The sequence below is a fragment of the Kitasatospora sp. NPDC004614 genome, assembly GCF_042873675.1.
Taxonomy (GTDB): domain Bacteria; phylum Actinomycetota; class Actinomycetes; order Streptomycetales; family Streptomycetaceae; genus Kitasatospora.
The window spans coordinates 302,875-353,058 of record NZ_JBIALR010000004.1 but is presented as its reverse complement, the minus strand read 5'-3'; the positions used below and the strand labels follow the sequence as shown (position 1 = coordinate 353,058).

Genomic DNA, 50,184 nt, shown 5'->3' with positions numbered 1-50,184 from the left:
CGGCGGACCTCCCGGCTGATCGTGGAGGGGCTGCGGCCCAGCTCCGCGGCGATCGCCCGGATCGTGGCCTTCTCCCGCAGCCGGTCGGCGATGTGGAGGCGCTCGTCCTCGGTCAGGTACCTGGACGGACCGGAAGGCGGCACCACCGCGTTGATCGGTGGCGCCGCCTTCTGTCGACGGTCCGCACTGCGGCCGTTGCGCCACTTGCGGCCGGTCCTGCTGTCGATGCCGACGACCCGACACGCCTGCGCATTGGTGTAGCCCTGCTGCATGAGCCGGGAGTATGCCTCCCGCTCCCGACTCAGCTTCACACGCCCCTGAGCCGTCCGGTCCTCACGGATCTCGAAGTCCAATACATCCCCTGAACTGGGGTGTTGCAACGACTCCTAGAACCTGCGCCGCGGGCCGGCCCTTTCGGCTTCTCACGGCACCCTTGGCGGGGAGGCCAGCGCGGCCGACACCAGGGCCTGGACGCCCTGCTCGTCGAGGTCGCCGTCGAGGACGATGCCGCGGAAGAGCATCAGGCCGGCCCACATGTCGAGCAGGGTGAGGACGTCGGTGTCGGCAGGGAGGACGCCCCGGGTGACGGCGCGGCGCAGGACGGTGGCGGAGCGGTCGCGGCGGGGCTCGATGAGCTCGGTGCGCAGGCGGTGGGCGAGTTCGGGGTCGGTGGCGGCGTCCGAGATCAGCGCAGGCAGAATGGCCCGGACCTGTGGGGCGCCGTAGAGGCCGGCCAGCGCCTGGGCCACGGCGAGGATTTCGCGCGGGCTGTCGCCGAGGTCGTCCACCGGGATGTCCGGCAGCCGGGTGCGTACGGCGTCCAGGGTGAGTGCGGCCTTGTGCGGCCAGGACCGGTAGACGGTGGCCTTGCCGACGCCGGCCTCCTGCGCGATGCCGCCGACCGTCGCCCTCGCGTAGCCGACCCGGGACAGCACCCGCAGCGTGGTCTCCAGGATCCGTTCCCGGGCCGCCAAGTCCCTTACGGGCGCGCCCTGTTCCTCGGACAGCGGGAGCAGATTCCGCTTCTCCCCCATGGGTGTCCTTGCCTCCGTCTGTTCTCGTCAGCGCCCGGCCAGCCAGCCGGTGATCAGTTCGGCGATCCCGCCGCCGGAGCGGGCCCAACGGACGTGGTCGGCGGATTCGCCGTTCGCGGGCGTGTGGTGGCGGCGCTCCACCTGGGCGGCGGGGAGCTTGGCGACCAGGCGGTCGACCGCGCTCGCGGGGGCGAGGTGGTCGCCCGGGAGCGAGACGGCGAGGACGGGCAGGGAGAGCGCCGCCAGGGCCTGTTCGTAGTCGAGGTCGGCGCCGGCGGGCGCGAAGCGGCCGGTGCGGCCGAGGCGGGCCCAGTCGCGCATCAGCCGGGCGGGCTGGCGGCCGCCGAAGCCGAGCCGGTGGCCGGGCCAGTAGCCCCACAACGTGGCGATCAGCGCGAGGAGTTGGGTGCTGGCCAGTACCCGCAGGCGGGCGATGCCGGTGAAGCCCCGGAAGTCCACGGTGCCGGAGGCGACGAGCACCAGGCCGTCCACCGCCTTGGGTTCGCGCGCGGCGGCCAGCACGGCGGCCTGCCCGCCGATGCTGTGGCCGAGCAGGAACAGCGGCACGTCCGGCCCGAACCTGGCCCGGGCCGCCGCCGTCACCGCCGGGAAGTCCCGGGCGGCCAGCGCGTGGTAGCCGTGCGTCGTGCGACGGTCGGCGGGCGGCCCGCTCTCGCCCTGCCCGCGCAGGTCCACCGCCACCGTGGCGACGCCGCGCGCGGCCAACTCGGCGCAGAACGGCGCGTAGTAGCCGGCCGGCACCCCGAGCGCGGGCCACAGCATCAGCACCGCCGTGGGTACACCGTCCGGCACCGTCACCGTCGCGGCCAGCGCCTCGGCGCCCGGCACCGGTATCCGCACGATCCACCCTCCCGTCTCCACTCGCCCCACAGCTCGGAACGAGTCGTCTCGTTCCAAGCTAGCGAGCACTCTCCCGAACCGTCAAGTACCGTCCCCACCAGCACTTTTGGCGACACCCGCCGCTCTTGCGCCGCTCTCCGCGCACCGATTACAGTCCGGACCCCCACCCCATCGGAGGTACGCATGACCCGCCAATGGACCCTTCGGGAGAGCGTGACGGTGCACGCCTCCGCCGAGTCGGTGTACGCCGCGCTCCGCGACATCCGGAACCTGGCCCGCTGGAGCCCGGAGTGCTTCGCGATCCGGACACTGGGCCGCGGACCGGTCACCGAAGGCACCCGTTTCCTGGGCTTCAACCGCAAGGGCCCGTTCGTGTGGTTCACCGACTGCCGGGTCAGCACCGCCAGGGCGCCGCAGGAGTTCGCCTTCCGGGTGGCCGTCTTCGGCCTCCCGGTGGCCAGTTGGGGCTACCTGATCAAGCCGGACGGGCCGGACGCCGTCCGCGTCACCGAATACTGGGAGGACCTGCGCACCGGCCGGGGCTCCCGCCTGACCGAGTTCCTCGGCCGCGCCTTCACCGGCACCCGACCCACCGACCGCGCGGAGATCAACCGCACCGGCATGCGCGCCACCCTCGAACGCCTGCGCGCCGCCGTCGAGTCGACGCACCCCGCCCACCCGTGACCAGCCCGATCGTGCTGGTCCACGGCATCCGCCTGTCCGCCACCGTGCGGCGCCCGCACGTCCGCCGCCTCACCCCCGACTTCCGCGTCAGCGCCGCGGACCTCCCCGGCCACGGCACCCTCGCCACCTGCCCGTTCACCCTCGACGCCGCGGGCGCCGCCGCGCACGACGCCGTCCTCGAGACCCGCGAGGCGACCGGCCGCCGCCCACCGCTGCTCGATATGTCCACGCCGCCACCCGCCACTCCCGCCTGTTCCGCACCCCCGGCGGCCACCTGCTCTCCCTCCAACACCCGGACCGCTTCGCCACCTTGATCCGCCGCGCCCGCCGCACCTTCCACCCGGCCGACAGTTGGCGCGTCACGAGATCCTCAGTGCGCAAACTCTTGACCGCCCGCCGAATGGCCGGTTAGCTGACGGCCGCCGCACTGCCCATACGTGACGGTGCGTCAAATCAACGACACGGGGGTCAAGTTGATCATCTCTCGCCTGCCCGCGCTGCGCACGGCCGCCATCGCCGCTGCCGCGCTGACCATCAGCTGCACGCTCACTGCCGCCGCCCCGGCGTCGGACACCTCCTCGACGGCCCGCCTCACGCCGTTCACCCTCACCAGCCCGGACTTCCGCGACGGCGGCAAGCTCCCGGCGTGGACGGAATTCGGCTGGCCGGGCATCGAGGACTCGCCCTGCCGCGGCAAGAACCTCGCGCCCCAGCTGAACTGGCGCAACTCCCCTGCCGGCACACAGGGCTACGCGCTGCTGGTGAACGACCCGGACGCGCCGCGGGCCGGCGGCTGGCACCACTGGGTGCTCTACGACATCCCCGGCTCCGCCCGCCGCATCGACGGCCACGGCACTGCCCAGTTCACCCCGGGCGCCAACAGCTTCGGCGACCCGATAGTCGGTTGGGGCGGCCCCTGCCCGCCCGCCACGGGCCAGCCCCACCACTACGTCTTCACGCTCTACGCGCTCTCCACCCCGACCCTCCCGACCGCGGGGCTGACGTACGAGGAGGTCACCGCCGCGATCCAGCCGTACGTCCTCGGGGCCACCACCATCGTCGGCACCTTCACCCGGACCCCCTGACGCCCGCACAACACCGTTGAGCGCGAACGCCGTTCCCCGGTGTGGCGCTCCGGCGGCCGCGGACACCGCCCCTACCATGGGCGGTGTCCGCACCAGTCCCGCCGCCGGAGGTGCCCCATGACCAACGCACGGGAACTGTACGAGCGCACCGTCGCCGAACTCGCCCCGGCCGCCGCCCACAACCGCCTCGTCGAACTGGCGGAGGCCGGCACCGCACCGGTCGAGGCACTGCGCCGGATCGCCGGCGAGGAGTACCGGATCATCCACAGCGACCGCCGCTCCTTCGCCCTGATCGCCGCCCGCCACGCCGACAGCTCCCCCACCTCCGCCGCGTTCTTCCTCGGGCTCGCGGAGGGCGAAGGCCAGGCACTCGACCTGCTCACCCCCTTCGCCACCGCCGTCGGCCTCCCGCCCGCCGACCTGGCCGCCTACCGCCCCCGCCCGGCCGCGCAGACCTACCCGCACTACCTCGCCTGGCTCTCCCAGAACGGCCGCCTCGGCGAGACCGTCCTCGCCCTCCTCGCCAACTTCGGCTTCTGGGGCGGCTACTGCGCCCGCCTCGCCAAGGCCCTCCCCGTCCACTACGGACTCTCCGCCGAAGCCACCGCCTTCTTCCGCTACTTCGCCACCCTCCCCCCGGACTTCGAACCCACCGCCCTCGGCCTCCTCCAACTCGCCCTCGACGAAGGCGAATCCGCCGAGGACGCCCGGCACGCCGCCGTCATGATGCAGGCGTACGAGGCGTCCTTCTGGGCAGCGGTCCTCTAGCGCTTCAGCCGGTACACCACCGTCCGCCGGTGCTCCCCCGGCGGCAGCGTCACATCCTCGAAGTCCGCCGCCGGGTCGTACGTCATGCCCAGGCGTTCCGCCACCGCCCGCGACGGAGCGTTCCCGGCCGCGATCAGCGCCAGGATCTCCGGCAGCGCCAACTCCTCGAATCCGTACCGGAGTACAGCCCGCGCCGCCTCCGTCGCGTAACCGTGGCCCCACACGTCCCGGTGCAGCCGCCAGCCCGCCTCGACGCCCTCGACCGGCGCCTCCTCGTCCACCGGATCGAGCCCGGCGAACCCCAGGAACCGCCCCCCGTCCCGGAGTTCGACGGCCCACCAGCCCCAGCCACGTTCGGCGAGCTCCGCCCGAAACGCCTCCAGCGCCCCCGCAGACTGCTCCCGGGTCATCACCGCACCGAAATACCGTCGCACCTCGGGGTCGGCGTTCAACTCCGCCCACCGGTCCAGGTCGCTGTCCTGCCACTGGCGCAACAGCAGCCGGGGCGTGGTCAGTTCGACGAATGCCGCCATCTCAGACCCCCGCCCCGGCCAGAACCTCGCCCGCCAGCTTCTCCGCCGCGTCCAGCACCGCACCGAGCGCCGCCGGGTCGGCCCCGCCAGGGGCGAACAACGCCTGTGCCCGCCGCTCGAAGTCCGGTGGCGCGGAAGGGAGTTGCCCGGCCGAGGCGATCGCCCCCTTCTCGTTCACCAGCCACCGCCCGTCCCGCGCGTGCAGCGCGTGCACCAGCAGACCGACCGCCCGGAACAGGCAGCCCTGCACATAACCGGCATCGCCGCGCCGCGCCCCCTTGCGCGCATTGGCGAGCGCGAACGGCACCTCCCACCCGGCGTCCGCCTCCAACCGCCGCGCCAACTCGGCCGGGAATTCCCGCACTTCGCCCTGAAGCGCGGCCAACGACCCGGCCCGGTCCGCCAGCACCCGTCCCATCGCCAACTCGCCGACGTACGCGTACGACGGCACCCCGTACGGATGCCCGGCCTGCTGGCCCTGAACGTAACGCCCGCCCCGCACCTCGGCGGCGTACTCGCGGACCCGGGCAACGTCCCGGTAGATCCAGTCGACCCGCACCGGACCCAGATCCAGCCACGCCCCGCCGTCCACCCAGGGACCCCAGCCGCCGGGCTCGGTCACCTCGACGGGCCCGCCGCAGAGTTCGGCCGCCAGCCGGCGCAGCGCATCGGTGTCCAACTCACCGGGCCGGTAGTACAACCCCAAGTCGTAGTCGGAACCCGCAACATGCGCCCCCCGCGCCCGGCTACCGCCCAGGCAGACGCCGACGATTCCCTCGACCGCCACCAGCCGCGAGGCGATCCGCCCGAGCTCGGCCTCGCTCAACTCGCCATGCCCACTGTTCTCGTTCATCGCCCGCCACGATGCCGCACCGCCCCCTCCCCCGCCAGACGTTTTCGCCCGAACGGCCGCCCGGAAGGCGCGGTGCGGCACGAGCCGAACTCAACCGGCCGTGAGAACCCGAAAGTTACCGTGCGCCGGCGCTCAAGTCGGCCTCCGCGCCGACGAGTTCCTTGCCCATGCAGATGCTGAGCTCGTGGTCCTTGTAGTAGCCGAACTTGCGGATCTCGACGTACCCCTCGGAGCTGTACAGCCCGACCGCCTCGGGCTGCAGGGTGCCGGTCTCCAGCACCAGCCGTGTCCGCCCCGCGGCGATCGCGGCCTGTTCGAGGTGGCGCAGCAGGGTACGGGAGTAGCCCTTGCCGCGGGCGGCGGGGACGACGTACATCCGCTTGAGTTCGGCGTCGCCGTCGCGCAGGCCGTCCGCGTCGCGCTCCTTGACCCGCCATCCGCCGCAGGCCACCGGCTCGCCGTCCACGTAGCCGATCACGAACAGCCCGGCGGGCGGGTCGAAGTGGTCGGTGTGCATGGCGGTCTGGTCGCCGTCGCCGTAGCGCAGGACGTACTCCTGCTGGACGTCGGCGGCGAGCTTCTGGGCGTCGGGGTGTCCGAAGCCGGTGGTGCGGATCTCCATGTCGGTCAAGGGTACGGGCCGCTTCCTGGCGGCCTTTCGGCGGGCGGCCGGCCCCGCGCATCCGGACGGCCGTTCGGGGTGCGCCCCGAAACCGCCGTTCAAGCGATTTCCGGCCGGGCGCCTCGGGGTCAACCCGTTTGCCGCACACCATCATCTATTACTTTTTGTCACCATTAAGGCACTTTCTGTCAACTTGTCCCCGCCCCCGTGAGGAGCATCCCGTGATTCTCTCCATCTCAGGCATCGTGCTGTTCGGCGTCATCGCCTTCCTGTTCTTCCGCCGGGACGGGCTGAAGATCTCGCACGCCCTGGTGTGCGCACTGTTCGGTTTCTACGTCGCGGGTTCCTCGATCGCCCCGAGCATTCAGGCGGGCGGCGCGAGCCTGGCCAGCCTGATCGGCGGCCTGAAGTTCTGACCGGCCCCACCTCCTTGCGGCCCGGGCGCGGAGGTCCCACCGCCCCGGGCCTTTCGCCGACCCGGGGCATCCCCGCCGGCGACCGACCGACCGTCGAAACACCACCCGCCTCGGGAGCCAGCATGTCCCTCATCCGCCACTTCCACCGGGGCCGCGACCTCGCCCGCACGGCCGGCGACCACGCCGCCGACGTGTTCACGCCGCTGACGCTGATCGGCCGCGGCCTGCTCCGCCACGCCGACTGGGCCAAGACCCGCTGGGCGGCCACCCCGAAGGAGCGCCGCGGCCCGACGCTGCTGGTCGGCGCGGCCGTCACGCTCGGCGTCTTCCTGCTGCCGCACGGCCCGCTGATCGCACTGATCGCCCTGGTCGCCTCGGCCGCCTGGGTCGGCCGCAGCCCCAAGTCCGCCGCCGAGCCGCAGCCGGACCACGCCGACGTCAAGCTGACCGCGCTGTACGCGGCGCTCACCCCGTACCTCGGCGGGTTCGACGAGCCGTTCGCGCTGTACCGGCTGGACGGCGAGTGGCGGGCCGCGTTCTCCGGCTGGGAGTTCGACCCGGACGGGCGGCTCACCGCACTGGAGATCTCCTACCCGGCGTACTTCACCGACACCGAGCCCGCCGCCCGGGCCCGGATCGAGCAGGTGGTGCAGGGCAAGGCGGGCCGTTCCAGGGAGTACCGCTTCGACTGGGACGAGGAGATCAACCGGCTGCGGGTGACCTCGCTGGCGCCGCTGCCGGCCGACATCGTGGCGCAGCGTTTCGTCACCGCGCCGGGCGAGATCGTGCTCGGCTTCACCGACGGCGCGGGCAGCCACCACCGCACCATCCCGGTCGAGCAGGGCGGGGTGACCGAGCAGCAGCCGCCGGTGGTGTGGCGGGTCGGCCCGCGCTCGGCCGAGCCGCACCTGCTGGCGCTGGGCGCCGCCGGTTACGGCACCTCGACGCTGCTGCGTTCGATCGCGCTGCAGGCGCTGCCGTACGGCGACCTGGTGGTGGTGGACGGCGCGAGCACCGGCGAGCACGCCTGCCTGGTGAACCGTCCGGGCGTGTACACCGTGGAGACCAGCCTGCACGGGGCGCTGGCCGCGCTGGAGTGGGTGGCGAAGGAGACCGAGCGCCGGCTGATCGCGCTGAACGCGGCCCGCCACCACGGGGTGCCGGCGCCGGCGGACGTCACCCGGCCGCTGTGGATCCTGCTGGACCACCTCACCGAGCTGTCCGAACTCGCCCACGCCGAGGGCCGCACCGACCCGCAGGAGCTGCTGGAGGTGCCGCTGCGGCACGGCCGGGCGGCGCGCGTCACGGTGGTGTTCGTGGACGACCTGGACGCCCGGCACCGGATCGCCGCCACGGTGCACACCTGCACCCGGGCCCGGATGGTGCTCGGCCCGGTCACCTCCGAGTCCGGCTCGGCCGGGCTCGGCGTCCCACTGGACATCGCGCCCGCCGCGCACACCCCGCCCGGCCGCGGCTACGCCCGGCTCGGCACCGCCTCCCCGGTCCGGGTCCAGGTCCCGGTCACGGTGGACCCGCTGGACGACGAGGCCCCGCCGGCCCTGCGCGAGGCGGTGATCGCGCTGCTGCCGCACCGCGACAGCCCGATCGAGGCGCCCGCCCCGACCGCGGCCGAGCCCGCCGAGTCCGACCCGTTGGTCGCCGTTGAGGTGGCCGCGGAGGTTGCCGCGGTGCAGCTGACCAAGGACGCCGCCCCGACACAGTCGCGTCCGGCCTGACGGACCCGCGCGGTTGCCCCCGATTCACGCCGACCAGAAGTGCACAAAATGTGACACGCCGGGTGATATCACCGCGCAGATGTGACAAATCGGGCGACCATGGGTACAAACAGGGGCGGCACGACAGGCGACGTATGTCCCGGACGGGAATCTTCGTCGGAGGTCGAGCGTTGGACCCATCGACGAAGACAGCGACCACTAGTCCTGTGGGCAAGAAGCCCGGGAGGCACGATTCATGAGCGAGCGAGCTCTCCGCGGCACGCGACTCGGGGCGACCAGCTACGAGACCGACCGCGGTATTGATCTGGCACCGCGCCAGACCGTTGAGTACGCATGTCAGAACGGACACCGATTCGAGGTGCCGTTCTCGGTCGAGGCGGAGATCCCCGTGGTGTGGGAATGCCGCTTCTGTGGCCAGGAGGCCGCACTCCTCGACGGTGAGGAGCCCGAGGAGAAGAAGACCAAGCCCACGCGCACCCACTGGGACATGCTGATGGAGCGCCGGACCCGCGAGGAGCTGGAGGAGGTTCTGGCCGAGCGCCTGGCCGTACTCCGTTCCGGTGGGATGAACCTGGCGGTCCACCCGCGGGATTCCCGCAAGTCCGCCTGACGGACGCGACACCGCACCACTGCCGAAGGGCCCCGGAAGTTCCGGGGCCCTTCGGCGTTCCCGGCTCCGGCGCGAGCGTTCCCGGCTCCGGAGCGAGGAACAAAAAACTCCCCGCTCCGGAGCGATCCGAAGCGGGGAGAGTGAGAAGCGGGGAGAGTGACCGGGGTCAGGGGGCGATCGGCGGCCGGTACTCGGTGTCCGGGCCCTTCGGGCCGGCCGGCGGGTCGACGACCTCGCCCTGGACGACCTTGCCGTCGGGGCGGTGGATGCGCAGCTGCTCCTGCAGGCGCATCGCGTCGGCGAACCGGTCCGCGCCGACCGGGGCGGTGGAGCGCAGCACCGTGCCGGTGAGCCGGCGGGCGGCGGCGCGCCACACGGCGCGGGTGGGCGGGAGCAGCAGGGTGGCGGCCAGCAGGTCGGACAGGAAGCCCGGCAGGATCAGCAGGACGCCGGCCAGCACCGTCATCGAGGTGCCGGTCTGCGGCTGCGCGGACTGCGGGTCCTTTGACAGTTCGACCGCGGCGCGGAACGCCCGTACCCCGGCGCGCTTGATCACCGTGCCGCCGAGGAACACTCCGGCGAGCAGCAGCACCAGCGTCAGGAACCAGCCCACCCAGCCGGCCACCACGGTGACCAGCCAGATCTCCAGCACCAGCCAGGCGGCGATCATCAGCGGCACGAATCGGGCGATGCGCCCGCGCCGGGTCGGACGGGCCGAGGTTGCTTGCTGGGACACGGTACGGATCCACTCCATCGCGGTGCTCTCAGCGGCGGCCGGCGACTCCGGCCGCGTTCACGGCACCACCCTGGACAACGGCCCGGCACCGCCGGGTGTTCCGCCGCCCCGGCCCTGACCTGGGCGGCGCCGGGTGTTCCGCCGCCCCGGCCCTGACCTGCCGCTGACCGGTTCCACGGAGGCCCAAAGCGGCCGGGCGCGGCCCAGCACGCGCCAGGACCGCCCCGAGCCGCCGAACGCCCGCTCAGGCCCGCTTGGCCGCCCGGCGCCGCTGCCACCCGGCCGCGGCGGCGAAGCCGCAGGCCAGCAGGCCGCCGAGGGCGAGCACCCACTCCGGCCCGGCGCCGACCTTGTCGGCGACCGTCTGGCCGTCGCGCAGCGGCACCACGGCGCTCAGCACTTCCTGGTCGAGCTCCTTGGTGCGCTGCTCGACCACGCCGTCCGGGGTGATCACCGCGCTGACGCCGCTGGTGGCCGCGATCAGCACCGCCCGGCCGTGCTCGACCGCCCGCAGCCGGGACATCGCCAGCTGCTGCTCGGTCTGCCCGGTGTTGTTGTAGGTGGCGTTGTTGGTCTGCACCACCAGCACCCGGCCGCCCTGGTTGACGGTGTCGCGGACGATCTCGTCGTACGCCACCTCGAAGCAGATCACGTCGCCGATCCGGGCCGGGCCCAGGTGCATGACGCCGCTGCCGGTGCCGGGGTAGAAGTCGCGGGCGACCCGCTGCAGGCGGGTGATCACCTTGGAGAGTTCGGCGCGGAACGGTACGTACTCGCCGAACGGCACCGGGTGCTGCTTGGTGTAGGACTCCCCCGGGCCGGAGTTCGGGTCCCACACGATGCCCTCGTTGCGCACGTGCTGCTGGTCCGGGCCGTCGACCAGGGCGCCGACCAGGGTGGGGACGCCGATGGTCTTCACGGCCTGGTCGATCCGGGCGTAGGCCGCCGGGTCGGTGAACGGGTCGAGGTCGGAGGCGTTCTCCGGCCAGATCACCACGTCGGGCTTGGGCACCCGGCCGGCCGCGACGTCCTCGGCGAGCTGCTCGGTGGTCTTGGCGTGGTTGTTCAGGACGAGCATCGGCCGGCCGAGGAAGTCCATGCCGGGGCGGTCCACGTTGCCCTGGACGATCGCGACCTTCACGGTGTCGGCGGCCGTGGTCGGCACGGGCACCGCGTAGCCGACCAGCACCAGTCCGACGGCCGCCAGGCTGCCCACGGCGGTGCGCCACGGCAGTACGGCGGTTCCGGCCCGGCGGGCCCGCAGCACGCACAGCGCCGCCCAGGCCAGCAGCGCGCCGCAGGAGGCGACCGCGAAGGTCACCAGCGGGGCGCCGCCGAGCGCGGCGAGCGGCGTGAACGGGCTGGCGGTGTTGGCGAACGCCAGCCGGCCCCACGGGAAGCCGCCGAACGGCAGCCGGTCGCGCGCCCACTCCTGGGTCACCCAGAGCATCGCGCCCCACAGCGGCCAGCCGCGCAGCTTCGAGGTCAGCGCCAGGCCCGCGCCCATCAGCGCGAAGAACACCGACTCGATCGCCGACAGGCCGACCACGCCGTCCCAGCCCACCACCCGCAGCCAGGACAGCAGCACCACGAAGAACGGCAGCCCGAACACGTAGCCCAGCCAGGCGCCGTGCCGGGCCCGCCGGCCCCGGGTCAGCAGCGTCAGCGCCGCCACCCCGAGGATCGACAGCGGCCACACGTCGTACGGCGGGAACGCGAACGCCATCGCCGTCCCGCACACCGCGGCCAGGCCGGTCCGGGCCCACCATCCCCCGCGGCCGCGGCGCGCCGGCGCCCCGTCCTCCGGCTGCTGCCCGGTCACGGGGCGCTCCTGCGAAACGGGCAGTGCCACCTGCGCACCATCTCTCTACTCCGTACGACGTCCCCCGAAAGGTACATCACGCGTGGAGAGGGCCTGCTAGGCCTGGTGGGTGTGCACCGTCCGCCCGCAGACGACGGTGCGCAGGCAGGTGGGGAGGGGCTCGCCGGGGGTGAGGTCGGGGAGGCCGGGGGTGCCGGAGCGCGGGTCGGTGGACCAGCCGGCGATGCGGTTGTCGGGGGCCTGGACGACCAGGTCGGTGGTGGCCCAGACCGCGTAGGAGGCGACCGCGCCGGGGACGAGCACGCCGTCGGTGTCGTGGCCGAGGGCGCGGTGGCCGCCGCGGGTGTGGGCGGTGAACGCGGCGCGCACCGAGATCTGGTGCTCGGGGGTGCGGTGGAACGCGGCGGCCCGGACGGTGCCCCACGGGTCCAGGGGGGTGACGGGCGCGTCGGAGCCGAAGGCCAGCGGAATGCCGGCCCGCAGCATCGCCGCGAACGGGTTGAGCTGCGCGGCGCGTTCGGCGCCGAGGCGCTCGACGTACATGCCGTCGGGGCCGCCCCAGGTGGCGTCGAAGGCGGGCTGGACGGAGGCGGTCAGGCCGAGTTCGGCGAACGCGGCGAGGGTCTCCGGGGTGAGCGCCTCGGCATGCTCGACGCGGTGCCGCATCGCCTTGACGCGTTCGGCGCCGAGCTTCTCCCCGGCGGCGCGCACGCCCTCGACGACGGCGGTGATCGCGGCGTCGCCGATGGCGTGAAACCCGGCCTGCAGGCCGGCCTCGGTGCAGGCGGCGACGTGCTCGGCGATCTGCTCGGCCGTCAGGTAGGCGACGCCGGTGTGATCGGTGTCGGCGTAGCTGTCGTGCAGGCAGGCGGTGTGCGAGCCGAGCGCGCCGTCGACGAACAGGTCGCCGCCGGCGCCGACCGCGCCGAGCCGCTTGGCGGTCTCGACACCCGCGGCGCCGAGCTCGCCCCAGTAGCCGAAGACCTCGGGGCCGTCGGTCTCGGCGGCCAGCGCGAGCAGCGCGGCGAGGTCCTCGACGGAGGAGATGTCGGGGCCGGCGCACTCGTGCAGCGCGCCGATGCCGAGTTCGGCGGCGCGGCGCAGCGTGGCGAGCTGGGCGTCGCGGCGCTGGGCGGCGGTGAGGTGGGCGAGGGCGGCGCGGCGGACGGCGTGGTGGGCGTCCTGGGTGAGCGGGCCGTCGGCGGAGTACCCGGCGCAGTCGGCCAGCGTCGGGACGAGGGCGCGCAGGGCGCTGGTGGCGAGGCCGGAGTGGACGTCGGTGCGGGACAGGTAGAGCGCGGCTCCGCCGGCGGCGGCGTCGAGTTCGGCGAGCGACGGGGCGCGGTGCTCGGGCCAGCGGGTCTCGTCCCAGCCGTGGCCGAGCAGGATGCCGTCGCCGAAACCGTCGGTGAAGGAGGCGATCGCGGTGAGCGCGTCGGCGAGCGAGGCGCAGGCGGTCAGGTCGAGGCCGGTGAGGGCGAGGCCGGTGGAGGTGGCGTGCACGTGGGCGTCGACGAACGCGGGGGTGACCAGGGCGCCGGCGAGGTCGACGATCTCGTCGGCGACGTCGGCGTACGCCTCGGCGGCTCCGTCGCTGCCGACCCAGGCGATGTGTTCGCCCTCGACCAGCATGGCGGTGGCGAAGGGGTCGGCGGGGCTGTAGACGTTGCCGCCGCGCAGCAGGACGGTCCGGTCGGTGCGTTCGGTCATGGCGACCAGTCTCGCACCACGGACGGTCAGAGCTTCGGGGGGCGGGCCTCGTACGGGGTGGAGAGGACGACGGTGGTGCGGGTGGAGACGCCGGCGGCGGAGCGGATCCGGGCGAGCAGGTCCTCCAGGTCGCCGGGGCCGGGGACGCGGACCTTGAGGATGTAGTTCTCGTCGCCGGCGACGCTGTGGCAGGCCTCGATCTCGGGGAGGCCGACCAGCCGGTCGGGGGTGTCGTCGGGCGCGCTCGGGTCGAAGGGCTTGACCGAGATGAACGCGGTGAGCGCCAGATCGACGGCCTCCGGGTCGACGATGGCGGTGTAGCCGCGGATGACGCCGCGCTGCTCGAGGCGGCGCACCCGCTGGTGCACGGCCGAGGTGGACAGGCCGGTGGCCTTGCCCAGGTCGGTGTAGCTCATCCGTCCGTCCTGCAGCAGCAGCCGGACGATGCGCTGGTCGAGTTCCTCCACAAGGCGTCAACCTACTCGATCCTTACCGGGCTGTGCAGCGAGCTCGCTGGGGGCGCATTCGGGGGGCACATGCCAACGGAATGTGGCGAGGAACACATGTGGTGCATCACCGTGCGCCGGAGCGCAGGGTTATGACACGCCGTCAGCGGGAAGTGCTGCTGGTGGCCCGGACAACGAGTGACTCCGGCCCGATCCGAGGGGGATCAGATGCCTTCCACCGACCAGCGTTCCGACGTCGAGGACGAACCCGGCGCGCCCGAGCTGTCCCTGGGGACGGACGCGGGTGCGGCCGACAACTGGGAGATCGTCCGGGTGCACTGCCCGGCCTGCGACCGTCCGATCGCCCTGATCGGGGACGAGGAGCGGCTGCCGCAGCACGCGGTGCTGCCCTCCGCGTGGAACCCCTTCCAGTCGGCGATCTGCCGGGGCACCGGCACGCCGACGGCCGACCTGCCGGAGTCCGAGGAGCAGCCCGAGCAGGCCGGCCCGGAGAACCTGGTGACGCTGCCGACGGCGCTGGACTGGCGCACCCAGCCGTTCTCGCACGCGGGTGCCCACCGCGCGGTGCGGGCGCTGGTGCCCGCGCAGCGCGACCGCCGGGCGGCCTGAGCCGCCGGATCCCGTCGAGGGTGCCGCGGGGCCGGCGCCCTCCGGGAGAGCCCTTCCCGGCCACGTAGGCTGGCCGGATGAGCGATGCCTTCCCCGACCTGTCCGCGCTGGCCGCGGGCCTGCTCGCGCTGCCGCCGTCGCTGGGCCCGGTGCGGCTGGTCGCGGTGGACGGGCACGCCGGTTCCGGCAAGACCACCTTCGCGGGGCGGCTCGCGGCGGCGCTCGGCGGTGCGCCGGTGGTGCACCTGGACGATCTGGCGACCCACCGGGAGCCGTTCGGCTGGGTGGGCCGCCTGCGGGCCCAGGTGCTGGATCCGCTGGGGCGGGGCGAGGCGGCCCGGCACGGCGTGTACGACTGGACGGCGCGGGAGTTCGGCCCGGTGCGCGAGGTGCCGCCGGCCCCGGTGGTGCTGCTGGAGGGGGTGGGCGCGGGCCGGCGGGCGGTGCGTCCGGCGCTGGCGGCGCTGCTGTGGATGGAGCTGGACGCGGCGGCGGCGCGGGCGCGCGGGGAGCTGCGCGACGGTCCGGAACTGGCCGAGTTCTGGGCGGGTTGGGCGCTGGCGGAGCGGGCGCATTTCGCCGCCGATCCGAGCCGCCCGTTCGCTTCGCTGCGGGTCGACGGGATCACCGGGCGGATCGTCGGGGACACCCTGAGTGAACCGGTTGAACCACTCTTGACCTGCGGCGTCGTCAGGATCTAAGTTCTGCTTGTCGCGGAAATCAGTTGAATCCGCAACCATAGACCGGCGTCTCCGACTTGTTCCCCCGTGAGTCGGAGACGCCGTTTTCCTTCGCGCCGGGCGGCGCCCCACGCCCCAACACCCGATCGTCTCGCGCCATTTGACACGCGCGGCACCCTTACGGATCAGCTCCGCGCCGGTACCATGCCCACGCAGGCCCGTTTGTAAGCGGCCCGAGGTCTGGCGGGGGGCGTCAGTGACGGTGGAGAGTTCCGGCGGCAAGGGGCCCGCCGCGGCGGGGCCGGATCCGGAGGCCGACCGCTCCTGGTCGCGTGCCATGGACGCCTACACGGCCGGCTCGTACGCCCGCGCCGAGGAGGAGTTCCGGGCGGCGGTGCGGATCGATCCCGGCATGGCGGACGCCTGGTTGGGCCTGCACGCGCTGCGCAGCGACACCGCGGGCGCGCTGCTGGCGATGCACCGGCACCGGGAGCGGTTCGGCGAGCAGCGCGAGCGGCACCGCCGTCCGCTCAGTTCCTGGTACTGGCTGGGCTGGTGGGTGCAGCCGGTGCTGGAGAGCGCGCAGGATCTCGCGCTGGCGTACGCCTCGCACTGGCTGGACGGGCGTCATCTCACCGAGCTGGACCAGGCGTTGACGGAATGTCCGACGCCGGAGCAGGAGCCGGCGGTGCGTTTCCTGCACGCCTGCCGCTGCTACCTGTTGAAGGACTGGGAGCAGCTGATCCGGGACACCGACCGGTTGTTGGACGATCCGGTGCTGGGCATCGAGGCCGGCCTGTTCGCGGGGATGGCCCGGGTCCGGCTCGACATGTGCGCGCAGGCGCAGCGCCCGCTGGCGGCCTCGCTGGCCCGCTGCCGCTCCGAGCAGCCGCAGCGCAAGGAGTTGCGCTACTGGCTGGGCCGGGCGTACGAGGGCGCGGGGCGCACCGCGGCGGCGCTGCCGCTGTACCGGGCGGTGCACCGGACCGATCCGGCGTTCATGGACACCGAGCAGCGGCTGGCGGCGATTTCCGCCGAGGACGGGCTGCTGGACGGCGCGGCGTACGGCGAGTCGTACGGCGAGTACCGGGGCGCCGCGGTGGAGGCCGCCGTCGAGTTGGCGGATGCCGCGTTCGATCCGGCGGAGGACGGCGGGCCGGAGCGGGCCCAGCCGCCGGCCGGGGAGCCGCGCGGCGGGCAGCTGGCCGAACGGGCGTCCGGCCCTTCGCCGTTACCCCTGCGGCTGGGCAACTGGCCCGCGGCGGCGGCGATTCCGCCCACCGGGCCGAATCCGGGGCCGGCCGCCCGGCTGGAGCTGGACCAGGCGCTGGCGGAGCTGGAGGCGATGGTCGGCCTGGACCCGGTGAAGCGTCAGGTCCGGGCGCTGTCGGCGCAGTTGCGGATGGCGCGGCTGCGCGCGGACCGGGGGCTGCCGGTGCAGCCGCCGAAACGGCACTTCGTGTTCTCCGGGCCGTCGGGCACCGGCAAGACCACGGTGGCGCGGATCCTCGGCCGGGTCTTCCACGCGCTCGGGCTGCTCTCCGGGGATCATCTGGTGGAGGCCCAACGAGCCGACCTGGTGGGCGAGTTCCTCGGGCAGACGGCGGTGAAGGCGAACGAGCTGATCGACTCGGCGCTGGACGGCGTGCTGTTCATCGACGAGGCGTACTCGCTGGCCAACTCCGGCTACAGCAAGGGCGACGCGTTCGGCGACGAGGCGCTGCAGGTGCTGCTGAAGCGGGCCGAGGACAACCGGGACCGGCTGGTGGTGATCCTGGCCGGTTACCCCGAGGGCATGAACCGGCTGCTGGCGACCAACCCGGGCCTGAACTCGCGGTTCACCACCCGGGTCGACTTCCCGTCCTACCGCCCGGCCGAACTCGCGGAGATCGGCGCCCAGTTGGCGCGGACGGACGGCGACGAGTGGGACGTGGACGCGGCCGAGGAGCTGACCTCGATCTGCGGCCACGTGGTCACCGAGGGCTGGATCGACCAGCTCGGCAACGGCCGGTTCATCCGCACCCTGTACGAAAAGTCCTGCGCCTACCGGGACTTGCGGCTCTCCGGCCAGCGCGGCGTCCCCTCCCGGGAGGATCTGGCGACGCTGCGGCTGCCGGATCTCCTCCAGGCGTACGGCGAGCTGATCGACGGGCGGCAGTGACGCCACCCGGCCACGCGCCAGGCCTGAGCCGTCAGTTCTCCTCGGCGAGACCGCCGGCGGCCCCGGGCCGGACGTCTGCGGCCTCGGGCTGGACGTCTGCGGCCCCGGGCTGGGCGTCAGTGGCGAGACCGTCAGTGGCCTCCGGCTGGAAGTCGGCGACGAGACCGGAGGTGGCCTCGCGCTGGAGGCCGGCGGCGCGGCGCAGGAAGTCGAGGATCGTGGCGAGTTCCGCGTCCGGGTACTGGTGGTGGAGTTCGGCGACACCGGCGGCGAAGGGCGCGAAGAGCGGGGCGAACACGACTTCGAGGCCGGGGACGGTCTCCAGGAGCACCCGGCGCCGGTCCTTGGCGTCCCGGGTCCGCTGAATGAAGCCCTTGCGTTCGAGCCGCTCGACCAGCCCGGTGACGGTGGCGGGGGCGAGTCCGGTGCGCGCGGCCAGATCGCCGGCGGTCAGTGGGGCGTCGCGCCGGACGAGGTCGAGCGTCTTCTCCTCGGCCGTGCTCAGGCCCAGCAGTTCACTGACGGCCGCGTGGTGCATCACCGCGGCATTGCTGAACTCCCGTCCCGCGTCGGCGAGTTCCGAGAGGAGCTGATCCCTTGACGGCTGCACGCGCCCTCCATGCCTTCAGTTCGGCCGAACGAAATGCTACTGGAGGGGCCGCGGCGCACCGTCTCACGCCGCAGGGGCGTCCGGCGCCGTGCCGGTGAGGTAGGCGGCGAGGATGCGGCGCAGCCGGGGTTCGACCTCGACGATCGCGTGGCCGAGCCGGGGGTCGCCCGCGTAGAGGGCCTGGAGTCGCGGGCCGGGGGTGGCCATCTGCCACAGGGCGCCGGCCATGCCGGTGGCGGTGGCGGCCAGGTCGAGCACCTGCTGCTCCGTCAGGCCGAGCAGGCGGTTCAACTCGGCGCCGATCAGGGCGACTTCGTCCAGCGTGACGAGCTTGAAGGCGCGCACCGCCTCCAGCGAGACGTTGCGCTCCAGGTTGAGCGGGGCCTGCGCGAGCAGGTCGCAGAACATCGGGCGGGCCGACAGCGTGGCGGCGAGCAGCTCGGCGATCTCGGCGGGCGTGGCCCGCTCCCGGGCCGCGAGGCCGGCGCGCAGCGCGCCGGACCACTCCCGCCAGCCCTGGGCGGTGAGTTCGAGGAAGATCTGCTCCCTGGTCTCGAAGTACCGCAGCAGCGCCGACTTGTGCATGCCCACCTCGGCGGCGATGTCGGTGAGCGTGACGTCGCGGATGCCGCGCCCCTCGCCGAGCGCCCGGGCCGCGTCCAGGATCGCTCCTTCGCGCGCCTGCTTGGCCTCGGCACTGCGGGCACGTTGGAAGGCTGGCTGAGTCATGGGGCCATTCTAGGAGCCGCTAACGCAACGGCGTTGCGATAATAAGAGAACAGTGTTGTACTAAACCCATGAGCGAAGAAGCGCGCACCACCCACCAGCAGGTCTGGTTCATCACCGGTTCGTCCCGCGGCTTCGGCCGCGCCCTGGTCACCGCCGTCCTCGACGCGGGCGACCTGGTCGTCGCCACCGCCCGCCGCCCCGAGCCGCTCGCCGCGGAACTGGCCGAGTACGGCGACCGCGTCCTCACCGTCCCGCTGGACGTCACCGACCCCACCGCGGCGCAGGCTGCGATCGACGCCGCGCTCGCCCGCTTCGGCCGCATCGACGTGCTGGTGAACAACGCCGGCTACGCGAACGTCTCACCGGTGGAGACCTCGGACGACGCCGACTTCCGCGCCCAGTTCGAGACCAACTTCTGGGGCGTCTACCACGTGACGAAGGCCGCCCTGCCCGCCCTGCGCCGCCAGGGGTCGGGCACCGTCGTGCAGTTCTCCTCGGTCGGCGGGCGGGTCGGCGGCTCCCCCGGCATCGCCTCCTACCAGGCCGCCAAGTTCGCGGTGGACGGCTTCACCCGCACCCTGGCCACCGAGACCGCGCCGTTCGGCATCCGGTACCTGGTGGTCGAACCGAGCGGTTTCGCCACCGACTGGGCCGGCGCCTCGATGACCGCGCACCCCGTCCCCGAGGCCTACGACCAGACGGTCGGCGCGATGAACCGGCTGATGCGCCAGGGCGAGGCCGGGGCCGCCGGCGACCCGGAGCGCGCCGCCGAGATCATCGTCCGCACGGTCCGCGGCGGCGAGCTCCCCAGCCACCTGCTGCTCGGCGTGAACGCGGTGACCATGGCCCTCGAGTACTCCCGCCGCCAGCTCGCCGAGGCCACCGCCTGGGAGCAGGTCAGCCGCTCCGCCGACTTCGCCGAGCCGTACCCGGTGGAGCTGCCGGCGGCGCGGTGAGCCCGTTCAGCAGTGGCAGTTGACGGCCAGTACCACGGCGTCCGGGTCGATGGCGTCCAGGTAGGCGTCGACGTACTGCTGGTAGCCCTCGCGATTGTCGCGGGGCCAGTCGGTGTAGTCGGTCCAGGTGCCGTCCAGCCGCAGCAGTGCGAAACCGGCGACGGCGGAGGCGCGGGCCTCGGCGACGGTCTCGGCCCGGCCTCCGGCGAATCGAACCGGCCACTTCATCGGATCGTCACCGCGGCCGGGCAGCCACGCGTCGTAGTCCTCCCCGGCGCGCCGGCCGAGGGCGTCGCGCAGCGCGTCAAAGTCCAGCAGGCCGCGCGGGCCGCCGTCGCAGCGCCAGGGCAGCCCGCGCAGCGGGTCCCGGTCGGTGTCCCGCTCCGGGCAGCCGACGCTCCACAGCCGCGGGTCGCCGGCCGCCTCCGGCCGGTGCAGGAAGTACCGGCCTTCGATCCGGCACCCGAGCATGCGGTCCCACTGGCCGTTCGGGTTCCACTCCCGCTGCCAGAACCCCCGGCCGTTCCCGTCCAGGTACAGCGCCTTGTGGTGCGGCAGTTCGTATCCGTGGGCCGCGTTGTACGCGTCGGCGACCTGCGCCCAGGTCAGTTCGACGTCCTGCGGCAGCGCCCCGCCCGCCCGCAACTCCTCCACCCAGGGGACGCCGTTGGGGTCCTCCTCGTCGTACGTGCCGTCCTGGGCGTTGTACGGCTCCATCACCTCGGCCAGCGCGGCCTCGTACTGCTCGGGCGGCATCGGCGGCAGGACGACGAGCACGTCGAAGCTGGACATCGGGGTTCCTCCGGTGGCGGACCGGCCGGTCCGTGGGCAATCGGCCGACGCAGTATGTCAGCGGCCTTTCGGGCCCCGCACCCGGTTTAGGAGACGCCTCGGCCCCGCCGCAGCTGACTGCGACGGGGCCGGGGCGGGTGGTCAGCGCTGGGTGGCCGACGGGGGGCGGTGGTCGGGGTCGTGGACCTCGCCCACCAGTTCCTCCAGGACGTCCTCCAGGGCGACCAGGCCGAGCTGGTTGCCCTCCGCGTCGACCACGGCGGCCAGGTGGGCGGCGGCGCGGCGCATCGCGGCGAGCGCGTCGTCCAGCGGCAGGCCGGGGCGCAGCACGGTGATCGGCCGCCACAGCCGGTCGGGGACGGGCGCGGTCAGGTCGTCGACCTCCAGCGAGTCCTTGACGTGCAGGTAGCCGAGCACGGCGCCCTGTTCGTCGGTGACCGGGAAGCGCGAGAAGCCGGTGCGGACGGCCAGTTCCTGGATCTGCTCGGCGGTGACGTCCCGGCCGACGGTGACCAGCTGGTCGGCGGGCAGCAGCACCTCGGTGACGGGGCGGCTGCCCATCTCCAGGGCGTCCTCCAGGCGTTCGCGGCGGGTGTCGTCCAGCAGGCCGGCCTCGCCGGAGTCGGCCAGCAGGTGCAGCAGCTGTTCGCTGGTGAACACCGAGTTGACCTCGTCCTTGGGCTCGACCCGGAACAGCCGCAGCACGCCGTTGGCGAAGGCGTTCAGGAAGCTGATCGCCGGGGCCAGCCAGCGGGCGAGGCGGTCCAGCGGCGGGCCGAGCCACAGCACGGCCTTCTCCGGTCCGGCCAGCGCCAGGTTCTTCGGCACCATCTCGCCGATCACCATGTGCAGGAACACCACCAGGCTGAGCGCGATGGCGTAGCTGAGCAGGTGGATCGCCGAGTCGGGCACGCCGGCCGCGTGGAAGGCGGGCTCCAGCAGGTGCGCGATGGTCGGCTCGGCGAGCGCGCCGAGCAGCAGCGAGCAGACGGTGATGCCGAGCTGGGCGGCGGCCAGCATCGCGGAGACGTTGGACAGCGCGTGCAGCACGGTGCGGGCGCGCTTGTCGCCGGCCTCGGCGAGCGGTTCGATCTGGCTGCGGCGCACCGAGATGACGGCGAACTCGGCGCCGACGAAGAACGCGTTGCCGAGCAGCAGGAACAGCGAGAAGGCGAGTTGCAGGGCGCTCATCGGTGACCGTCCTGGTCGTCGTTCTCGTTCTCGGAGTGGATGCGGCGCACCTCGACCCGGCTGGTGCGGTGCCGGTCGACGGCGGTCACGGTCAGCTTCCAGTCCGGCAGTTCGGCGCTCTCGCCGACGGCGGGGAGCTTGCCGAGCAGGTCGGAGAGCAGTCCGCCGAGGGTCTCGTACGGTCCGTCGGGGGCGTGCAGGCCGATCTTGGCGAGCTGATCGAGCCGGGCCCGGCCGTCGGCGTCCCAGACCGGCAGTCCGTCCTGCGGCTCGAGCGGGCGCAGGTCGGGCGTGTCCTCGGGGTCGTGCTCGTCCTGGACCTCGCCGACCACCTCTTCGACAATGTCCTCGATGGTGGCGACGCCGGCGGTGCCGCCGTACTCGTCGACCACCACGGCCATCGGTTCGCGGCCGCGCAGCAGGTCGAGCAGCCGCTCGACGGGCAGCGTCTCGGGGACCAGCAGCGGCGGAGAGGCCAGGTGCCGGACCTTGGTGTGGTCGCGGCGCGCGGCGGGGACGGCGAGGGCGTCCTTGAGCGTGACGGTGCCGGTGACGTTGTCCAGGCTGTCGCTGTACACCGGGAAGCGGCTCAGCCCGGTGGCCCGGGTGAGGTTGAGCACGTCGCCGGCGGTGGCGTCCTCCTGGAGCGCGGAGACGTCGATCCGCGGGGTCATCACGGATTCGGCGGTCAGCTCGCGCAGGCCGAGGGTGCGCACGAACAGGACGGTCGACTCCTCGTCCATCGCGCCGGCCTGGTAGGAGTGCCGGGCGAGCGCGACGAGTTCGTCGGCGGTGCGGGCGTGACCGAGTTCCTCCTGCGGTTCGACGCCGAAGGCCCGGACGATCCGGTCGGCGGAGCCGTTCAGGAACGCGATCAGCGGGCGGCAGGCGGCGGAGAACACGCGCTGCGGTCCGACCACGGCGTAGGCGACCTGCATCGGGTGGGAGATCGCCCAGTTCTTCGGGACGAGTTCGCCGATCACCATCTGCAGCACGGTGGCGAGCACCAGGCCGACGATCAGCGCGGTGCCGCGGGCCGCCGCGTCGGGCAGGCCGACGGCGGTGAACACCGGCGAGAGCAGGGTGGACAGCGCCGGCTCGGCGAGCATGCCGACCACCAGTGAGGTGATGGTGATGCCGAGCTGGGCGCCGGAGAGCTGGAAGGACAGCTGGTGCAGGGCCTTGGAGAGGCTCTTCGCCCGGCTGTCACCGGTGGCCGCGGCGCGTTCCACGGTGCCGCGGTCAGCGGTCACGAACGCGAACTCGGCGGCCACGAACAGGCCGTTGGCGAGGATGAGCAGGGATGCCGCGAGCAGCAGGAGCCAGGCGGTGGTCATCGGGCCGCCCGCCTTTTCTGGCTCGGAATGTGCGTGGCGGCGCGGGTACTACCGGACGGATCGTCCATCGAGGGGAGGTGTCACTCCTCAGGTCGCGGGTGGGCGCGGAAAGCTGGACACATGGGGGCTTTGCCGCGGTTTTACCAGCGTAGACGATACCGGAACGGTTCTCGGGGCCTGCTCGGCGGACGGCCGGGGCCCGCGTCAGGCCCGCTCGACCGCCTGCCGGGGGGCTCGTCAGGCCTGCTTCGCGCCGTGTTCCTCGACCAGGTCGCGCAGCGTGCGGGCGGCCGTGACGGCCTGGTCGCGGCCGCCGGCGGGCTGGATGCCGACGGCGGCCAGCGCGGTGCCGTCGGCGAGGTCGAGCATCACCCACGGGTCGCCGTGCTTGAGGTTGACCCGGACGATCTCGGCCCAGGACAGGCGGCGGCTGCGGACGAAGTTGACCACGGTCAGCCCGTCGGCGTCGGCGACCACCTTGGGCCGGGCCAGCATCAGTCCGACCCCGGCGAACAGCAGTCCGCTGATCACCATCATCGCCCGGTCCCTGAACAGCCAGTTCTCCGGCAGCGCGACGGCGAGCACGGTGAACAGCACCACCATCACGGCGCACAGCGTGAGCAGCACGGCGCGGTTGCGGCGGGGGGCCCAGGTCACGGGCAGGACGGCGGAGGCGGGGGTGGACACAGACACGGGTGGCTCCCGGAAAAGGGCGGGGCCACCGGAGAGGTGGACCCGCCCGAGGTCGGATCAGATGCGGCAGGCGTGGATGTTGGTGACCAGGATGGCGCGGGCGCCGATCGCCCACAGGTCGTCCATGATCCGCTGGGCCTCCTTGCGGAGCACCATGGAGCGGACCGCGACCCAGCCCGCGGTGTGCAGCGGCGAGACGGTCGGCGACTCCAGGCCGGGGGTGAGCGCGACGGCCGCGCCGACGTTCTCGGCCTTGATGTCGTAGTCCATCAGCACGTAGCGGCGGGCCACCAGCACGCCCTGCAGGCGGCGCAGGAACTGCTCGACGGCGGGGTCCTCGCCGGCGCCCTTGGGCCGGATCACCACGGCGTCGGAGACCAGGATCGGGTCGCCGAACACCTCGAGGCCGGCGTTGCGCAGGCTGGTGCCGGTCTCCACCACGTCGGCGATCACCTCGGCGACGCCCAGGTGCACGGCGGTCTCCACGGCGCCGTCCAGCTTGGTGACGGTGGCCTTCACGCCGTGCTCGGCGAGGTGCTGCTCGACCAGGCCGGTGTAGGAGGTGGCGATCCGCAGGCCGTCCAGGTCCTGGACGGTGGAGATCTCGGCGCCGACCGGCCTGGCGAACCGGAAGGTCGAGGCGGCGAAGCCGAGCGCGAGCACCTCCTCGGCGACCGAGGCGGAGTCCAGCAGCAGGTCGCGGCCGGTGATGCCGACGTCGAGCCGGCCGGAGCCGACGTAGACGGCGATGTCGCGCGGGCGCAGGAAGAAGAACTCGACCTGGTTGTCCGGGTCGACCAGGACGAGTTCCTTGGCGTCCTTGCGCTGCCGGTATCCGGCCTCATGGAGCATCTCCGCCGCGGGACCCGAGAGCGAACCCTTGTTGGGGACGGCGATGCGGAGCATGAGAGGCGAACCCTTCGTCGACTGCGTGCGGTGGTGGGGATTTACAGGTACTTGTAGACGTCTTCGAGCGTCAGCCCGCGGGCGATCATCATCACCTGGGCGTGGTAGAGGAGCTGGGAGATCTCCTCCGCCGCTTCTTCGGGCGACTGGTATTCCGCGGCCATCCAGACCTCGGCGGCCTCCTCGACGACCTTCTTGCCGATGGCATGAACGCCCTGCTGCACGAGCTGGGCGGTGCGGGAGGTCTCGGGGTCGCCGGTGGCGGCCTTCTGCTGGAGCTCGGTGAAGAGCGCCTCGAATGTCTTGGAAGCCATGATGACCTCACCTTACGGGGTGCGGGCTGACGGGCGGTAAACGGTTCCGCACCGTGGACAGTCCGTTGGACATCGGAACGGACCGTCCACGGTGCGATGACCATTTCAACGCCAGGGCTCGACCACCTCGCGCAGCGCCGCGGCGGTGGCGACGGCGGCGGTGGCCGCCTCGTGTCCCTTGTCCTCGACGGAGTCGGGCAGCCCGGCGCGGTCCAGCGCCTGCTCCTCGGTGTCGCAGGTCAGCACGCCGAAGCCGATCGGGACGCCGGTGTCCACCGCGACCTGGGTCAGGCCGAGCGTCGCGCCCTGGCAGACGTAGTCGAAGTGCGCGGTGCCGCCGCGCAGCACCACGCCCAGCGCCACGATCGCGTCGTACCCGCGGCCGGCCAACTGCTTGGCGGCGACCGGAAGTTCGAAGGTGCCGGGGACCTGCACCACGGTCGGCGCCTCGATCCCGACCTCCTTCAGCGCGCGGTGCGCGCCGTCCAGCAGTCCGTTCATCACCTGCTCGTGCCACTGCGCGGCGATGATCGCGACCCGCAGGTCGGCGCAGTTCTTCAGGGACAGGTTGGGTGCTCCGTGGCCGGCCATGTCACGATCCTCTTTCGACGGTGCGTCAGGACTCTTGTTACTACGGTTACTTGCTGTCGTCCTCGAGCCACGGCAGGTCGTGACCCATCCGGTCGCGCTTGGTACGCAGGTAGCGCAGGTTGTGCGCTCCGGTGGCGGTGGGCAGCGGGCGGCGCGCGGCGACCTTCAGGCCGTGCTCGGTGAGCGCGGTCTGCTTGGCCGGGTTGTTGGAGAGCAGGGTGAGCGAGCGCACGCCGAGGTCGGCGAGCATCTGCGCGGCGATCGAGTAGTCGCGGGCGTCGACGGGCAGCCCCTGGTCGAGGTTGGCGTCGACGGTGTCGCGGCCCTGCTCCTGGAGCTCGTAGGCGCGCAGCTTGTGGGCCAGGCCGATGCCGCGGCCCTCGTGGCCGCGCAGGTAGAGCACCACGCCGCGGCCGGCGTCGGCGACGGCGCGCAGCGAGGCGTGCAGCTGCGGGCCGCAGTCGCAGCGCAGCGAGCTGAACACGTCGCCGGTCAGGCACTCGGAGTGCACCCGCACCAGGACATCCTCGCCCTCGGGGATCTTCCCGTCGGCGTCCAGGCCGCCGGCCACCAGGGCCAGGTGCTCGGCGCCGTCGAGGGTGCCGCGGTAGCCGACGGCGGTGAACTCGCCGTGGTCGGTGGGCAGTGCGGTGACGGCGGCGCGGTCGACGTGCAGTTCGGTGCGGCGCCGGTAGGCGATCAGGTCCGCGATGGAGATGATCGCCAGGCCGTGCTCGCGGGCGAAGGCGTGCAGTTCGGGCAGCCGGGCCATGCTGCCGTCGTCGTTGACGACCTCGGCGATCGCCCCGGCGGGGGCGAGGCCGGCCAGCCGGACCAGGTCGACGGTGGCCTCGGTGTGCCCGGGGCGCACCAGCACGCCGCCGTCCACGGCCCGCAGCGGGAAGACGTGGCCGGGCCGGGTGAGGTCGCCGGCTTCGGTGCCGGGCGAGGCCAGCAGCCGGACGGTGCGGGCCCGGTCGGCGGCGGAGATGCCGGTGTCCACGCCCTCGCGGGCGTCCGCCGAGACGGCGTAGGCGGTGCCCTTGCGGTCCTCGTTGACGTGGGTCATCGGCGGCAGATTGAGCCGGTCGAGGTCCTCGCCGGTCATCGGGACGCAGATCACGCCGGAGCTGTAGCGGACGGTGAAGGCCATCAGTTCGGGGGTGGCGGCGGACGCGGCGAACATGATGTCGCCCTCGTTCTCGCGGTCCTCGTCGTCGACCACGATCACGGCGCGGCCGAGCGCGATGTCGGCGATGGCGCGTTCCACCGGGTCGAGCGCGAGGGGTTCTTCGGGCTGGTCGGCGCTCATGCGGCAACTTCCTTCGCGAGCGGGACGGTTCGGACGGTACGGGCCTTCGTCCACCAGCTGACCAGGCCGGCCACCACCAGGACGAAGTAGATGGTGAAGGTGAGCGCGGAGAAGACGTAGCCGTGGGCGTAGCTGTACGGCACGCTGATCACGTCGACGGCGATCCAGGCGAACCAGAACTCCACCCAGCCCTTGGCCTGCGCGTACATCGCGGCGAGCGTGCCGGTGAAGATGTACGCGTCCAGCAGCGGGTTCCAGGACAGCTTCGGGTAGGCGTTGAACAGCGCGGCGACGGCGGCGGTGCCGGCCGCGGTGGCGGCGATCAGCACGATCCGCTCGCGCCAGCCGGCGAAGCGGACGGCGATCTCGCCGGTGTCGCGGCGGCCGCGGCTCCACTGGGTCCAGCCCCAGATCGCGGCGACCACGACGATCGCCTGCTTGCCGATCAGCCCGGGGACCTGCGCGCCGAGGTACACGCTGATCAGCACGGAGCCGGCCAGCAGCTGGGCGGGCCAGGTGAGCACCGAGCGGCGCCAGCCGAAGGCCAGTCCGGCGAGCCCTATCAGGTTGCCGATCATGTCGGCGACCTTCACCTGCTCGTCGAAGGCGTTGAAAGTCCAATCGGCGATCGCGCTCACTTGGATTCCCCCAGGGTGTCGGGCAGTGCACGGTTTTCGAGCAGTCGTTCCACGTACTTGGCGAGCACGTCCACCTCCAGGTTGACGGGGTCGCCCACCGCCTTCACCCCGAGCGTGGTCAGGGCGAGCGTGGCGGGGATCAGCGAGACGGTGAAGGTGTCGCGGGCGGCCTCGACCACGGTGAGGCTCACTCCGTCCACGGTGATCGACCCCTTCTCCACCAGGTAGCGCGAAATCGGCTGTGGCAGGGAGAAACGCAGCACCTCCCAGCGCGGATTCCCGTCCGCGTCCAGGTCGCCCGGGTCGCGCGAGAGCACGGTGCCGGTGGCGTCGACGTGGCCCTGCACCAGGTGGCCGCCGAGCCGGGCACCGAGCGCCATCGCCCGTTCCAGGTTGACCCGCGAGCCGGGGCGCAGCGCGCCGAGGCTGGAGCGGCGGAGCGTCTCGCGCATCACGTCGGCGCTGAACTCGCCCTCGTGCTTGGCGAGTTGTTCGCTGTCGTCGACGACGGTGAGACACACGCCGTTGACCGCGACGGAGTCGCCGTGGCGGACGTCCGCGGTGACCAGTGGGCCGCGTAGGCGGATTCGCGAGGATTCGCCGATCTCCTCGATGGAGACGACCTCGCCGAGCTCTTCGATGATGCCGGTGAACACCCGGGTTCTCCTCGCGCTAGAGGCGCGGACTCCGGGGCGGCGATAGGGAGTTGACTGCGGACGTGGCAAGCCGGGAACGCCCCCGTGGCGCCCCGACCGGCATGGTCGTGGCACGGGTTCGACGCCGAAAAGCCGTGCGTCCGCACCCCGGCCCTGGGCCGTGGTGTGAACACACCTGTCCGCCGCGCACGCCTCCCATCCGGACTTTAACCGTCGGTCCAGGAATTTCACCTGGTCAACCGGCCGCTGGCTGCGGACGGGTCGCGGACTGTAACCGCCGGCTCGGAATTTCACCGACCCCGGAGTGCGCTGAACGTCACTGCTACTTCACCAGCATTCTTGCACGCGCATGGACGTCGTAGGCAAGAACGTGTCCTGTGGCCTGCTTCACGTCGCGGTCGCAGGGTGGGAATGAGCCACTTTTCGCACCGGTGGCTCCCGGCCGAGGAGTTGAGCCACGATGACGACGATGTACATGGACGTCCACCACGGAATGAAGGGCATCACCGCCGACCAGTTGAAGGCCGCGCACGAGGCGGACCTGGCGGTGCAGGCGCAGGAGGGTGTGAAGTTCCAGCAGGCCTGGGCCGACCCGGAGTCCGGCACCGTCTACTGCCTGTCGTCCGCGCCGTCCAAGGAGGCCGTCCAGCGCGTGCACGAGCGCACCGGGCACCCGGCGGACGAGGTGCACCCGGTTCCGCTGCAGATCTGACCCCCTCCCGCAGGCGGGTGGGCGGGGGTAGTGTCGGATCACGTGATCTTCGACGCCCTCGCCGCGGACGCGATCCGCGACCCGGCCCGCCTCCGGGACATCTACGAGCAGCCGAGCGAGCTGGTGCGGCGCAAGCAGGTCGACCACCTGCACGACGCGGCGCGCCGGCTGATCGGCTGCTCCTCGCTGGTGTTCCTCGCCACCGCCGACGCGGACGGCAACTGCGACGCCACCCCGCGCGGCGGCCCGCCCGGTTTCGTCTCCGTCCTGGACGAGCGGACCATCGCCATCCCGGACGCCACCGGCAACAAGCGCCTCGACAGCACGCACAACATCATCGCCACCGGAAAGGCCGGGCTGATCTTCCTCGTCCCCGGCCGGGCGTCCACCCTGCGCGTCAACGGCCGGGCCTGCATCAGCGAGGACCCGCAGCTGCTGGCGCGGTTGACCGCCGTCGGCAAGCCGCCGCGCACCGCGATCGTGGTCGCGACGGACGAGGTCTACCAGCACTGCCCGAAGGCGCTCATGCGCAGCTCGGCCTGGCGCCCCGAGCAGTGGCTGCCCGCCGACGCGGCACCCACGTCCGCCGAGGTCACGCTCTCCCACCTGGGCGACCCGGCGCTGACGCTGGAGCACATCCTGGCCGCCGAGGAGGAGTCGCTGCGGCTGCGCTACGAGTGAGCCGCACCCGCCGGAGGGGTGGTGCGGCGGCTCGTGCATGCTGGAAGGCACAGAGGCGCTGCATAGGCAGAACTTTGGGGAGACATAGCTTCGGCTTATGACGGCATAAGCCGAAGCACCGTACCGGGCGCGCCCGCACGCCGGAAGGCTGGCGGTACGCGCCCAGAGCCGAACAGGAGTACCTGCCCATGTCCCGCCCCGTCCGGGTGGCCATCGTCGGTGCCGGCCCCGCCGGGATCTACGCCGCCGACGCCCTGCTGAAGTCCGAACTGGCCACCGCCCCCGGCGTGTCCATCGACCTGATCGAGCGGCTGCCCGCCCCCTTCGGCCTGATCCGCTACGGCGTCGCCCCCGACCACCCGCGGATCAAGGGCATCGTCACGGCCCTCCACCAGGTCCTCGACAAGCCACAGGTCCGCCTGCTCGGCAACGTCGACTACCCCGGCGACCTCTCCCTCGACGAACTCCACCGCTTCTACGACGCCCTGGTCTTCGCCACCGGCGCCGAGGCCGACCGCGACCTGGCGATACCGGGCATCGAACTCGACGGCTCCTACGGCGCCGCGGACTTCGTCTCCTGGTACGACGGCCACCCCGAAGTCCCGCGCGAGTGGCCGCTGGAGGCCGAACAGGTCGCCGTCCTCGGCGTCGGCAACGTCGCCCTGGACGTCGCCCGGGTGCTCGCCAAGACCGCGGACGAACTGCTGCCCACCGAGATCCCGCCGAACGTCTACGACGGCCTGGCCGCGAACCGTGCGCGCGAGGTCCACGTGTTCGGACGGCGCGGCCCCGCGCAGGCCAAGTTCTCCCCGATGGAACTCCGCGAACTCGACCACTCCCCCACCATCGAGGTGATCGTCGACCCCGAGGACATCGACTACGACGACGCCTCGATCGCCACCCGGCGCGCCAACAAGCAGGCCGACATGGTCGCCTCGACACTCGAGAACTGGGCGATCCGCGACATCGGCGACCGGCCGCACCGCATCCACCTGCACTTCTTCGAGAACCCCGTCGAGGTCCTCGGCGAGGACGGCCGGGTCGTCGCCCTGCGCACCGAACGCACCGCGCTCGACGGCACCGGCAACACGGTCGGCACCGGCACCTTCCGCGAGTGGCCCGTCCAGGCGGTCTACCGCGCGGTCGGCTACCGCTCCGACGAGCTGCCGAAGCTGCCGTTCGACGCCCTCTCCTCGACGGTCCCGCACGCCGCCGGCCGCGTCCACGAGAACGGCACCCACCTGCCGTCCGTCTACGTCACCGGCTGGGTCAAGCGCGGCCCCGTCGGCCTGATCGGCCACACCAAGGGCGACGCCAACGAGACCATCGCCTGCCTGGTCGCCGACCACGCCTCCGGCTCCCTGCGGCCGGCTGCCGAGCCCGCCGAGGACGCCGTCGTCGACTTCCTGCGCTCGCGCGGCGTCGACTTCACCACCTGGGAGGGGTGGCAGCGGCTCGACGCCCACGAGAAGGCCCTCGGCGCTGCCTCGGGCCGCGAACGGGTGAAGGTGGTGGACCGGGTCGCGATGCTGGACGCCTCGGCGAGCGACCGGGTTTCGGAGCGCAACCCGCAGTAGCCGCGCGACGAGCGCAGACCGGTCCGTAAGGTCGCCAGCACGTGCAAGTCATTGTCGTGCATCGCGATCTTGCGGTCCGGTCCTTCCGTTTCGCGCAGTTCCCCGCGCCCCTGGCTTACGCCAGTTGTGCTCGGCCGGCCGCGTCGGAGAGCTTGATCAGCAAGGCCGTGAGCAGCCAGTTCGCCGTCAGTGAGGAGCCGCCTGCGGCGAGGAACGGCAGGGCCTTGCCGGTGAGGGGTATCAGGCCGGTGACGCCGCCGACCACCACGAAGACCTGGAGGACGACCGCGGAGGCCAGGCCGGTGGCGAGGAGTTTGCCGAACGGGTCCGTGAGGGCGATCGCGGTGCGCAGGGCGCGCTGGACGAAGAGGCCGTAGGCCAGCAGGACGGCCATGGCGCCGGCCAGGCCGAGTTCTTCGCCGATGGTGGTGAAGATGAAGTCGCTGCGCCCGGCGAACCCGATCAGGAAGGGTTTGCCCTGGCCCAGGCCGGTGCCCAGGAGGTGGCCGCTGCCGAGGCTGAACATCGCCTGTGCGGGTTGGTCGGAGATGAGCGCGGGGTCGTGGTGCTCCTTGTAGTAGTCGAGCGGGTGCAGCCAGGCCTCGACGCGGCCGTGCACGTGCGGTTCCAGGTCGCCGACCACGGACGCGCCGGCGGCAGCCATGAGCAGGCCGATCAGTACCCAGCCGGTGCGTTCGGTGGCGGTGTAGAGCATCACCACGAACACCCCGAAGAAGATCAGCGAGGTGCCGAGGTCGCGTTCGAAGATCAGCACCAGCAGGCTGACCGCCCAGATCGCCAGTACCGGCCCGAGGTTGCGGCCGCGCGGCAGGTTGACGCCCCAGACCTTGCGGCCGGTGAGCGCGAGCGCGTCCCGGTTGGCGGTCAGGTAGCCGGCGAAGAACACCGCGATGGCGACCTTGACGAACTCGTCGGGTTCGAAGGAGAGGCCGCCGAGCCGGATCCAGCGCTTGGCGCCGAAGCTGTCGCCGGGGAAGAACGCGGGCGCGGCCAGCAGGACGAGCGCGCCCGCCATGATCAGGTAGACGTACTTCTGGAACAGTCGGTGGTGCTTGACCACGGCCAGCAGCACGCCGGCCACCACCATGGCGATCACCGTCCACTGCACCTGGCTGGGCGCGGCGGGGATCTTCTGCCAGTCGCCCTTCTGGGCGTGCCAGATCGCGTACGAGTAGTCGAGGCGGTCGAGCAGGACCAGGCCGAAGCCGGTGAGCAGCACCGCCAGCGCGAGGATCAACGGGTCGGCGTAGGGGGCGAAGCGTCGCACGACGAGGTGCAGGACGGCGGCGAGGGCGGTCAGTCCCGCGCCGTAGGGCAGCAGGCCGGGCGGGAGGGTGCCGCGGAGGGCCAGGTTCGCGGTGCACCAGCCGACCAGGCAGACCGTCACCGCGAGTGCCAGCATGCCGAGTTCGATGTTCCGGCGGCGCGTGGCAGCGCGGCTGCCGGCGCTCCGTATCGCGCGTCCCACCCGGCCCCCCTCTCAGTTTTTTCTACAGGCGTGTAGAACTTCAATGCCGGATCCTTGCACGGATCCGGCGCTGCGACGACGCCGGGCATCCCGCTCCGGTTCCGCCCGCCGGGCGCCGCGGCCGAGAGCGAGAGCAAGGAGAGCCACCGCCATGTCCCACCCCGCGGCCGTCGCGCCCTGGCACTGGTCGGCGCTGGCCGACACCTGGACCCTGGAACCGGCGGTCGCCGCCCTGACCGTGCTGCTGGCCGGCAGCTACCTGGTGGGCGTCCGGCGGCGCGGCGGCTGGCCGTGGTACCGCACGGCGGCGTTCCTCGGCGGGCTGGCGGTGTGGGTGTGGACCACCAGTTCCGGCCTCGGTGTGTACGAGCGGGTGCTGTTCACCGACCGCGCCGTGCAGTTGGTGCTGCTGCTGATGCTGGTCCCGCTGCTGCTGGCGCTCGGCGCCCCCGTCTCGCTGCTGGCCGACACCCTGTCGCCGGCCGGCCGGGAGCGGCTGCGGGGCGTGCTCGGCGGCCGGACGTCCCGGGTGCTGATGTTCCCGCTGGTGTCCACGGTGCTGCTGATCGTGCCGCCGTGGCTGCTGTACTTCACGCCCTGGTACACCGAGACGCTGACCAGCACGGCCGGGAACATCGGCTTCCACCTGGTGCTCGTCCTGCTCGGCCTGCTGTACTTCTGGCCGCGCCTGCAGCTGGACCCGGTGGCGCGCGAGTATCCGCTGATGATCGGCGTGGTGATCAGCTTCGTCGAGGTGATCTTCGACGCGGCGCTGGCCCTGGTGCTGCTGTACGGCGGCCACGTGATCGCCGAACCGTACTACGCGGGCGTGGCCCGAGACTGGGGCCCGTCACTGGCCCGCGACCAGTTCGTCGGCGGCAACGCGATCTGGATCCTCGGCGACGTGGTCGGCCTGCCCTTCCTGGTCGCCCTGATCCGCCGCCTGATCGTCACCGGCCGCACCGAGACCGCCGCGGTGGACGCCGCACTGGACGCCGCCGAACGGGCCCGGACCGTGGCCGTCGAGACCGGCGAGGCCGAGGCGGGCGACCGCCCGTGGTGGCTGGACGACCCCAACCTGCGCCACCGCTACGGCCGCTGATCGCCGCCCGGCGGCCGGGTGAGACGCAGCTCACCCGGCGCGCCCGGGAATGCGCCTCCCACCCCTCGGGTTGCAACCGACGTACGCTGAAATACCCTCGGGGGTATCGAAGCCCCGCAACACGGACAAACCGCGGCACTGACCAGAGAGGCTCGGCGACATGACCGACGACTTCACCGCCATCCTGAACGGCCCGTTCAAGGACGCGGCCGACCGGGTCCGCGCGGCCCTCGCCGCGCAGGGCTTCGGCATCCTCACCGAGATCGACATGACGGCCACCATGCAGGCCAAGCTCGGCGTCGGGATGGAGGACTACCTGATCCTCGGCGCCTGCAACCCGCCGTTCGCGCACCGCGCCCTGGAGGTCGACCGCCGGGTCGGCCTGATGATGCCGTGCAACGTGGTGCTGCGCGACATCGGCGGCGGCATCCTGGTCGAGGCCATGGACCCGCAGCTGATGGTGCAGTTCACCGGCCGTCCCGAGCTCGGCGAGGTGGCCGACGAGGCCGCCGCCAAGCTGCGCGCCGCGCTGGCCGCACTGAAGGCCTGACGCCAAAACCTCGGCAGGGGGCGCCCCCACGCCCCCCGCCTCCCCACGTATGTGCACCTGGCCCCCGCCTGCCCCCGCATATACCCCCCTAGGTATTACCCTTGATTCGGCGGACCCCCCGCCCGCTTGGAGAAGCACCTGTGAACCGCTCCGCCCCCGCGCCGGCCGCCTCCGCGCCCCCCGCCGTCGCCCCGCCCAAGGACGGGCTGCTCGGCCGCCTCGGCGTCTGGTCCGTCCACCACTTCAAGACCGTGCTGGTCGGCTGGCTGATCATCGTGATCGGCCTCGGCGCGTTCGCCCCGAAGGTCACCACCGCGCTCTCCGGCGCGGGCTGGCAGGCCAACGGCTCCGACTCGGTGAAGGTCCGCACCCTCGCCGAGGAGCACTTCGCGGGCAACGCCTCCTCCGCGATCCAGATCGTGGTGCACGCCGACCGCCCGGTGACCGACCCCGGCGTGCAGCAGGTGGTCGACCGGGCCACCACGCTGGCCTCCGCCGACTCCCGGATCTCCACCGTCGTCCCGCCGCAGCCCGGTGCGACGATCAGCCAGGACGGCCGCACCGCCGTGCTGCTGGCCGGCGCCAACGCCTCGCCGGACGACATGGTGCGCGCCGCCGACGACCTGAAGGAACCGCTGCGCGAACTGTCCGGGAACGGCGTGGACGTCACCGCGACCGGCGCGTCCGTGCTGTGGAGCGACTTCAACACCGCCAACCACGACGCGATGATGAAGTCCGAGATCATGTCCTGGCCGGTCACCCTGGCCATCCTGGTGCTGGCGTTCGGCTCGCTGGTCGCCGCCGGACTGCCGCTGCTGCTGACCATGGCGGGCCTCGCCGCCTCGGCCGGTTCGCTGGTGCTGATCAGCCACCTGTTCCCGGTCTCCATCTGGGCGATGAACTTCGCCATGATGTTCGCCCTCGCGCTGGGCATCGACTACGCCCTGTTCCTGGTCGTCCGGTTCCGCGCCGCACGCGCCAGCTCCGAACGCGGAAGCGACAGTTCACGGGCGGTCGCGGAGACCATGGACACCGCCGGCAAGGCCGTGCTGCTCTCCGGCGCCACCGTGCTGGTCAGCCTGTCCGCCGTGATGCTGGTCCCGTCCCCCGCGTTCCGCTCGATGGCCGGCGGCATCATGCTGGCCGTGCTGTTCGTACTGGGCGCCACCCTGACCCTGCTGCCCGCCGTCCTCGGCAAGCTGGGCCACCGCGTCGACGCCGTCTCGCTGCCGTGGGCCAAGCGTGAGGCGCAGACCTCGCCGCGGTTCGCCGCCTGGGGCGAGCGGCTGTGGAAGCAGCCGCTGCGCTGGGGCGCGCTCGCCCTGGTCGCGCTGCTGGCACTGGCCGCGCCGGTGATCGGCCTGCGCACCGCGATGCCATCCATCAACGTGCTGCCCGGCGACGCCAGCGCCCGGGCCGGCTACACCGCCGTCCAGGAGGCGTTCGGCGCCGGCGCCCCCGGCACCCTGCAGATCCTCACCCCCACCGACCAGGCCGCCGCCACCGCGCAGACCGTCGCCGGCACCCCCGGAATCGCCGGTGTGATGCCCGCGATGCCCGCCGCCGACGGCACCAACCTGTCGATGATCCAGGCCGTCCCGTCCGTCGACCCGTCCGACCCGCAGCTGGGCCACACCGTGAACACGCTGCGCGCCGAACTGCCCGACCACACCCTGGTCGGCGGCGCGGCGGTGGAGAACCTCGACCTGCAGCACCTGCTGACCGAGAAGACCCCGCTGGTCATCGGCGTCGTCATGGCGCTCGGCTTCGTCCTGCTGCTGTTCGCGCTGCGCGCCCCGCTGATCGCGGCGCTCGGCACCGCCGCCAGCCTGCTGTCCACCGGCGCGGCGTTCGGCGTCGCCCGGCTGGTCTTCCAGGACGGCCACGGCTCCGGACTGCTGGGCTTCACCCCGCAGGGCTTCCTGGACGGCTGGGCACCGGTGTTCTTCTTCGCGATGATCTTCGCGATCGCGATGGACTACACGGTCTTCCTGCTGGCCTCCGCCAAGGAGCAGTACGAGCGCACCGGCGATCCGCGCAAGGCGATGGTCGGCGCACTGGCCCACTCCGGCCGGGTGATCTTCGCGGCGGCCGCCGTGATGGTCGCGGTGTTCTTCACCTTCGCCATCTCCGGCCCGCTGCCGCCCAAGGAGATGGGCATCGTGCTCGGCGTCGCCGTGCTGCTGGACGCCGCCCTGGTCCGCCTGGTGCTGCTGCCCGTCCTGCTCCGCCTGACCGGCCGCGCCGCCTGGCACACCCCCCGCTGGCTGGACCGCGTCCTCCCCAACATCCCCTTCTCGCACTCCTGACACCCCCTCCCCCGAAAGGACCCACCCCCATGTGCCGTCGCACCACCTGCAAGACCTGCAACAAGCCCTCCTACGCCGGCTGCGGCATGCACGTCGAGCAGGTCCTCGCCGGAATCCCCAAGTCCCAGCGCTGCTCCTGCACCCCGGCCGACAAGGCCGGCTCCGGCTCCTGGCTGAGCCGCATCTTCGGCCGCTGAGCCCCGCCTTCGGCCGCTGATTCCCCCGAACCGCGCCCCCGCCCACCGTCAGGGCGGGGGCGCTCGGCGTTCCCGCCCAGGGTCAGACGGCGGCGGGCTCGGTGGTGTCGGGGGAGGCGGCGAGGACGCGGGCGGCCATGGCGGGGTCGAGGGCGGCGCGGACCAGGGCGTCGGCGAGGCGGTGCAGGTCGGCGGGGTCGATCAGGGTGGCGAGTTCGGCGGGGTCGGTGGGGAGGCCGAGGCGTTCGGCGCCCACGGTGGCGCGGGCGTCGAGGGCGGGGCGGAGGTGGGGCCAGACCGCCTGGGCCTCGCGGCAGAACGCGGCGGCGCCGGCCGGGCCGATGCCGGGGAAACGTTGCAGCAGGGCCCGGGTGCGCTCGGGGCGCCCCTGGGCGGCGGTGGCGAGTTTGCGCAGGTCGCCGCCGTATTCGCCCTGGGCGAGCCGGGCGCATTCGCCGAGCCGGGTCGCGGTGCCGTCGGCGAAGTGCTGGTAGCGGCCGGCGATCAGTGCGTCCTTGCGCTGCTGCCAGTCGAGTTCCAGCGTGCCGGCGGGGGTGCCGGCGCCGGCGGCGACCAGGGAGGCCGTGCCGGTGACGGCGATCTCGGCCTGGATGCGGGCCGAGACCAGGTTGCTGAGCATCAGCAGCTGCCAGAGTTCGGCGGGCCGGTCGGCGATTTCGATGCCCGCCTGTTCGGCGAATGTGGTCCCCGCCTCCGCCACCAGTGCCGTCACTCGTTGCCGCGCGTCCATACCGGCCTCCCTGGATCGCTTCGCTGACGAACAGTCAGCCCTCCGGGCCGACGCTACGCGGAGGGGGGCCCGGGCGGCCCGGAGCCACGCCGCACAGGGTTCAGCCCAGCAGTGCGGCGACCTCGGTGAGCGTGCGCACCCGGGGGACGGTGACGTCCGCGCCGGTGGGCTCGCGTTCCAGCCAGATGCCGAGCAGTCCGGCCTCGGTGGCGGCCTGCGCGTCCACGTCCAGCCGGTCCCCGACGTACGCGGCGCGCTCGGGGGCGACGCCGAGGGCGCGGCAGGCCAGGTGGAAGATCGCCGGGTCGGGCTTGGCGCAGCCCGCGTCGCCGGAGGCGGTGGTGTGCGCGGCCAGGGCGCCGAGGCCGACGGCGCGCAGCTTGTCGCGCTGTATGTCGCCCTCGCCGTTGGTGATCACGCCGAGCTGCCGGACCGACCCCAACTCGCGGATGGCGCGCGGCACTTCGGGGAACGCCCGCCAGGAACGCCGGTACCTGCGGAGGAATCCGGCGAACCAGGCGTCGGCCCGCTCGTCCGACCACTCCCCCAGCCCGAGGTGCCGGGCCAGGCCGATCGCGCGGATCCTGCGCTGCTGCTGCACCGTCAACTCGCCTGCCAGGTAACGGTCGTACTCGCGTCGTTCCAGCTCGCGCCAGAACCGCAGCAGCCCGTCGCGGTCCAGCGGGCGTCCGGGGAGTTCAGCGGCGGCGCCGGCCAGCACGGCGGCCTCGGCCGCGCCGTCGTGGTCCATCAGGGTGCCGTCGAGGTCGAACAGCACCGCCTCGATGCGCATCCGCCACTCCTCCACCGTTCCACCTGGACCGTCACCCTATCCGGCGGGCCGACGGGCCGTCACCAGGGGCCCGGCGGCAGGGGGCCCCTGGTCTGGAGGTGGCCTTCCAGCTCCATGACGGTGGACAGCAGGGCGCCGGAGAAACCGGCCCCGTTGTAGTACGACGGGTGCGCCTCGACCTCGGCGGAGACGGCGCGCTGGCCGCCGCCGGACGGGGCGACGCGGATGGCGGCGACCTCGTCCCCGGAGACGGCGAAGTGCAGGTGCAGGACGCCTTCGTCGGCGCGGGCCACCCAGCGTGCCGCCCGGTAGCCAGCCCGGTAGCGGTTCCACTGCTCCTCGGTGAAGAACATCCGGTCCGGGACGGGGTAGGGCCGGGGCAGCCGCATCGGGGTGAGGTGCGGCAGCGTGGGCGGGATGCTGCCGGGGGCGGGGAACGCCCAGGCGGGCAGCGGTTCGCGGGCCGCCAGCCAGGCGGCGGGGATGCCCGCGGTGCCGGTGCCGGCGGCGACCACGCCGCCGGTGATCGCGGCGACGGTGTCCATGTCGCCGCCGGCGCCGATCGCCGACCGGACGGCCGTCGGGTAGTCGTCGAGCCACCGGGCGGCGCACCAGAGCGCGAACGGGACGGTGTCGAGGGCGCTGGTGCGGCTGCCGTTGCCGAGCACGGCCGCGACCTCGCGGGCGTCGGCGCGGTCGAGCAGTTGCCGGGCCTGGTACAGGGCGCGGCGGACGGGGCCGTCGGGGGTGAGGTCGGCGACGGCGGACAGGAAGCGTTCCGGGGAGCAGCTGCGGGTGCGCCGGCGCACCGCGTGGGCGGCGGCGACCGCCACCGCGATCGCCCCGTCCACCGCGTCCGGGTGGGTGTGGGTGATCACCGCGGTGTCGGCGGCGGGCCGGACGGCGGCGGCCGGGTCGTCGGCGTACGCGGCGCCGAGCGGGGCCACCCGCATGGCCGCGCCGTTGCCGAACGAGCCCTGGCCGTCGAAGAGTTCGGCGGCCAGGCGGCGGGCGTCGCCGCCTTCCCGGATCAGCCGCAGCAGGCGGTTCGCGGCGGGTCCGTAGCCGCGGTCGAAGTCGTGGCGGTACGCGAAGGCGTGGGTGAGGTCGTAGCTGTCGATGGCGCCGCGTTCGGTCTGCGCGGCGTACACCGAGCAGGCCATCTCGGTGTCGTCGGTCCACGGCCAGGGGCCGGGCGGGACGGTGCCGGCGGCGAAGTGGGCGCGGGCGGTCTTGGGGACGAAGAACTGGGCGCCGAGGGCGTCGCCGACGGACAGGCCTTGGAGGGCGTCGAACGCGGGGCCGGTGTGCGGGGCAGGGGTGGTCATATGGCTCCCACCGAAGCGTGCGGAGCACCGGCTCGTCAAGTCCGCACCGGTGGAGGGTAATTCGTTTGCGGCGCCGGGTGGACCGGCCGAGAATCCGCTGCCATGGGTGTCCTTTCCGAGCAGCAGATCGAGGGTTTCGTCACGGACGGCTTCGTCCGGCTGGAGGGTGCGTTCTCGCCCGAACTGGCCGCCGAGTGCCGGGAGTTCCTGTGGCGGGAGATGGGCCTGGACCCGGACGATCCGACGGGCTGGACGCGGCCGGTGGTGCGCCTGGAGGGGTACGGGCAGGAGCCGTTCCGGCGGGCCGCGACCTCCGAGCGCCTGCACGGGGCGTTCGACCAGCTGGTCGGCGAGGGCCGCTGGAAGCCGCAGCCGTGGCTGGGCGGCTTCCCGATCCGCTTCCCGCACCCGGACGATCCGGGCGACGCCGGCTGGCACATGGACGCGAGCTTCACCCCGGACGGCGAGCAGGGCTATTGGCTCAACCTGGTCTCGCGCGGCCGGTCGCTGCTGATGCTGTTCCTGCTCTCCGACGTGGACGAGGCGAGCGCACCGACCCGGATCAAGGTCGGCTCGCACCTGGACCTGCCGCGCCTGCTGGAGCCCGCCGGGGACCAGGGCGTGGAGATGTTCTCGTTCTGCGCGGAACTCGACCGGGCCGGGCTGCTGGACCACCCGGAGCGGAAGACCGCGCTCGCCACCGGACGGGCGGGGGACGTGTACCTGTGCCACCCGTTCCTGATCCACGCCGCGCAGCCGCACCACGGCACCGAGCCGCGCTTCCTCGCCCAGCCGGCGCTGCTGTCGACGGAAGACCTGGTGCTGGAGCGCGCCGACGGGGCGTACTCGCCGGTGGAGCGCGCCGTCAGGCTCGGACTGGGTCAGGCGTAACGCCGTCCCCGCCTGCGATGATCGGAGCAGGTCCGCGGGAAGGGGAAGCCGTGATCGGCGTGGTGCTGGTGGTCGTGCTGCTGTTGGTGGTGGGTGGCTGCGGCTGTGTGGTGTGGGCGGAACGCGGCGGGCCCGGCTGGGTCCGCATGGTGGCGCGGGCGACGCTCGGCGCGGGCGAGTTCGTCCGGCGGGACGCGCGGCGCCGACGGATCGAGCAGCGCCGCAACAACAGCTCGGGCGACCTGGATTGACGCTGCGTCAGTCGGCGATCCCCAGCGGGTCGGGGGTCTCGGCGAGCAGCTGGGGGCCGTTCTCGGTGACCCGGTTGACGGCCGTGGGGACCGCCCGGACCAGGATGTTGCCGTCGGCGGGTTGGTGCAGCAGGTGGTGCAGGTCGGCCCGGTCGCTGTGTGCCGGGTCGAGCCAACTGCCCAGGTCCTGGCGGGAGATGGTGAGCGGCATCCGGTCGTGCACCCGCCCCGCGCTGTCGGTGGCGTCGGTGGTCAGGATGGTCGCCGTCGCCAGCCAGGCCGCCGGGTCGTCCTCCGGCAGGCTCGCGTCCCGCCAGAACTCGTACAGCCCGGCCATCAGCATCAGTTCGCCGGTGCTCAGGAAGTACGGCTGCTTGTACGCCTTGCGGCCGTCGCCGGCCGGGACGGGACGCCACTCGTAGTAGCCGTCGGCGGGGATCACGCAGCGCCGGGCGGCGAACGCCTTGCGGAACGACGGCTTCTGGTCGACCGTCTCCGAGCGGGCGTTGATCAGCCGGGCCGCGCCGGAGCGGTCCTTCGCCCAGGACGGGACCAGGCCCCAGCGCAGCGTGCGCAGCTGGCGGACCACCTCGCCGGTGTCGTGGTCCACCCGCTCCAGCACGGCCGGGACGGGGTCGGTCGGCGCGACGTTCCAGCTCGGCGCGAGCGCCTCGGTGGGGTTCCAGCGCGCGACATTGAGCAGGGCGACCAAGTCACCGGGCTCGGTGGTGGAGACGAAGCGACCGCACATGCGCCCCACCCTGCCACCGAACCCCGACAACCGCACGCACCCCACGCGCCGCCGGACGGCTCGGGAGCCTCAGGAGTAGAAGTTCCGGTCCCAGCGGTGCCCGGCCAGCACCTTCAACTCGCCCTCGCCGAGCGGCACTCCGTCGCCGACGGCGGCGTTGCGCTCGACGTTGCGCACCGAGCGCATTCCGGGGATCACCGTGGACACGGCGGGCTCGCTCAGCACGAAGCGCAGCGCCGCCTCCGCCAGTCCGTCCGCCTCGATGCCCAGGTCGGCGGCGATCGCGGCGGCCCGGCGCTCGACCTCCGCCAGCCGCTCGCCGCGGAAGTAGCGCCGCCGGAAGTCGCCCTCCGGGAACACCGTGTCGGCGTTCAGCCGGCCGGTCAGCCCGCCCTCGTCCAGCGCGACCCGGACGATCACGCCGACGCCGTGCTCCCGGCAGGCCGGGAACAGCTCGTCCAGCGGCGACTGGTCGAAGATGTTGAAGATCACCTGCACCGCGTCGACCATGCCGCTGCGCACCAACTCGACGGCGCTGTGCGGCTCGTGGTCGTTGATGGAGACGCCGAACAGGCCGATCGATCCTTCGCTCTTCAGCTCGGCGACGGTCTCCAGCCAGTCGCCGCGGCCGAGCCACTCGTCGTGCCAGACGTGGAACTGCACCAGGTCGAACCGCTCCAGGCCACTGGCCCGCAGCGAGGTCTGGACGCTCTCCCGGATGTGCGCGCCCGGGAACGTCTCCGCCGGGTCCACCCCGGTGCGGGCGGGCCACTGGCGGTTCAGCGGCGGGACCTTGGTGGCCACCCGTACCTGCTGCCCGGCCGCGGCGCGCTCCCGCACCACCCGGCCGACCAGCCGTTCGCTCTCGCCGTAGCCGCGGGCGGTGTCGATGAAGTTCACCCCCAGGTCGATCGCCCGGTGCAGCGCCGCCAGCGACTCGTCCTCCTGCGCGCCGATCCAGCCCTCCGCGCCGATCCCCCACGCCCCGAAGCCGACCTCCGACACCTCGACCCCGCTGCGCCCCAACTGCCGGTACCGCATTCGCCGTTCCTCCTCCGTGCGGGTGATCACGCCGTGCGCGACGATAGGTGGCGGGGCCACCGGACGCCACGCGTTTTCCGGGCGCCGGTCGGGTCCGAACTAGACTCTCGCGGCATGACCGTTCCGCCGCTGTCCGCCCTGGGCCCGTACTTCGCGACGCTGGCCGGCCCGCCGCCCGCCGGGTTCCGGCCGTTGCGTGAACTGTCGGCGCCGGACGGGCCGTTGGCGGGGCGGGTGGCCGAGGTCGGGCGGGTGCTGGGTACGGACGAGGTGCGGGTCGCCGCGTCCACCGCGCACCTGGGTCTGGCGGCCAGGCTCTGGTCGGTGGCCCTCGGTACGGCCGTCACCACCGGGCGGCTGCCCGATCTGGACGGTGCCCGCTTCACGCTTCCGCCGCAGGGGCCGTTCGACCTGTGGCTGCCCGGGGCGCCCGGACCGGAGGCGACACCGGCCGCGCTGCACGAGCTGGTGATGGACCGCCACCTGCACCCGCTCGCCGACGCCGTCCGCGCCCTCACCCCGCTCGCCGCCGGCCTGTTGGCGGGCAACGCCGCCTCCGCGCTGGTCGGCGCGGCCCGCCGGCTCGCCACCGCGCCCGCCACCGCGCTGGCCCGCGCGCTCCTCGCGTTTCCCGACCTGGCCGCGACCGGTACCGCCACCCCGCCGGACCGCCCGCTCGCGTTCCGCCGGGCGTCCTGCTGCCTCTACTACCGGACGCCCTCGGGTGGGCTGTGCGGGGACTGCGTGTTCACCCGGGTGCCGAAGTCCCGCCGCTGACCGGGCAGTTCCGGTGACTCACTCGGTGCTGATCAGGGCGCCGATTCGCTCGACCGCGGTGGCCGGGCCGGGGAAGAAGCGGTTCCTGGTGAGAGCGAACGCGATGCCGGTCGCGGTGTCGGCCCAGGCCGCGCTGCCGCCCATGCCGGGCATGCCGAAGACGGACAGGGTCTGCTGCGGGTCGGCCCCGGGGCGGCCGAGGTTGTAGCCGAGGGCTCGGGGGGTCGGGAAGCCGACCATGCGGTCGGTCTCGGCGGTGGCGAGGGCGCTGAGTTCGCGCAGGCGGGCGTCGGGGACCAGGCGGACGCCGTCCACCTCGGTGAGCAGGGCGGCGTACATCCGGGCCACCGCGCGGGCGGACATCGTGCCGCCCGAGGGGATGTCGGAGGTGAGCACAGTGGGGTTGTTGCCGTAGGCCGCGCTGGGGGTGAGGGCAGGCGGGGTGGCCTTGAACAGGGGCAGGTCGGCGGGCATCGCGGCCATCATCTCGGCGGCGCCGGGCGCGTCCACCAGGCGTGCGAGGCGGCCGAGTTCGGACTCGGGGACGCCGAAGTACAGCTCGTCGGCGACGCCCAGCGGCTCGGCCACCTCCTGCCGGAGCACCTGCGAGATCGTCCGGCCGGTGGCCCGGCGGACCAGTTCGCCGATCACGTAGCCCCAGGTCACCGCGTGGTAGCCGGTGCCGGTGCCGGGCTCCCACCAGGGTGCGGAGTCGGCGATCAGGGCGCACATGGCGTCCCAGTCGGCGAGGTCGCGCACCGTGAGGTCGGCCGGCACGGCCGGGACGCCGAGCGAGTGGGTCAGCGCGTGGCGGACGGTCGCCTTCTCCTTGCCGTGGGCGCCGAACTCCGGCCAGAGCTCGACGATCGGCGTGTCGTAGGCGAGGGCGCCGCGCTCCGCGAGGACGTGCACGACGGTCGCCGCGACCCCCTTGCCGGTGGAGGCGCTGAAGAACGGGGTGTCCGAGGCCACCGGCCGGCCGGTGTCCGGATCGGCGACGCCCGCCACCGCGTCCACCACCAGTTCGCCGTTCCGGTACACGGCGACCTGGATCCCCAACTCCTCGCCGGACTCCACCAGTTCGTCGATGGTCTGCTGAACGAGCTGCTGCATGACGGTCATTCCTTCTCGGTTCTCGGCTGCGGCGCTCGCGGGCGCCGTTCACCCGACAGTCGGGGCCGCCGGCCGGATCTCTACATCACCGTCCGGGCAATTTTCTGGCGGCGAGCTGCGCGGCGAGGACGGCGGGCGCCTCGGCCAACGACGGGCCGTACCAGGTGAGATGGCGGCCGCTCAGCAAGGCGTACGGGAGGGCGGGGAACGCGTCGGGGCCGTCGGTGGCGGTGAAGCGGTAGGGCTCGTCGGGTAGGACGAGCAACTCGGCTCCCGCGTCGAGGAGTTCGGGGAGCGGGACGCGGGGGTAGCGGCCCGGGTGGCCCGCCGTCACGGCGGTGACGCCGAGGCGTCGGAGCAGGTCGGCGGCGAAGGTGTCCGCGCCGAGTACCATCCACGGCCGGCGCCAGATCGGCACCAGCGCGGGCACCGGAACCTTCGGCGGCGCGAGGTCGGCCCATGCTTGTTGTGCGGACAACAGCCAGTGGGGCTCCGGGAGTTGGCAGGCGTCGACCAGCAGGCGGCGCAGCGACGCCAGCGCCTGGTCGAGGTCGCGGATCCGGGTCGTCCACACCGCCGCCCCGGCCGCGCGCAGTGCGGCGAGGTCGGGGGCGCGGTTCTCCTCCTCGTTGGCGATCACCAGGTCGGGGCGCAGCGCGAGGATCCGAGCCACGTCCGGGTTCTTGGTACCGCCGATCCGGGCCACGTCGAGGTCGACGGGGTGGGTGCACCAGTCGGTGGCGCCGATCAGCAGGCCGGGGGCGGTGGCGGCCACCGCCTCGGTGAGCGAGGGGACCAGTGAGACGACCCGGTGCACCTCCCCGAGCCGCACCGGTTCACCCTCGTCGTCCGTCAACTCCCGCTTCGCATCCATGAATGCCACGCTACCGCCACGTAGCTACACCCTCCGGGTGTCCAAGCCAGGGCCGATGGAACGCATACGTACGTTCATCGGCGCACTGCGGGGGCGGACCCCCGGCGGCTGACCTAGCGTGGGGCTCGCCCCGGTGATCCGGGGTGGACATTCGCAGGCGGGCGCCCCCCTGTCACCCAAGAACACTCAGTCGTTCTCTCAGTGAAAGTGGTTAGACATGGCATTCGGAAAGATGCTCGCCGCCATCGGTACCGCCTCCGCCCTGGCCTTCACGGCTGTCGGCACGGTCAGCTCCGTCGCGTTCGCGGACACCGCTCCCGCGACCCAGACCGCGAACCAGCCGGTGACCCAGCCCGCGAACCAGCAGGCGAACCTGCCCGTGATCACGCCGGATTCCGCGGGCGCCAATGAGGTCCAGACCCCGGCGGTGGAGATGGCGAGGCCGTCCAACCTGCCGGCCGTGCACTCCGACGGGTCGATCACGAGCATCACGCCGCTGAACCTCGTCTGCGGCAACTTCAACTTCAACGGGCCGTCCTTCACGGAGACCTGTAACGGCCAGCTCTGGCAGCCCTTCGTGGACTGCTCGGACGGCAACCGGTACGTGTCCACCGTCCTCTTCTCCGGCCTGTTCCGCGTACGTCTGACCTGCCCGGTCGGTGTCGCGGTCGCCGGCGGCGCCTTCGACCTCTCGTAAGCGCCGCTGACGTACCGGACGGTCCTCCCGGCACGCGCGAGCGGAGCCGGATGACGCGCGCGGCTGCGGCCACCCCCTCCGAGTGGACGCGGCCGCGCGGGTCGGACCCGGCTCTCGAGCGCGTGCGGGACTCCCGTCCGTCGATCGGCCCGCTCGGCCCCAACCGCGTTTCCTCCGGCGCTTGTTGTGGCGAGCGGTGCCTCAGGCCGTCGGCCCTGCCCCACCGGGCACGGTCGGCGGCCTGATCCCGTTGTGGGGGGCCACCGGGAGCCGGACCACCAGCCGGGCACCGGGCAGCCGGGTGGGTGGCTTGGCGGCGACCGTGCCGCCGAGGCTGTGGGCGATGGTGCGCACCAAGGCCAGGCCGAGGCCCGCGCCGCCGCTGTGCCGGTCGCGGGCGTCGTCGAGGCGGACGAAACGTTCGAAGACCCGTTCCCGGTCGGCGGCGGGGATGCCCGGGCCGTCGTCCTCGACGGTGAGGTGCGCCCAGCCGCCCGCGACCGTGAGCCTGACGGCGACCCGGCCGTGCGCGTGTCGGGCGGCATTGTCGAGCAGGTTGCGCACCAGGCGGGCCGGCAGCGTCTCGCGGCCTGCCAGCACTGCCTCCTCGAGCTCGCTCTCGTACGTCAACTCCCGTCCACCGTACTGCCGTTCGGCGAGTTGTTCGGCGATCAGGTCGTGCAGGTCGACGGTGTCGTCGGAGCGGTCGGTGTCGCGTTCGGCGCGGGCCAGCAGGAGCAGGTCGTCGGCGAGGTCCTGAAGGCGTTCGGTGTCGGCGAGCGCGCCGCGGACCACCGCCGGCCAGTCCGCGGCGGCCGGGTGGGCGAGCGGCACTTCGAGCGAGCTGCGCAGGGTGGCGAGCGGGCTGCGCAGTTCGTGCGAGGCGTCCGCGACCAGGCGGCGCTGTTCGTCCAGGGCGTGCTGGAGCCGGTCCAGGGTGTCGTTGGTGGTGCGGGCCAGCCGGTGGATGCCGTCCCGGGCGCGCGGTACGGGTACCCGCTCGTGGAACGCGCCGCCCCGCACCACGGCCATCTGGCGGCGGATCGACTCGACCGGGCGCAACGCGAGGCCGGTGGCGAGCCAGGCGATCAGCGCGACGAACAGCGAAGCGACAGGGGCCACGTAGTACATCAGCACGCGAGTGACGGCGGAGGTGGTCTCGTCGGCGATGACCGGGTCGACCAGCACGTAGATGGTGAGCCGCTGCTCACGCATCGCCGCCGCGGAAAGACGCCACTCCGGAGCGAGCAGGGCGAGTCGGTCGCTGCTCACCGGTTCGGTGAGCACACGCAGGAAGGTGTAGGTGCGAGGCTCGGGCGAGGCCAGCCGGTAGTAGGGGGAGATGCCGGCCGGATAGCGAATGGTGACGGTCTCGACGACCGGCACGGATGGCTGCGGGTCGGCGCCGGACGCGGGCTGTGCGAGCCGAAGGGGCGTCAGGCCCACCGCGGGATCGTCCAGGCGGTGATCCGCGAGGTACGCCCCGGTCAGCCACTCGCCCTCCTCGGTGAGGGCCGCGAACGCTTGACCGCCCAGGAGTTCACCGTCGGCGCCGTCCCGGATCCTCGCCTCGATGTTCAGCATGGCGTGCGTGGCCTTGATCTCGGCCTCGCGGTAGAGCAGCGCGTGGACGGCGTCGCCGACCAGCGGCGCGGCGACCACGAACGCCAGCGCGGAGGCGACCAGCGCGGCCACGGCGGCCCGGGCCCGCACGCCGAAGGCGGGCCACCAGCGCCACCAGCGCCGGCGGTCAGTCGACATCGGCGGGCGCCGGGACGCTCGGGGTGAGCCGGTAGCCGATGCCGCGGACGGTGTCGATCCGGGCGTGCGCGCCGGCCCGGTCGAGTTTGCGGCGCAGCGCGGCGATGTACACCTCGACGATGTTCAGGTCGCCGCGGAACGCCGAATCCCAGACGGCGTCCAGGATGTCGGTCTTCGGCACGGCCTGGTCCGGGCGGCGCAGCAGGCTCTCCAGGACGCCGAACTCCTTTGCTGTGAGCCGGAGTTCGGCGTCGGCGACGGTGCAGCGGCGGGCCGCCGGGTCGATCCGCAGGTCGGCGACGGCCAGAACAGCGGGTCGCCCTGCTGCGCCGCGGCGCAGCAGGGCGCGCAGCCGGGCCGTGAGCACCACGAAGGAGAACGGTTTGGCGAGGAAGTCGTCGGCGCCACAGTCCAGTGCCTCGGCCTCGTCGTATTCGCCGTTCTTCGCCGTCAGCATCAGTATCGGCACGGAGTTTTCCTCCGCCCGCAGTCGGCGGCAGATCCGGAAGCCGTTCAGCCCGGGCAGCATCAGGTCGAGCACCACCAGGTCGTACCTGCCGGAACGTGCCTGCTCCAGGCCCGTGAGGCCGTCGGCGGCCACGTCCACCGCGTAGCCCTCGGCCCGCAGGCCCTGGCTGAGCGACTGGGCCAGCCTTTCCTCGTCCTCGACCATGAGTAGGCGCATCGGGTAAGAGTAAGTCAATTTGCGCGGTGGAAAACACCGTTGACCGATGTGCCGGTTTTCTCCGGGCTGAAGAAATCCTCAGGTTCTTTCAGAATCGGCTCAGCCGGTCTTTCCTAGCGTCGGTCGGGTGCGAATACCTTTCCGAGTCCGTCCCTGTTTGCTGCCGGTACTGCCCGTGGCGCTGTTCCACCTGGCGCTGTCGCTGCCGAAGCACTGGCGGATGCAGACCACCGGCTTCGACCTCGGCATCTTCGAGGAGGCGGTGCGCGGCTACGCGTACTTCGAGCGGCCGGTGGTGACGCTGAAGGGCGCCGGGTTCGTGCAACTGGGCGACCACTTCAGCCCCGCGCTGGCCGTGCTGGCCCCGTTCTACCGGCTCTGGCCGGCCCCCGAGACGCTGCTGGTGGCGCAGGCGTTGCTGCTGGCGCTGTCGGTGGTGCCCGTGACGGGGCTGGCCGTGCAGTGGTTGGGGAAGGCCCGTGGTGTGCTGGCCGGGCTGGCGTACGGGCTGTCCTGGGGGCTGTGGCAGGCCTCGGGGTTCGACTTCCACGAGATCGCGCTGTCCGTCCCGCTGCTCGCGTGCGCGACGGTCGCGCTGGCCCGCGGGCGGTGGCGGGCGGCGGTGTGCTGGGCGCTGCCGCTGCTGCTGATCAAGGAGGACCAGGGCCTGCTGCTGGCCGGCGTCGGCGGCTACGTCCTGCTGGTCGGACGCCGGCGGGGGCTCGGGGTGGCGACACTCGCGGCGGCCGCGCTCGGCACCCTGCTCACCGTTCTGGTGCTGATCCCCGCCGCCAACCCGATCGGCACCTACGCGTACGGTGCGACGGCCGCGCCCGGGGGCGGGGATCCGTTCTCCCGGCTGCTGCTGCCCACCGACAAGTGGTGGACGCTCGCGGCGCTGCTCGCCCCGACCCTGCTGCTGGCGCTGCGCTCGCCGCTCGCCCTGCTGACGGTCCTACCACTGGCGGCCCGCTACTGGTCGTCCAACCCCGTGTACTGGAGCACCGGTTGGCACTACAACGCGGTGCTGATGCCCATCATCTTCGTCGCCGCGCTCGACGGCCTGCGGCGTCTGCCCGGACTCCCTTCGCTGCGGTACGCGCCCGCCGTGATGCTCACCATCGCCCTGCTGGCCGCCCCCATCCCCGACCTGTCCCGCCGCAGCCCCGACGTCCTGACCGCCCGCCAGGTCCTCGCCACCGTCCCCGACGGCGCGAGGGTCGCCGCCGCGAACCGGCTCGCCCCGCAACTCACTTCCCGCTGCACCGTCTCGCTCTTCCCGTTCCTCACCTTCCCCGCCGACACCGGCTCCACCTACTTCTCCCCCGACGGCCGCGACCCCCTCTTCCGCCCGGTGGCAGAATGGGCCGCCACCCTCGACACCCCCGGCGGCTTCCCCACCTCCACCGCCGACGACCTCACCGCCCAACGTGCCCTCCCCACCGCCGGCTACCGCCCCGTCGCCCAAGGCGCAGGCATCACCATCTGGCACTGGGAGCCGGGGCGTTGACGGCAGGGAGAGAGGTGCCACGCAGGCACGGGGCGCGGCGACCGGCACCGAAGTGGGAGGATGGCGACATGGCCGAGTTCCGTGTTGGTCGACCGTTTTCCGGCCCGTCAACCCGGCGTCGGCGGACAGCTGTTGGGACACGTAGCCGAGCAGGCGGCGCACCGCTATGGGCTCGGCGCGGCAGTCGTGGCCGAACACCGCGACCATGCCGCGGGCGGTGGGCAGCAGGGTG

General features: G+C 72.9%; 55 protein-coding genes, 1 pseudogene and 1 riboswitch (1 of these 57 only partly in view). Of the genes and pseudogenes, 23 read left to right on the top strand and 33 right to left on the bottom strand.

Going from position 1 to position 50,184, the window contains the following annotated elements:
• The 3 genes from ACFYST_RS13825 to ACFYST_RS13815 all read right to left on the bottom strand — a co-directional run.
• A partial coding sequence (locus tag ACFYST_RS13825) for a helix-turn-helix domain-containing protein (RefSeq protein WP_387861924.1) occupies positions 1-353 on the bottom strand: 353 nt, incomplete at its 3' end.
• A 69-nt stretch (positions 354-422) separates the two neighbouring features.
• Complete coding sequence (locus ACFYST_RS13820) at positions 423-1,034, bottom strand: TetR/AcrR family transcriptional regulator (protein WP_387861921.1); 612 nt, start codon at positions 1,032-1,034, stop codon at positions 423-425.
• Positions 1,035-1,061: 27 nt separating this feature from the next.
• Positions 1,062-1,895, bottom strand: coding sequence for an alpha/beta fold hydrolase (locus ACFYST_RS13815; RefSeq protein WP_387861918.1), 834 nt, complete (start codon positions 1,893-1,895; stop codon positions 1,062-1,064).
• 183 nt (positions 1,896-2,078) lie between these two features.
• On the opposite strand from ACFYST_RS13815, the gene ACFYST_RS13810 reads away from it, so the two are divergent.
• The 4 genes from ACFYST_RS13810 (at position 2,079) to ACFYST_RS13795 (ending at position 4,432) form a co-directional block, all read left to right on the top strand.
• Complete coding sequence (locus tag ACFYST_RS13810) at positions 2,079-2,579, top strand: SRPBCC family protein (protein WP_387861916.1); 501 nt, start codon at positions 2,079-2,081, stop codon at positions 2,577-2,579.
• Positions 2,576-2,893: an alpha/beta fold hydrolase gene (locus tag ACFYST_RS13805; RefSeq protein ID WP_387861913.1), complete on the top strand. Its 318-nt coding sequence runs from the start codon at positions 2,576-2,578 to the stop codon at positions 2,891-2,893. Before ACFYST_RS13810 ends, ACFYST_RS13805 begins: the two co-directional genes overlap by 4 nt.
• A 159-nt stretch (positions 2,894-3,052) precedes the next feature.
• A complete protein-coding gene (locus ACFYST_RS13800; RefSeq protein WP_387861911.1) occupies positions 3,053-3,664 on the top strand; it encodes a YbhB/YbcL family Raf kinase inhibitor-like protein in 612 nt (203 codons plus the stop codon).
• Between the two features lie 117 nt (positions 3,665-3,781).
• Positions 3,782-4,432 (top strand): transcriptional regulator, encoded by a 651-nt coding sequence (locus tag ACFYST_RS13795; protein WP_387861909.1) that lies wholly within the window; start codon positions 3,782-3,784, stop codon positions 4,430-4,432.
• Here the strand turns inward: ACFYST_RS13795 and ACFYST_RS13790 are convergent.
• The 3 genes from ACFYST_RS13790 to ACFYST_RS13780 form a co-directional block, all read right to left on the bottom strand.
• Complete coding sequence (locus ACFYST_RS13790; RefSeq protein WP_387861906.1) at positions 4,429-4,965, bottom strand: GNAT family N-acetyltransferase; 537 nt, start codon at positions 4,963-4,965, stop codon at positions 4,429-4,431. The genes ACFYST_RS13795 and ACFYST_RS13790 overlap by 4 nt on opposite strands.
• Before the next feature lies 1 nt (position 4,966).
• Entirely contained in the window at positions 4,967-5,818 is an 852-nt protein-coding gene (locus tag ACFYST_RS13785) for a DNA polymerase subunit beta (RefSeq protein ID WP_387861903.1), read from the bottom strand.
• 115 nt (positions 5,819-5,933) lie between these two features.
• Positions 5,934-6,440, bottom strand: coding sequence for a GNAT family N-acetyltransferase (locus tag ACFYST_RS13780; protein WP_387861902.1), 507 nt, complete (start codon positions 6,438-6,440; stop codon positions 5,934-5,936).
• A gap of 221 nt (positions 6,441-6,661) precedes the next feature.
• Between ACFYST_RS13780 and ACFYST_RS13775 the strand changes: the two genes are divergently transcribed.
• The 3 genes from ACFYST_RS13775 (at position 6,662) to ACFYST_RS13765 (ending at position 9,202) form a co-directional block, all read left to right on the top strand.
• A complete protein-coding gene (locus ACFYST_RS13775) occupies positions 6,662-6,856 on the top strand; it encodes a hypothetical protein (protein WP_014134294.1) in 195 nt (64 codons plus the stop codon).
• A gap of 122 nt (positions 6,857-6,978) precedes the next feature.
• Positions 6,979-8,592, top strand: a complete 1,614-nt coding sequence (locus ACFYST_RS13770; RefSeq protein WP_387861900.1) for a hypothetical protein — start codon at positions 6,979-6,981, stop codon at positions 8,590-8,592.
• 235 nt (positions 8,593-8,827) lie between these two features.
• Positions 8,828-9,202, top strand: coding sequence for an RNA polymerase-binding protein RbpA (locus ACFYST_RS13765; RefSeq protein WP_073816413.1), 375 nt, complete (start codon positions 8,828-8,830; stop codon positions 9,200-9,202).
• Between the two features lie 166 nt (positions 9,203-9,368).
• Here ACFYST_RS13765 and fxsA read toward each other — a convergent pair whose 3' ends face one another.
• From fxsA to ACFYST_RS13745, 4 genes are all read right to left on the bottom strand, one after another.
• Positions 9,369-9,938, bottom strand: coding sequence for an FxsA family membrane protein (gene fxsA / locus ACFYST_RS13760; protein ID WP_387642690.1), 570 nt, complete (start codon positions 9,936-9,938; stop codon positions 9,369-9,371).
• Positions 9,939-10,182: 244 nt separating this feature from the next.
• Complete coding sequence (gene lnt, locus ACFYST_RS13755; RefSeq protein WP_387861897.1) at positions 10,183-11,760, bottom strand: apolipoprotein N-acyltransferase; 1,578 nt, start codon at positions 11,758-11,760, stop codon at positions 10,183-10,185.
• A gap of 96 nt (positions 11,761-11,856) precedes the next feature.
• On the bottom strand, positions 11,857-13,470 hold the full coding sequence (locus ACFYST_RS13750; protein ID WP_387861896.1) for an amidohydrolase: 1,614 nt from the start codon (positions 13,468-13,470) through the stop codon (positions 11,857-11,859).
• 26 nt (positions 13,471-13,496) lie between these two features.
• Complete coding sequence (locus tag ACFYST_RS13745; RefSeq protein ID WP_387642693.1) at positions 13,497-13,937, bottom strand: Lrp/AsnC family transcriptional regulator; 441 nt, start codon at positions 13,935-13,937, stop codon at positions 13,497-13,499.
• A gap of 207 nt (positions 13,938-14,144) precedes the next feature.
• Here ACFYST_RS13745 and ACFYST_RS13740 point away from each other — a divergent pair, with 207 nt between their 5' ends.
• From ACFYST_RS13740 to ACFYST_RS13730, 3 genes are all read left to right on the top strand, one after another.
• Positions 14,145-14,546, top strand: coding sequence for a hypothetical protein (locus tag ACFYST_RS13740; RefSeq protein WP_387861893.1), 402 nt, complete (start codon positions 14,145-14,147; stop codon positions 14,544-14,546).
• A 77-nt stretch (positions 14,547-14,623) separates the two neighbouring features.
• Entirely contained in the window at positions 14,624-15,247 is a 624-nt protein-coding gene (locus tag ACFYST_RS13735) for a uridine kinase (protein WP_387861891.1), read from the top strand.
• Between the two features lie 316 nt (positions 15,248-15,563).
• Positions 15,564-17,387 carry an AAA family ATPase gene (locus tag ACFYST_RS13730; protein ID WP_387861945.1) on the top strand — a complete coding sequence of 608 codons (1,824 nt, stop codon included), beginning with the start codon at positions 15,564-15,566 and terminating at the stop codon, positions 17,385-17,387.
• 31 nt (positions 17,388-17,418) lie between these two features.
• Here ACFYST_RS13730 and ACFYST_RS13725 read toward each other — a convergent pair whose 3' ends face one another.
• Both ACFYST_RS13725 and ACFYST_RS13720 read right to left on the bottom strand, forming a co-directional pair.
• Positions 17,419-17,997, bottom strand: a complete 579-nt coding sequence (locus tag ACFYST_RS13725) for a MarR family winged helix-turn-helix transcriptional regulator (RefSeq protein WP_387861890.1) — start codon at positions 17,995-17,997, stop codon at positions 17,419-17,421.
• 63 nt (positions 17,998-18,060) lie between these two features.
• The gene (locus ACFYST_RS13720) at positions 18,061-18,726 is read right to left on the bottom strand and encodes a TetR/AcrR family transcriptional regulator (protein ID WP_387861887.1); all 666 of its coding nucleotides are present in this window, start codon (positions 18,724-18,726) and stop codon (positions 18,061-18,063) included.
• Positions 18,727-18,794: 68 nt separating this feature from the next.
• Here ACFYST_RS13720 and ACFYST_RS13715 point away from each other — a divergent pair, with 68 nt between their 5' ends.
• Entirely contained in the window at positions 18,795-19,682 is an 888-nt protein-coding gene (locus ACFYST_RS13715) for an SDR family NAD(P)-dependent oxidoreductase (protein WP_387861884.1), read from the top strand.
• A gap of 6 nt (positions 19,683-19,688) precedes the next feature.
• Here the strand turns inward: ACFYST_RS13715 and ACFYST_RS13710 are convergent, their stop codons facing one another.
• The 10 genes from ACFYST_RS13710 to ACFYST_RS13665 all read right to left on the bottom strand — a co-directional run bounded on the left by ACFYST_RS13710 (position 19,689) and on the right by ACFYST_RS13665 (position 28,112).
• Positions 19,689-20,474, bottom strand: coding sequence for a hypothetical protein (locus ACFYST_RS13710; protein WP_387861883.1), 786 nt, complete (start codon positions 20,472-20,474; stop codon positions 19,689-19,691).
• Between the two features lie 141 nt (positions 20,475-20,615).
• On the bottom strand, positions 20,616-21,665 hold the full coding sequence (locus ACFYST_RS13705) for a hemolysin family protein (protein ID WP_387861881.1): 1,050 nt from the start codon (positions 21,663-21,665) through the stop codon (positions 20,616-20,618).
• Positions 21,662-23,002, bottom strand: a complete 1,341-nt coding sequence (locus ACFYST_RS13700; protein WP_387861879.1) for a hemolysin family protein — start codon at positions 23,000-23,002, stop codon at positions 21,662-21,664. Before ACFYST_RS13700 ends, ACFYST_RS13705 begins: the two co-directional genes overlap by 4 nt.
• A 237-nt stretch (positions 23,003-23,239) precedes the next feature.
• On the bottom strand, positions 23,240-23,695 hold the full coding sequence (locus tag ACFYST_RS13695) for a PH domain-containing protein (protein ID WP_387642702.1): 456 nt from the start codon (positions 23,693-23,695) through the stop codon (positions 23,240-23,242).
• A 57-nt stretch (positions 23,696-23,752) separates the two neighbouring features.
• Complete coding sequence (gene hisG, locus ACFYST_RS13690) at positions 23,753-24,601, bottom strand: ATP phosphoribosyltransferase (protein ID WP_387642703.1); 849 nt, start codon at positions 24,599-24,601, stop codon at positions 23,753-23,755.
• A 41-nt stretch (positions 24,602-24,642) separates the two neighbouring features.
• Positions 24,643-24,915: a phosphoribosyl-ATP diphosphatase gene (locus ACFYST_RS13685; protein WP_387642704.1), complete on the bottom strand. Its 273-nt coding sequence runs from the start codon at positions 24,913-24,915 to the stop codon at positions 24,643-24,645.
• A gap of 105 nt (positions 24,916-25,020) precedes the next feature.
• Entirely contained in the window at positions 25,021-25,506 is a 486-nt protein-coding gene (gene ribH / locus ACFYST_RS13680; protein WP_387642705.1) for a 6,7-dimethyl-8-ribityllumazine synthase, read from the bottom strand.
• A gap of 46 nt (positions 25,507-25,552) precedes the next feature.
• On the bottom strand, positions 25,553-26,818 hold the full coding sequence (locus ACFYST_RS13675; RefSeq protein ID WP_387861877.1) for a bifunctional 3,4-dihydroxy-2-butanone-4-phosphate synthase/GTP cyclohydrolase II: 1,266 nt from the start codon (positions 26,816-26,818) through the stop codon (positions 25,553-25,555).
• Positions 26,815-27,396, bottom strand: a complete 582-nt coding sequence (locus ACFYST_RS13670; protein WP_387643031.1) for a nicotinamide riboside transporter PnuC — start codon at positions 27,394-27,396, stop codon at positions 26,815-26,817. The genes ACFYST_RS13675 and ACFYST_RS13670 overlap by 4 nt, the downstream gene beginning before the upstream one ends.
• Before the next feature lie 56 nt (positions 27,397-27,452).
• On the bottom strand, positions 27,453-28,112 hold the full coding sequence (locus tag ACFYST_RS13665; RefSeq protein WP_387861875.1) for a riboflavin synthase: 660 nt from the start codon (positions 28,110-28,112) through the stop codon (positions 27,453-27,455).
• A gap of 183 nt (positions 28,113-28,295) precedes the next feature.
• Positions 28,296-28,423: riboswitch (FMN riboswitch) on the bottom strand.
• Positions 28,424-28,572: 149 nt separating this feature from the next.
• On the opposite strand from ACFYST_RS13665, the gene ACFYST_RS13660 reads away from it, so the two are divergent.
• From ACFYST_RS13660 to ACFYST_RS13650, 3 genes are all read left to right on the top strand, one after another.
• Positions 28,573-28,824 (top strand): SCO4226 family nickel-binding protein, encoded by a 252-nt coding sequence (locus ACFYST_RS13660; protein ID WP_387861874.1) that lies wholly within the window; start codon positions 28,573-28,575, stop codon positions 28,822-28,824.
• A gap of 42 nt (positions 28,825-28,866) precedes the next feature.
• Entirely contained in the window at positions 28,867-29,505 is a 639-nt protein-coding gene (locus tag ACFYST_RS13655; RefSeq protein ID WP_387861873.1) for an MSMEG_1061 family FMN-dependent PPOX-type flavoprotein, read from the top strand.
• 188 nt (positions 29,506-29,693) lie between these two features.
• Positions 29,694-31,082: an FAD-dependent oxidoreductase gene (locus tag ACFYST_RS13650; RefSeq protein ID WP_387861872.1), complete on the top strand. Its 1,389-nt coding sequence runs from the start codon at positions 29,694-29,696 to the stop codon at positions 31,080-31,082.
• Positions 31,083-31,197: 115 nt separating this feature from the next.
• Here ACFYST_RS13650 and ACFYST_RS13645 read toward each other — a convergent pair whose 3' ends face one another.
• Positions 31,198-32,505, bottom strand: a complete 1,308-nt coding sequence (locus ACFYST_RS13645; RefSeq protein WP_387861871.1) for an FtsW/RodA/SpoVE family cell cycle protein — start codon at positions 32,503-32,505, stop codon at positions 31,198-31,200.
• A 217-nt stretch (positions 32,506-32,722) separates the two neighbouring features.
• Between ACFYST_RS13645 and ACFYST_RS13640 the strand changes: the two genes are divergently transcribed.
• From ACFYST_RS13640 to ACFYST_RS13625, 4 genes are all read left to right on the top strand, one after another.
• Positions 32,723-33,673, top strand: a complete 951-nt coding sequence (locus tag ACFYST_RS13640; RefSeq protein WP_387861869.1) for a cytochrome c oxidase assembly protein — start codon at positions 32,723-32,725, stop codon at positions 33,671-33,673.
• Positions 33,674-33,833: 160 nt separating this feature from the next.
• Entirely contained in the window at positions 33,834-34,223 is a 390-nt protein-coding gene (locus ACFYST_RS13635) for a DUF302 domain-containing protein (RefSeq protein WP_387642713.1), read from the top strand.
• A 140-nt stretch (positions 34,224-34,363) separates the two neighbouring features.
• The gene (locus ACFYST_RS13630) at positions 34,364-36,532 is read left to right on the top strand and encodes an MMPL family transporter (protein WP_387861867.1); all 2,169 of its coding nucleotides are present in this window, start codon (positions 34,364-34,366) and stop codon (positions 36,530-36,532) included.
• A 29-nt stretch (positions 36,533-36,561) separates the two neighbouring features.
• Positions 36,562-36,729, top strand: a complete 168-nt coding sequence (locus ACFYST_RS13625; protein WP_387861866.1) for a hypothetical protein — start codon at positions 36,562-36,564, stop codon at positions 36,727-36,729.
• An 82-nt stretch (positions 36,730-36,811) separates the two neighbouring features.
• On the opposite strand, the gene ACFYST_RS13620 is transcribed toward ACFYST_RS13625, so the two are convergent.
• From ACFYST_RS13620 to ACFYST_RS13610, 3 genes are all read right to left on the bottom strand, one after another.
• Positions 36,812-37,480 carry an endonuclease gene (locus ACFYST_RS13620; protein ID WP_387642716.1) on the bottom strand — a complete coding sequence of 223 codons (669 nt, stop codon included), beginning with the start codon at positions 37,478-37,480 and terminating at the stop codon, positions 36,812-36,814.
• A 100-nt stretch (positions 37,481-37,580) separates the two neighbouring features.
• Positions 37,581-38,273, bottom strand: a complete 693-nt coding sequence (locus tag ACFYST_RS13615; protein WP_387861864.1) for an HAD family hydrolase — start codon at positions 38,271-38,273, stop codon at positions 37,581-37,583.
• A gap of 59 nt (positions 38,274-38,332) precedes the next feature.
• Complete coding sequence (locus ACFYST_RS13610) at positions 38,333-39,601, bottom strand: ADP-ribosylglycohydrolase family protein (protein ID WP_387861862.1); 1,269 nt, start codon at positions 39,599-39,601, stop codon at positions 38,333-38,335.
• A 102-nt stretch (positions 39,602-39,703) separates the two neighbouring features.
• On the opposite strand from ACFYST_RS13610, the gene ACFYST_RS13605 reads away from it, so the two are divergent.
• Together ACFYST_RS13605 and ACFYST_RS13600 are read left to right on the top strand one after the other, a co-directional pair.
• Complete coding sequence (locus tag ACFYST_RS13605; RefSeq protein WP_387861861.1) at positions 39,704-40,492, top strand: phytanoyl-CoA dioxygenase family protein; 789 nt, start codon at positions 39,704-39,706, stop codon at positions 40,490-40,492.
• A gap of 50 nt (positions 40,493-40,542) precedes the next feature.
• A complete protein-coding gene (locus ACFYST_RS13600) occupies positions 40,543-40,743 on the top strand; it encodes a hypothetical protein (RefSeq protein WP_387642720.1) in 201 nt (66 codons plus the stop codon).
• Between the two features lie 7 nt (positions 40,744-40,750).
• Here ACFYST_RS13600 and ACFYST_RS13595 read toward each other — a convergent pair whose 3' ends face one another.
• Together ACFYST_RS13595 and ACFYST_RS13590 are read right to left on the bottom strand one after the other, a co-directional pair.
• Complete coding sequence (locus ACFYST_RS13595; RefSeq protein WP_387642721.1) at positions 40,751-41,494, bottom strand: SOS response-associated peptidase; 744 nt, start codon at positions 41,492-41,494, stop codon at positions 40,751-40,753.
• A gap of 69 nt (positions 41,495-41,563) precedes the next feature.
• A complete protein-coding gene (locus ACFYST_RS13590) occupies positions 41,564-42,535 on the bottom strand; it encodes an aldo/keto reductase (protein WP_387861943.1) in 972 nt (323 codons plus the stop codon).
• Positions 42,536-42,649: 114 nt separating this feature from the next.
• On the opposite strand from ACFYST_RS13590, the gene ACFYST_RS13585 reads away from it, so the two are divergent.
• Positions 42,650-43,312, top strand: coding sequence for a (2Fe-2S)-binding protein (locus tag ACFYST_RS13585; protein WP_387861859.1), 663 nt, complete (start codon positions 42,650-42,652; stop codon positions 43,310-43,312).
• An 18-nt stretch (positions 43,313-43,330) separates the two neighbouring features.
• On the opposite strand, the gene ACFYST_RS13580 is transcribed toward ACFYST_RS13585, so the two are convergent.
• Together ACFYST_RS13580 and ACFYST_RS13575 are read right to left on the bottom strand one after the other, a co-directional pair.
• Positions 43,331-44,425: a serine hydrolase domain-containing protein gene (locus tag ACFYST_RS13580; RefSeq protein ID WP_387861857.1), complete on the bottom strand. Its 1,095-nt coding sequence runs from the start codon at positions 44,423-44,425 to the stop codon at positions 43,331-43,333.
• Positions 44,426-44,510: 85 nt separating this feature from the next.
• Positions 44,511-45,299, bottom strand: a complete 789-nt coding sequence (locus tag ACFYST_RS13575) for a helical backbone metal receptor (protein WP_387861855.1) — start codon at positions 45,297-45,299, stop codon at positions 44,511-44,513.
• Between the two features lie 217 nt (positions 45,300-45,516).
• Here ACFYST_RS13575 and ACFYST_RS13570 point away from each other — a divergent pair, with 217 nt between their 5' ends.
• On the top strand, positions 45,517-45,996 hold the full coding sequence (locus tag ACFYST_RS13570) for a hypothetical protein (protein WP_387861854.1): 480 nt from the start codon (positions 45,517-45,519) through the stop codon (positions 45,994-45,996).
• A 201-nt stretch (positions 45,997-46,197) separates the two neighbouring features.
• Here the strand turns inward: ACFYST_RS13570 and ACFYST_RS13565 are convergent, their stop codons facing one another.
• The gene (locus tag ACFYST_RS13565; RefSeq protein ID WP_387861853.1) at positions 46,198-47,757 is read right to left on the bottom strand and encodes a sensor histidine kinase; all 1,560 of its coding nucleotides are present in this window, start codon (positions 47,755-47,757) and stop codon (positions 46,198-46,200) included.
• A complete protein-coding gene (locus ACFYST_RS13560; protein WP_387642727.1) occupies positions 47,747-48,442 on the bottom strand; it encodes a response regulator transcription factor in 696 nt (231 codons plus the stop codon). Before ACFYST_RS13560 ends, ACFYST_RS13565 begins: the two co-directional genes overlap by 11 nt.
• A 175-nt stretch (positions 48,443-48,617) precedes the next feature.
• Here ACFYST_RS13560 and ACFYST_RS13555 point away from each other — a divergent pair, with 175 nt between their 5' ends.
• Positions 48,618-49,952, top strand: a complete 1,335-nt coding sequence (locus tag ACFYST_RS13555) for a DUF2079 domain-containing protein (protein ID WP_387861852.1) — start codon at positions 48,618-48,620, stop codon at positions 49,950-49,952.
• A 90-nt stretch (positions 49,953-50,042) separates the two neighbouring features.
• Here ACFYST_RS13555 and ACFYST_RS13550 read toward each other — a convergent pair.
• Positions 50,043-50,184: pseudogene (locus tag ACFYST_RS13550) on the bottom strand (ATP-binding cassette domain-containing protein) (its annotated part continues 167 nt past the right edge of the window); the annotation flags it as partial.

Bases quoted from the DNA above. Each gene is read 5' to 3' on its own strand.
- ACFYST_RS13820 (WP_387861921.1), bottom strand. From the start codon at position 1,034: ATGGGGGAGAAGCGGAATCTGCTCCCGCTGTCCGAGGAACAGGGCGCG.
- ACFYST_RS13810 (WP_387861916.1), top strand. From the start codon at position 2,079: ATGACCCGCCAATGGACCCTTCGGGAGAGCGTGACGGTGCACGCCTCC.
- ACFYST_RS13795 (WP_387861909.1), top strand. From the start codon at position 3,782: ATGACCAACGCACGGGAACTGTACGAGCGCACCGTCGCCGAACTCGCC.
- ACFYST_RS13790 (WP_387861906.1), bottom strand. From the start codon at position 4,965: ATGGCGGCATTCGTCGAACTGACCACGCCCCGGCTGCTGTTGCGCCAG.
- ACFYST_RS13785 (WP_387861903.1), bottom strand. From the start codon at position 5,818: ATGAACGAGAACAGTGGGCATGGCGAGTTGAGCGAGGCCGAGCTCGGG.
- ACFYST_RS13780 (WP_387861902.1), bottom strand. From the start codon at position 6,440: ATGGAGATCCGCACCACCGGCTTCGGACACCCCGACGCCCAGAAGCTC.
- ACFYST_RS13770 (WP_387861900.1), top strand. From the start codon at position 6,979: ATGTCCCTCATCCGCCACTTCCACCGGGGCCGCGACCTCGCCCGCACG.
- ACFYST_RS13765 (WP_073816413.1), top strand. From the start codon at position 8,828: ATGAGCGAGCGAGCTCTCCGCGGCACGCGACTCGGGGCGACCAGCTAC.
- ACFYST_RS13750 (WP_387861896.1), bottom strand. From the start codon at position 13,470: ATGACCGAACGCACCGACCGGACCGTCCTGCTGCGCGGCGGCAACGTC.
- ACFYST_RS13740 (WP_387861893.1), top strand. From the start codon at position 14,145: ATGCCTTCCACCGACCAGCGTTCCGACGTCGAGGACGAACCCGGCGCG.
- ACFYST_RS13735 (WP_387861891.1), top strand. From the start codon at position 14,624: ATGAGCGATGCCTTCCCCGACCTGTCCGCGCTGGCCGCGGGCCTGCTC.
- ACFYST_RS13730 (WP_387861945.1), top strand. From the start codon at position 15,564: ATGGACGCCTACACGGCCGGCTCGTACGCCCGCGCCGAGGAGGAGTTC.
- ACFYST_RS13720 (WP_387861887.1), bottom strand. From the start codon at position 18,726: ATGACTCAGCCAGCCTTCCAACGTGCCCGCAGTGCCGAGGCCAAGCAG.
- ACFYST_RS13715 (WP_387861884.1), top strand. From the start codon at position 18,795: ATGAGCGAAGAAGCGCGCACCACCCACCAGCAGGTCTGGTTCATCACC.
- ACFYST_RS13710 (WP_387861883.1), bottom strand. From the start codon at position 20,474: ATGTCCAGCTTCGACGTGCTCGTCGTCCTGCCGCCGATGCCGCCCGAG.
- ACFYST_RS13705 (WP_387861881.1), bottom strand. From the start codon at position 21,665: ATGAGCGCCCTGCAACTCGCCTTCTCGCTGTTCCTGCTGCTCGGCAAC.
- ACFYST_RS13700 (WP_387861879.1), bottom strand. From the start codon at position 23,002: ATGACCACCGCCTGGCTCCTGCTGCTCGCGGCATCCCTGCTCATCCTC.
- hisG (WP_387642703.1), bottom strand. From the start codon at position 24,601: ATGCTCCGCATCGCCGTCCCCAACAAGGGTTCGCTCTCGGGTCCCGCG.
- ACFYST_RS13685 (WP_387642704.1), bottom strand. From the start codon at position 24,915: ATGGCTTCCAAGACATTCGAGGCGCTCTTCACCGAGCTCCAGCAGAAG.
- ribH (WP_387642705.1), bottom strand. From the start codon at position 25,506: ATGGCCGGCCACGGAGCACCCAACCTGTCCCTGAAGAACTGCGCCGAC.
- ACFYST_RS13675 (WP_387861877.1), bottom strand. From the start codon at position 26,818: ATGAGCGCCGACCAGCCCGAAGAACCCCTCGCGCTCGACCCGGTGGAA.
- ACFYST_RS13670 (WP_387643031.1), bottom strand. From the start codon at position 27,396: ATGATCGGCAACCTGATAGGGCTCGCCGGACTGGCCTTCGGCTGGCGC.
- ACFYST_RS13660 (WP_387861874.1), top strand. From the start codon at position 28,573: ATGACGACGATGTACATGGACGTCCACCACGGAATGAAGGGCATCACC.
- ACFYST_RS13650 (WP_387861872.1), top strand. From the start codon at position 29,694: ATGTCCCGCCCCGTCCGGGTGGCCATCGTCGGTGCCGGCCCCGCCGGG.
- ACFYST_RS13645 (WP_387861871.1), bottom strand. From the start codon at position 32,505: ATGCTGGCACTCGCGGTGACGGTCTGCCTGGTCGGCTGGTGCACCGCG.
- ACFYST_RS13640 (WP_387861869.1), top strand. From the start codon at position 32,723: ATGTCCCACCCCGCGGCCGTCGCGCCCTGGCACTGGTCGGCGCTGGCC.
- ACFYST_RS13635 (WP_387642713.1), top strand. From the start codon at position 33,834: ATGACCGACGACTTCACCGCCATCCTGAACGGCCCGTTCAAGGACGCG.
- ACFYST_RS13625 (WP_387861866.1), top strand. From the start codon at position 36,562: ATGTGCCGTCGCACCACCTGCAAGACCTGCAACAAGCCCTCCTACGCC.
- ACFYST_RS13620 (WP_387642716.1), bottom strand. From the start codon at position 37,480: ATGGACGCGCGGCAACGAGTGACGGCACTGGTGGCGGAGGCGGGGACC.
- ACFYST_RS13615 (WP_387861864.1), bottom strand. From the start codon at position 38,273: ATGCGCATCGAGGCGGTGCTGTTCGACCTCGACGGCACCCTGATGGAC.
- ACFYST_RS13610 (WP_387861862.1), bottom strand. From the start codon at position 39,601: ATGACCACCCCTGCCCCGCACACCGGCCCCGCGTTCGACGCCCTCCAA.
- ACFYST_RS13605 (WP_387861861.1), top strand. From the start codon at position 39,704: ATGGGTGTCCTTTCCGAGCAGCAGATCGAGGGTTTCGTCACGGACGGC.
- ACFYST_RS13595 (WP_387642721.1), bottom strand. From the start codon at position 41,494: ATGTGCGGTCGCTTCGTCTCCACCACCGAGCCCGGTGACTTGGTCGCC.
- ACFYST_RS13590 (WP_387861943.1), bottom strand. From the start codon at position 42,535: ATGCGGTACCGGCAGTTGGGGCGCAGCGGGGTCGAGGTGTCGGAGGTC.
- ACFYST_RS13585 (WP_387861859.1), top strand. From the start codon at position 42,650: ATGACCGTTCCGCCGCTGTCCGCCCTGGGCCCGTACTTCGCGACGCTG.
- ACFYST_RS13580 (WP_387861857.1), bottom strand. From the start codon at position 44,425: ATGCAGCAGCTCGTTCAGCAGACCATCGACGAACTGGTGGAGTCCGGC.
- ACFYST_RS13575 (WP_387861855.1), bottom strand. From the start codon at position 45,299: ATGGATGCGAAGCGGGAGTTGACGGACGACGAGGGTGAACCGGTGCGG.
- ACFYST_RS13570 (WP_387861854.1), top strand. From the start codon at position 45,517: ATGGCATTCGGAAAGATGCTCGCCGCCATCGGTACCGCCTCCGCCCTG.
- ACFYST_RS13565 (WP_387861853.1), bottom strand. From the start codon at position 47,757: ATGTCGACTGACCGCCGGCGCTGGTGGCGCTGGTGGCCCGCCTTCGGC.
- ACFYST_RS13560 (WP_387642727.1), bottom strand. From the start codon at position 48,442: ATGCGCCTACTCATGGTCGAGGACGAGGAAAGGCTGGCCCAGTCGCTC.